The sequence below is a fragment of the Actinomadura decatromicini genome (assembly GCF_008121305.1).
Lineage (GTDB): Bacteria > Actinomycetota > Actinomycetes > Streptosporangiales > Streptosporangiaceae > Spirillospora > Spirillospora syzygii.
Genome location: NZ_VSRQ01000003.1, coordinates 283,341 through 338,177, shown reverse-complemented (window position 1 = coordinate 338,177; position 54,837 = coordinate 283,341). Strand labels below are relative to the sequence as shown.

Sequence of the window (54,837 nt, the reverse complement as noted above, 5' to 3'; positions counted from 1 at the left end):
GTGCTGGGTGATCCGGTTGTCGAACACGACGAGGTCGCCCGGCGCCCACACCCACCGCAGGACGTTCTCCGGCCGCGTCACGTACGCCTGGAGGAGGTCGAGGATCGCGCGCCCCTCGCGCGAGGACGTCAGCCCGACGACGCTCTGCGCGAACCCGCCGATGAACAGGTTCCGCTCACCCGACTCGGGGTGCACCCGCACCACCGGATGCGCGGTCTTCCACGTCTGGGACAGGAACGCGCGGCGGTGCTCGGCGGCCTTCGCGGGATCGACGCTGCCCTTCTGCGGCTTCACGTAGTCGTAGTCGTTGGAGTGGACGGCCCACAGCCGGTCGGCCAGCTCGCGCAGCTCGGCGGGCAGGTCGCGGTAGGCGGCGCCGGTGTTGGCAATCAGGGTGTTGCCGCCGTAGGGCGGGATGACGAGGCCGCGCAGGGTGCTGATCTTGGGCGGCGACTGGATGAACGTGACGTCGGTATGCCACTGGTTCGCCCGTCCTGACTCGCTGTCGACCGGCAGGATCTCCGGATTCCCGTCCAGGGCGGGGACGGTCGGATGGGCGCCGGTGAGCGGGCCGAACCGGGACGCGAACGAGATCTGGTCGTCATCGGTCAGCTCCTGCCCGCGAAACCCCAGGACCTTGAACTCCAGCAGCGCGTCGTGCAGCTCGTCGAACAGTTTGTCGGAAAGGTCGCGCAGGTCGAGGCCGACGACCTCGGCGCCGACCCGGCCGCCGATCCGGCGGATGTCGAACCCGGTCATGTGATCTACCCCTTCTCTGGTGGCACGGCTCTGGTGCACGGCTCTGGTGGCTCGCTCTGGTGGCTCGCTCTGGCGGGATTCGGGACGGGGACCGCGGGGCGGAACAGCACCGCTGCGCCTCAGCGAATCACGACGTCCACCCATAGTCAACTATTCCTACTGTTAAAGTAGGAAATTCCCCGAAACCCCAGCCACCAAAGGAGACCACGGTGAGCACACCCGTCCCCACGGGCCTGACCCGACGACGACTCATCTCCGCGCTCACGATCGCGGCGGCCGCCGGTCCCGCCGCGGCGGCCTGCGGGACCGCGGCGGGCGGCGCGCGGCGCACCGCCACCCTGCGCTACCAGGGCTGGACCGGGCAGGTCATCCTGCCGGAGCTCGCCGCCGACCTCGGCCACCTCGGCGACGTGAAGCTGAAGTGGGTCGGCAACACGATCAGCGGGCCGCAGGACGTCCAGTCCGCCGCGACCGGGCAGGTCGACTTCGGCGGCGCGTTCAACGGCGCGATCGTCAAGCTCCAGGCGGCGGGCGCGCCGATCACGTCCGTCATCGGCTACTACGGCACCGACGACAAGTACTACAACGGGTTCTTCGTCCTCAACGACAGCCCGATCAAGAGCCCGCGCGACCTCATCGGCAAGAAGATCGGGATGAACACGCTGGGCGGGCACTCGCAGGCCGTCCTCGACCTCTACCTGCGGCGCAACGGGCTCACCTCGGCGGACATCGCCAAGGTCGAGCCGCTCGCCGTCCCGCCGGTCACCACCGAGCAGTCGCTGCGCCGGGGGCAGATCGACGTCGCCGCGCTCAGCGGGATCTTCCAGGACAAGGCGGTCGCCACGGGCGGCATCCGCCCGCTGTTCAAGGACCACGACTTCCTCGGCTCGTTCACCGCCGGGTCCTACGTCTTCCGCGACGACTTCATCAAGCGGAACCCCGACACCGTGCGGGCGTTCACCGCGGGCATCGCCAGGACCATCGAGTGGTCGCGGGGCCGGCCGCGCGCCGAGATCGTCGCCCGGCTCACGAAGATCCTCCAGGCGCGCGGGCGGAACGAGAACGCCGACGCGCTCAAGTACTGGAAGTCCTGGGGCGTCGCGGAGAAGGGCGGCGTGCTGACCGACCGGGAGTTCGACACCTGGCGGACCTGGCTGGAGGACGTCGGCCAGATCCCGAAGGGCCGGATCAAGGCCGCCGACCTCTACACCAACAGGTTCAACCCGTACCGGCAGGGAGGAAGCGGACGATGACGGCGAAGATCAGCGTCTCCGGGCTCGGGAAGACGTTCCCCGTCCGGGGCGGCGGCGAGGTCACGGCGCTGCACGACGTCTCCCTGGACGTCGCGGAGGGCGAGTTCCTGGTGGTGGTCGGGCCGTCCGGCTGCGGCAAGTCCACGCTGCTCGACCTGATCGGCGGGCTGGCGGCGCCGACGTCCGGGCGCGTCCTGATCGACGGCGCGGAGGTGACCGGACCGGCGCTGGACCGCGGCATCGTGTTCCAGCAGTACGCCCTGCTGCCCTGGCGGACGGCGCTGCGCAACGTCGAGTTCGGCCTGGAGGCCAAGGGCCTCGGCCGCCGCGAGCGCGTCGAGACCGCCCGGCGGCACTTGGAGCTGGTCGGCCTTTCCGGCTTCGCGGACCGCTACCCGCACGAGCTGTCCGGCGGCATGAAGCAGCGGGTCGCGATCGCCCGCAGCCTCGCCTACGACCCGGACGTCCTGCTCATGGACGAGCCGTTCGCCGCCCTCGACGCGCAGACCCGCGACTCGCTCCAGGAGGAGCTGCTGCGCATCTGGGCGAAGACCGGCAAGACCGTCGTGTTCATCACGCACGGCATCGACGAGGCCGTCTACCTGGGCGGGCGCGTGGCCGTCATGACCGCGCGGCCCGGCACCGTGAAGGAGGTCGTGGACATCGACCTCGGCCCCCGCGACGCCGACCGCGACCCGCGCTCGACCCCCGAGTTCGCCGCGCACCGGCACCGGGTCTGGTCCCTGCTGCGCGACGAGGTGCGCGCCGTCGCCGTCCAGAAGGGCGGGACGCCATGACGAGCACCGCCGAGGCCCCGGTCGCCGCACCGGCCGGGCGGACGGCGGCGGCGCCGTCCCGGAAGGCGTCCCGGCGGGGGCTGGCGAAGGCGGGCGTGCTGCTGCGGCGGACCGTCGCGCTCGCCGCGTTCCTCGCCGTCTGGGAGCTGGCCCCGCGCGCGGGCCTGGTCGACCGGATCTTCCTGCCGCCGGTGTCGGAGATCGCCCCGGCGCTGTGGGATCTGGCCGGAAGCGGACGGCTGTGGCAGGACGCGGAGGCCAGCCTCGTCCGCTCGCTGTCCGGATTCGGCCTGTCGATCGCCGTCGCGGTCCCGCTCGGCCTGCTGATCGGCTGGTACCGGCCGGTCGCCGAGCTGCTGAACCCGCTGCTCGAACTGTTCCGCAACACCGCCGCGATCGCGCTGCTGCCGGTGTTCGTGCTGATCCTCGGCATCGGCGAGACGTCGAAGGTCGCGATCGTCCTGTACGCCTGCACGTGGCCGATCCTGCTCAACACGATCAGCGCGGTCGGCACCGTCGACCCGACGCTGGTCAAGTCGGCGCGGTCGCTCGGGCTGTCCGCGCCGCGGATCTTCCAGAAGGTGATCCTGCCCGCGGCCGTCCCGACGGTGTTCACCGGGATCCGGCTGGCCGGGGCCACCGCCGTGCTGGTCGTGATCGTCGCCGAGATGGTCGGCGCCAAGGAGGGGCTCGGGTTCCTGATCAACTCGTCCCAGCAGAACTTCGCGATCGACGACATGTACGCCGGCATCATCGCGATCTCCGCGCTCGGGCTGCTGTTCAACCACCTGCTCGTGCTGGTCGAGCGGAGGTTCACCCGGTGGCGCGCCCCGGTGCGATGATCACGAGTCGCCCTCGGCGCGGGAGAGCCCGTCCGGGCCGGGCATCCCGGCCGCGAGTGTGATGTGAGCCTCACCGGCGGGGCGGCTGTCACACACCGCCCCGCCGATCCGCTCATGGGACGCGACAGTTTCGGAATTCGGAGGTCATCGCCCCATGACGGACACACGGCCGTCCTTCCTCGCGACCGGACGCGGCAAGCTCACCCTCACGCTGCTGTGCGCGATCGCGTTCCTGGACTTCATCGACGCCTCGATCGTCAACGTTGCGCTGCCCGCCATCCGCGCGGACCTGGACTTCTCCGTCCAGGATCTCCAGTGGGTGCCGAGCGGCTACCTGCTCACCTACGGCGGGCTCATGCTGCTCGGCGGCAGGCTCGCCGACCTGCTCGGCCGCCGCCGCGTCGTCGTGGCCGGGACGGTGCTGTTCTCGCTGTCGTCCCTCGCCGGGGGCCTCGCGGTGAACTCGGGCATGCTCGTCGGGGCGCGGCTCGCCCAGGGCGTGGGCGCCGCGATCATGCTGCCCGGCACCCTGTCCATCCTGACGACGACCTTCAGGGAGGGCGGCGACCGGGCCAAGGCGCTCGGCGTGTGGGGCGGCGTCGCCGGCGGCGCGAGCGCCGCCGGGGTCCTGCTCGGCGGGCTGCTCACCGACAGCCTCGGCTGGCGCTGGGTGATGCTGGTCAACGCGCCGGTCTGCGTCCTGGTGATCGCCGGCCTGTTCCTGCTCGTGGACGGCGACCGCCGCGCGGCCCGGCTCGCGAGCTTCGACGTCGGCGGCACCGTCCTCGTCACCGGCGGGATGCTGCTGCTCGTCTTCACGCTGGTCAAGGCCCCGGAGGTCGGCTGGGACGCGGCCCGCACCATCGGCGGGCTCGCCGGGACGGCCGCCCTGCTCGCCGCGTTCGCCGTGAACGAGCAGCGGCGCCGCAGCCCGCTGCTGCCGCTGTCGATCTTCCGCGTCCGCGGGCTCGCCGTCACCGACGTCGCCTACCTCGTCGCGGTCGCCGGGGTCGCGTCGCTGTTCTTCTTCCTCAGCCTCTACATGGAGAACGTGCTGCACTACTCGCCGATGAAGACGGGCTCGGCGTACCTGCCGCTGTGCTTCGGCGTCGGCGTGGCCGCGTCCATGACCCCGAAGCTGGTGGCGCGCGTCGGGACGCGCCCGCTGATCGTCGCGAGCCTCCTGGTCACGGGCGGCGGGATCTTCTGGCTGTCCCGCATCCCGGTGGACGGGGCGTACCTGCCCGACCTCCTGCCGGGCCTGCTCGTCACCTCCCTTGGGCTCGGCGTGGCGTTCGTCTCCATCACGACCGCCGCGAACGCGAACGTCCCGCCGGACAGGGCGGGCCTCGCCGCCGCCCTCCTCAACGCCTCGCAGCAGATCGGCGGCGCGCTCGGCCTGGCGATCTTCTCGGCGGTGGCGACGTCCAGGACGTCCCACGCCCTGGCCACCGGAAAGCCGGTCCCGGAGGCGCTGACCTCGGGCTTCGCCCGCGCCCTCCTGGTGTGCGCGATCTTCGTGGCCGCCGCCGCCCTCGTCTCCCTCCGCGCCGCCCACACCCGAGGCGAAGGGACCGACGCGCACGCGGAACCCGTCCCGGAACCGATCCCGGCCAAGTAACGCACCGCCCCCGGCCGCCTGCGCGGCCGGGGGCGCTTCGCGATCAGACGGCGACGGAGACGCTCAGCCCCGGCTTGGGCAGATAGCGCAGCCTTTGTTGAGCCGAGACCGAGCCGAGGAACTCACCGGTGCAGTCCGGCCCCGAGTAAACCGCCATGACGGCCAGAGACAGCTTTCCGACCGTGTTGGCGACCGAGCGGAGCGGGACCGGCGAGTTCTGGCAGGGCGTCCAGTCGAAGTCGGCCTCCACCCCTTTGAAGTCGCCTTCACTCCACCCGCACAGCCAGCGATAGTTCGTCTGGCAGGTATCCGGAGGACCGGCGGCCACCGCAGCGGCGGCGGGCACCACGGCCAGCGCCGCGACAACAGAAGCGGTAAGAGAGATGTGACTGAGCGTTCGCAACATGGGAGCCACTCCTTTCACGAGTGTCCCGCCATGGAGCCACGAAGCCCATTCATGATCAACAGGCGAAAATTCAATTGCCGAATCCGGCCACCTCACCGCCAGTGGCGGCCCGCGTAACGGACTTCAGTCAGGTTCCGTTTCCGTGGTTAGGGCTTGTGCCCAAAATTTGCGCAGCAGATCGAGTGCGGTGGTGAGGTCGGGATCGGCGAGGGTCAGGTCTTCGGCGAGCATCGGGTAGTCCTTCGCCCAGCCGAATGGCGGATCGGGGATGGCCGTCGGCACTGGGTGAGTGGCGCGGACGGCGAACACGTGATTCACCACGTCCAGCAAGAGTTTGTCCGCAGCGAGGCCGTCCTCGATCAGCAGGACCATGTCAACGAGGTCCTTCACCCGAGTGTTCGGGCGGGAGCCGTAGTCGCGGGTGAGTGCGTGCAGTTTCTCTGCGAAGTGCTGGCGTCGATCTACCGACTCGATCGTGCGGGGAGGTACGTCGGCGAAATCGAGCACACCTGGGAGTGCGATGTGCTCGGTTGCCGCCAGCTCGTCGCCGCGCAGCACCACGTCCAGCCTGATGGCGGCGAACGACTTGCCGGCGAGCCTGCTGTCGACGGAGAAGCGCCAGCCGGGACGTCCCGCCGCATCGGGCTCCAGGGATGTCGGAGGCTTCACGGAGTACGCGAAGCCGTCGCCGTCGACGTCGAGAGCGAGCGTTTCGATCAGTTCCTCGCGCAGCGCCTCGCCGTCGTACGTCGGCCCGTCCGGCAGCGCCAGGTCTAGGTCCTTGGTGGCGCGTGCTCGGCCGCCCAGACGGAACTCAAGGGAGGTTCCACCCTTGAGGACCCACCGACGCTCCGCGACCGACAGCCGGGCACCGATCCGGTCGAACACCGCGACGCGGCGGAGGCGGCTGAGGTCTGCGCCTGTCTCGTCCGCCCGCTGCTTCAGCCGGGCCTCCAACGCGCGGCGAAGGTCCACCGCATTCGCGTACCGCCTCATGCGCGTTCCGCGTGGAGGGCTCGCTCAACTGCGAGTTCCGCGCGTGCGCCCAGGTGTTGTGCGGCCCGGATGAGTTGACCCTTGGTCGCCGTTCCCCGGTCGAGCAGTTCGGTGACGGCCGAGTCGATCGCGTCCTGGTCGAGCCGGTCGGCGGCGGACTCCGCGATGGCGCGGACGGGAGTGGTCACGCGGAACCCTTCATGTTCTTCGATCTCGTCAGGGGAGAGTTCGGCGTGGTGGACGACGACCGCCGGGTCTCGTCGTCGGAACCCCGGCGGGACCGTCAGATGAATCTCGGCGGGGTTGGCGATGCCGAGGTCGTGGACGCCGAGTGCCGTGCCGTGCGACACCACCGCCAGGTCCCGGCTCCACAGCGTCCAGCGGACGAGGTGATCGTTCTCGCCGGTCGGCAGGTCGTCGAACTCGCGAAAACGGTAGACGCCGCGGTCGACGCGGACCCAGTTGCCGCTTCGCACGTGGAAGTGCTGCGCCTGGTAGGAGTAGCCGTCCTCCAGGGCTTGCGCGGCGGTGAAGTATCCGCGCTGACGGGCCGCCCGGCGCCACAGCCGGGCGCGTGGCTCCTCGTCCCGCTGCCGCATGCGGCGACACTACCGCCGTCGTACCTACAAGTCACTTTTAGTTTTGTGTGTGATTGGTGCTTCAAACTAAAAGTCACTTGAAGGTTGTGGCCTCGTGGACGTCAGCACACCGTGGTCGTTACTGGATGATCACGGCGGTGGTGGGGGCTGGTTTGTCTTCCGTCCAGCCGTCGTGGCCCGCGGTGGACTGCCAGTGGCGGCCTGCGTAGCGGATTTCGGTCAGGCCGTAGACCTGGGCGTGGGTCACGGCCCAGGCGGCTACCGCCCAACCTGCTCGGGCGTTCGTGACTCTCACCGCGTTCCAGGCGTTGGGGCGTGACGGGGCGTTGTAGGCGAGCGGGCTCGGGCCGGTGACCTGGAGGCGGCCGCCGAAGGCGCGGCGCATCTCGCGGACCGCCTCCGGGCGGCGGGACGCGGTCCGCTTGTCCGGCGGGAACCAGCAGCGCGCGGTGCCCGGCTCGCGGCCGGTGAAGGCGCGGGCGAGGAGGACGCCGTCGTCCTCGTGCTGGGCGTAGGCGCGGCCGTCCGCGCTGCGCTGCACCCGCTGGGCGGCGTCGTGCAGGTCGCGGTCGAGGTAGTCCTTCACCTTGACCAGGGCGTCGAAGAACTTGCTGGTGGCCTGGACGGGGTCGCGCAGCTTGTCCGGCGAGCCCCAGCCCTGCGAGGGACGCTGCTGGAACATCCCCACCGAGTCGCGGTCGCCGCCCGCCAGGTTGCGGATGTGCGACTCCTGGATCGCGGTCGCGTAGGCGATCACCACGGCCCGCTCGGGGAGCTGCTTGCGGAACGCGACGGCCGCGATCGTGGCGGCGTTCGCGCCCTGTTCCAGGTCGAGCGGCATCTTGCCGGAGCTCGTGTTCACCTCGCAGCCCGAGCCGTGCAGGTAAGGACGGGCCTTCTGGAACAGCACGTAGGCGCCGACGCCGAGCAGCAGCACGACGACCGACACGCCCGCCGCCCAGTGCCGCCCCCGGCGGCCCCGCCCGCCGTCGCCCCCCGCCTCGGGGCGCGCCCGCAACCTCGCCCAAACAGCCACGCGAAGACGGTACCGGGAGACGGCCCCCACTAAGCTCAAGGACCATGACCGAAACGTTCACCAGCCCGATCTCCGGCGGCATCGACGAGCTGTGGGAGCGGCGCGCCGAGCTCACGCCCGAGGACGCCGACGCTCGGGCCGCCATCGTCGCCGCCGTCGACCAGCTCGACACGGGCGAGGCCCGCGTCGCCCGCATTGACCCCGGCACCGACGAGGTGATCGTCGACGAGCGGGCGAAGCGGGCGATCCTGCTGAGCTTCAAGGTCCTCGGCATGGTGCGCTCGCAGGTCGGCGACTTCCGGTACCACGACCGGATCCCGCTGAAGAGCACGCTGGACGGCGTCCGCGTCGTCCCCGGGGCGATCGCCCGGTGGGGCGCCTACCTCGCGCCCGGCGTCGTGCTGATGCCGTCGTTCACCAACATCGGCGCCTACGTCGACTCGGGGACGATGGTCGACACGTGGGCGACCGTAGGCTCGTGCGCGCAGGTCGGCAAGAACGTCCACCTGTCCGGCGGGGTGGGCATCGGCGGGGTGCTGGAGCCGCCGAACGCCAAGCCGGTGATCATCGAGGACGACGCCATGATCGGCAGCCGCTCCATGATCGTGGAGGGTGCGCGGGTGGGGCGCGGCGCGGTCATCGGCTCCGGGACGAACCTGTCCGCGTCCATGCCGGTCATCGACGTGGAGACGGGCGAGGAGGTCGCGCGCGGCCGCGTCCCCGACTGGTGCGTCGCGGTCGGCGGCACCCGCACGAAGGAGTTCAAGGGCGGCACGTTCGGCCTGCCCGCCGTGCTGATCCTCAAGCGCCTCGAAGAGGGCCAGCGCCACGACAAGGCGTCCCTCAACGAGATCCTGCGGGACCACGGTATTAACACGTGACCTCGGTGATTTTCAGGGGGCGGGCGGTGCGGACGGCGGCCGCGGCGGCGTAGCCGGGGCCCGGGGTCAGGTCGGCGAGGCGGACCGGGTAGACGGCCGCCTCGCCCGTCCAGGAGACGACCTCGGCGGGCTCGTCCGGGGCGGACACGTGGATGTCCGACATCGGCGCGGCCAGCCCGTGGCCGGTCGCTTTCAGCAGGGCCTCCTTGCGGCTCCAGTAGGCGTGGAAGCCGCGGACCTTGTCGTCCATGGCGGCGAGGGCCGCGCGCTCGGCCTCGGTGAGGACCATGTCGGCGAGCCGGTCGAGGTCGCGGTCGCGCTCCTGCTCCACGTCCACGCCGACTTCGGCCCCTTCGGCGAGGACGAGGACGACGCGGTCGCCCGAGTGGGAGAGTGAGAAGTCGACCTCGGCGCCGGGCAGGCGCGGCTTGCCGTGGGGGCCGCCGCAGTGCGGGCAGTCGGTCGTGAACCGGATGCTCTTCGGGTCGAGGCCGACGGCCTCGGCGAGGGCGGTGCGGGCGAGGAAGCGGCCGGTGACGAAGCGGGCCCTGTCCTCGGCGCGGCGGAACCGCTCGTAGCGGTCGCGCTCGGTCTCGTCCAGCAGGTCGCGCATGTCGGGATCGTCGGCGGGCAGCGCCCACCGGACGGCGCACTCCAGCACAGGCATGTCCACGATCGCAATGGTAGGACTTGAACATGGGCCTTGATCTGTTCTCGCACGTGACGGAGCTGACCGCCGCCATCGTGGACGTCGAGTCGGTGAGCGGCGGGGAGCGGGCCCTCGCCGACGCCGTCGAGGAGGCGCTGCGGGCCGTGCCGCACCTGGAGGTGGTGCGCGACGGGAACAGCGTCGTCGCCCGCACCGGGCTCGGCCGCGCCGAGCGGGTCGTCCTCGCCGGGCATCTCGACACCGTCCCGCTGAACGGCAACCTGCCGTCGCGGGTGGACGGCGACCGCCTCTACGGCTGCGGGACGACCGACATGAAGAGCGGCGTCGCGGTCGCGCTGCGGCTCGCCGCGACCGTCCCGGAGCCGACCCGCGACGTCACCTACGTGTTCTACGACTGCGAGGAGATCGAGGCCGAGCGGAACGGGCTGCGCAAGCTGGCCGCCGACCGTCCCGACCTGCTCGCGGGCGACTTCGCCGTGCTGATGGAGCCGACGGGCGGGCTGATCGAGGGCGGCTGCCAGGGCACGCTGCGGGCGGAGGTCACGGCGGAGGGCGAGCGGGCGCACAGCGCGCGCGCCTGGATGGGGTCCAACGCGATCCACTCGGCCGGGCGGATCCTGGACGTTCTGCGCGCGTACGAGCCGTCCCGTCCGGTAGTGGACGGCCTGGAGTACCACGAGGGCCTGAACGCCGTGTTCATCAGCGGCGGCGTCGCGGGCAACGTCATCCCGGACGAGTGCGTCGTCACCGTGAACTACCGGTTCGCGCCCGACAAGTCGGTCGCTGACGCGGAGGAGTACGTCCGGGAAATCTTCACCGGCTTCCCGATGAAGATCACCGACAGCGCGGCGGCGGCGCGACCTGGGCTGACGCATCCGGCGGCGGCCGCGTTCGTGGCGGCCAGCGGGGCGGGCGTCCGCGCCAAGCTCGGCTGGACGGACGTCGCCCGCTTCGCGGAATTGGGCGTCCCGGCCGTCAACTACGGGCCCGGCGAGCCCACGCTCGCCCACACCAAGGACGAGTACGTCGAGATCCCGCTGATCGCCGACTGCGAGCGGCGCATGCGGACCTGGCTCGAAGGCCCGGTCACAGTGGCCCCATAACGGTCGGGGCGCGCACTAACGTGGGCCCATGACATCGGAATCCACCTCCCACTCGCGCCGGCAGGGCCCGGCGATGCTGCGGGGACGGGCCGTCCCCCCGACCACCACCGACCAGCGCCTCCTCGACGGGCGCGGCCCGGCCGACTGGGTGCACGCCGACCCGTGGCGGGTGCTGCGGATCCAGGCGGAGTTCGTGGAGGGGTTCGGGCTCCTCGCCGAGCTGCCGAAGGCGGTCAGCGTGTTCGGCAGCGCCCGCACCAAGCCGGACAGCGCCGAGTACAAGCTCGGCGTCGAGATCGGCGCGCGGCTGCACGAGGCGGGCTACGCGGTGATCACCGGCGGCGGTCCGGGGATCATGGAGGCGGCGAACAAGGGCTGCGACGAGAGCGGCGGCCTGTCGGTCGGGCTCGGCATCGAGCTGCCGTTCGAGCAGCGGCTCAACGACTACCTCGACATCGGGCTCGAGTTCCGGTACTTCTTCGTGCGCAAGACGATGTTCGTCAAGTACAGCCAGGCGTTCGTGGTGCTGCCCGGCGGGTTCGGCACGCTGGACGAGCTGTTCGAGGCGATCACCCTCGTCCAGACCAAGAAGATCACCCGGTTCCCGATCGTCCTGGTCGGCACCGAGTTCTGGGGCGGGCTGCTCGAGTGGGTCGAGAAGTCCATGCTGCCCAGCGGCAAGATCTCGCCGAACGACATCGACCTCATCCACCTCACCGACGACCCGGACGAGGTGGTCCAGATCATCATCGACGGTCACACCCGCGCGGAGCAGGAGATCATCGAGCGGCGGTCGGTGGAGGCGGAGGCGCGGGAGGCCGGGACCGACTGACCCCCGTTCCGGGCCGCCGCTCGGCGGTAGTGGCGGCCGCCTGTCCGTGACCGGCGGGCCGGGGTCAGCCGCCGTCGGTGCGGGACTCGATCGCGTGCAGGACGGCCGCCATGTCGGCGTCGCCGTGGCCGAGCGCGAGGGTCTCGCCGTAGAGGGCGTGGCAGACGTCCAGCAGCGGCGAGGCGACGCCGGACGCGCGGGCCGCCTCCGCGACCAGGCGGTTGTTGTCCAGCACGTTGGCGATCGACGCCTGGACGCCGAAGTCGCGGTCGGCGAGCTTGCTTGCCTTCGCGCGGGACACGGTGCTCGCCATCGGCCCGGCGTCCAGCACGTCCCTGAGGCGGCGCTCGTCCAGGCCGTGCCGGGCGGCGAAGTGGAACGCCTCCACCAGCCCGGTCACCATCGTGATCAGGTACAGGTTGACGGACAGCTTCATGAGCAGGGCGTTCGGGACCGTCCCGCACTCGAACGTCTCGTGGCACATCGGGGCGAGCAGCGGGCGGACGGCGGCCACCGCCTCCGGGTCGCCCGCGAGCAGCGCCACCAGGCGTCCCGCCTCGGCGGGGCCGCGCGAGCCGGACACCGGGGCCTCGGCGTAGCGGCCCCCGGCGGCGCGCACGTCGGCTTCGAGACCGCGCGAGTAGCCGGGCGACGTCGTCCCCATGTGGACGATCACGCGCCCGGCGACGTTCGCGGCGAAGGCGGGCGTGCCGCGCCCGAGGACGGCGTCGAGCGCGGGGCCGTCCGCCAGCATGAGGAACACGACGCGCGAGCGGCGGCACACGTCGGCGGGGCTCGCCGCGACGTCCGCGCCGGCGGCGCGGAGCGGCTCGCAGCGCGCGGCCGTGCGGTTCCAGACGACGAGCCCGGGGTGGGCGCGGGCGAGGTTGAGGGCCATGGGCTGCCCCATGACGCCGAGTCCGATGAAACCGAGTCCGAGGGAACCAGGATCCGAACGCACCATCGCCTCCGGCCGGGGGTCGCGGCTTGCGGGTTATGACAACGGTCATGATAATGGCCCAGGTGAAAGCCGCAAGAGGGGAATCGATGTCCGACGAGTACGGGCCGCGGGAGCGGATGGTGTTCAGCGCGGCGCAGCTCATCCGCCGCGACGGGGTCACCGCGACGGGCCTGCGCGACGTCGCCGAGCACGCCGGGGCGCCGCGCGGCTCGCTCCAGCACTACTTCCCCGGCGGCAAGGAGCAGCTCGTCAACGAGGCCGTCGAGTGGGCCGGGCGCTACGCGAGCAGGCGGGTCGCGACGTTCATGGCGGGGATGGCGCGGCCGACGCCGGGCCGCCTGTTCGAGGCCATGGTCCGCCAGTGGACGGACGAGTTCCGCACGGCGGGCTTCGCGAAGGGCTGCCCGGTCGCGGCGGCGACGGTCGACTGCGCCGACTCGACCGGCTCGACGCGGGACGCGGCCGCCGCCGCGTTCGCGAGCTGGCGTCGCCCGGTCGCGCGGGAACTGGCCGGGATGGGCGTCCCGGACGGGCGCGCGGACGCCCTCGCCACGCTGATGATCGGCGCGCTGGAGGGCGCGATCCTGATGGCGCGGGCGGAGCGGAGCGTCCGGCCGCTGCGGGCGGTCGCCCGCGAACTGGCCCCCTACCTGGACTCCTGCGTCGAGGCATGACCGCTGGGCCCGCGCGTATGGAAGGCGTGAAGATCGCGTGCGCGGGCGTAAGGAACACGTCAAGAAAGGCGGGGGACGGCCGGAACGGGTGTTTTATGCAGGTGTGAACGGTGCCGCCCGGACTGGGAGGATGGGCGCCATGGCGAGGGGGCAGCTCCGCATCTACCTCGGCGCCGCGCCGGGGGTGGGGAAGACCTACGCCATGCTGTCGGAGGCGCGGCGGAGGATGGAGCGCGGCACGGACGTCGTCGTCGGCTACGTCGAGACGCACGGCCGCGCCCGCACCGCCGCGCTCCTCGACGGGCTGGAGATCCTCCCGCGCGCCACGCGGACCCATCGCGGCGCGGAGTTCACCGAACTGGACGTCGAGGCCGTGCTGCGCCGAGCGCCCGACGTCGTCCTGGTGGACGAGCTGGCGCACACGAACGTCCCCGGCGGCAAGCACGCCAAGCGGTGGCGGGACGTCGAGGAGATCCTGGACGCGGGCATCGACGTCATCTCGACGGTGAACGTCCAGCATCTGGAGTCGGTGAACGACGTCGTGGAGAACATCACAGGGGTGCCGCAGCGGGAGACCGTCCCGGACGAGGTGGTCCGCAGCGCCGGGCAGGTCGAGCTGATCGACATGGCGCCGGAGGCGCTGCGCCGCCGGATGGCGCACGGCAACATCTACACGCCGGAGAAGGTCGACGCCGCCCTCTCAAACTACTTCCGCATCGGGAACCTGACCGCGCTGCGCGAGCTGGCCCTGCTGTGGCTCGCGGGCAAGGTGGACGACCAGCTCGACCGGTACCGCAGCGACCACGGCATCGGCGGCACCTGGGAGGCGCGGGAGCGGATCGTCGTCGCGCTGACCGGCGGCCCGGAGGGCGAGACGCTGCTGCGCCGCGCGACCCGGATCGCCGCCCGCTCCAAGGGCGCCGACCTGCTCGCCGTGCACGTCACCCGCGGCGACGCGCTGCGCGGCGCGCGGCCCCGCGACCTCGCCCGGCAGCGGGAGATCGTGGAGGGCCTCGGCGGGACGTTCCACCAGGTCGTCGGCGACGACATCCCGCGCGCCCTGCTGGAGTTCGCGGGCGCGGTGAACGCGACGCAGCTCGTGCTCGGGGTGTCCCGGCGGGGGCGGCTCGCGCAACTGCTGCGGCCGGGGATCGGGGTGACGACGACCGCCCGGTCCGGCGGCATCGACGTGCACATGGTCACGCACGACCAGGCGCACCGCGGCGTCGCGCGTCCGGTGCGCGACCAGGGCCTGTCGCTCAACCGCCGGCTCGGCGGGTTCCTGCTCGCCGCGGGCGGGCTGCCGCTGCTGACGTTCGGGCTGGTGAACGCGCGTCCGACGCTGTCGCTGCCGTCCGACATCCTGTTCTTCCTCGCCGCCGTCGTCGGGATCGCGCTGGTCGGCGGGATGTGGCCCGCGCTGTTCACGGCGGTCGCCGGATTCCTGCTGCTCAACTGGTACTTCACGCCGCCGATCAACCGGTTCACGGTCGCCGAGCAGGAGAACCTCGTCGCGCTCGCGGTGTTCGTGCTGGTCGGCATCGGCGTCAGCGTGGTGGTGGACGACGCCGCCCGGCGGTCGCGGGAGGCGGCGAAGCTCGGCGGCGAGGCGGTTCTGCTGTCCGCGCTCGCCGGGAACGTGCTGCGCGGGGAGCGCGCCCTCGACACCCTCCTCGGCCGGATGCGGGAGACGTTCGGGCTGACGTCGGTCACGCTGCTGGAGCGTCCCGTCCCGGCGACGCCGGACAGCCACGACGACCCGGCCGACTGGCGGATCGTCGCGACGGTCGGCGGGCGGCCGTGCACCGCGCCCGGCGAGGGCGACACCGAGATCCCCGCCGGGGACGGCCTCACCCTCGCGATCCGGGGCCGTCCCCTCCCGGCCGGGGACCGGCGCGTGCTGGAGGCGTTCGCCGTGCAGGCGGCGGGCGCGCTGCGGCAGCAGCGGCTGGAGGCGGAGGCGGAGCGGGCCCGTCCGCTGGAGGCCGCCGACCGGATGCGGACCGCCCTGCTCAACGCCGTCAGCCACGACCTGCGCACCCCGCTGGCCTCGGCGAAGGCGGCGGTCGACAGCCTCGGCACGACGTCCGTCGACTGGACGCCGGACGAGCGCGCCGAGCTGCTCGACACCGCCCGCCAGTCCCTCGACCGGCTCGACCGGCTGGTCGCCAACCTGCTCGACATGAGCCGGCTCCAGGCCGGGGTGCTCGGCATCGCGGCGCGGCCGCTCGCGCTGGACGAGATCGTCCCGCGTGCCTTGGACGACGTGGGGGAGGGGGAGCGGGTGAGCGTCCGGCTGGATCCCGAGCTGCCCGAGGTGGCGGCCGACCCGGCGCTGCTGGAGCGCGTCCTCGTCAACCTGATCGGGAACGCGGTGCGGCACAGCCCGCCCGGTGAGCCCGTCCTGCTCACGGCGGGCGCCATCCAGGACAGGGTGGAGCTGCGGATCGCCGACCGAGGGCCCGGCGTCCGGCCCGCCGACCGGGAGCGGATCTTCCAGCCGTTCCAGCGGCTGGACGACCGCGACAACCACACCGGCGTCGGGCTCGGCCTCGCGCTAGCCCGCGGGCTGACCGAGGCGATGGGCGGCGAGCTGGTCCCCGAGGACACGCCGGGCGGCGGCCTCACGATGATCGTCGCCCTGCCCGTCCACAGGCGCACCGCATGAGCCGGGTCCTGGTCGTGGACGACGAGCCGCAGCTCCTGCGGGCGCTGCGGATCAACCTGCGCGCCCGCGGCTACGACGTGGACGTCGCCGCCGACGGCACCGCCGCGCTCCGCCAGGCCGGGGCGGCGCCGCCGGACCTCGTCGTCCTCGACCTCGGGCTGCCGGACATCCCGGGCGTGGACGTCATCCACGGGCTGCGCGGCTGGACGCGCGTCCCGATCATCGTCCTGTCCGGGCGGGCGGGCAGCCAGGACAAGGTGGAGGCGCTGGAGGCGGGCGCCGACGACTACGTGACGAAGCCGTTCGACATCGAGGAGTTGGTCGCCCGCATCCGCGCGGTGGCGCGGCGCGTGTCGGTGGCGGGCGAGGTCACGCGGGCGGACGTCGGCGAGCACGTCGTCGACCTGGTGGGCAAGACGGTGTCCGGCGGCGTCCGGCTGACGCCGACCGAGTGGCGGCTGCTGGAGATCCTCGTCCGCAACCCGGGGAAGCTGATCAGCCAGCGGCAGCTCCTCACCAGCGTGTGGGGCCCGTCCTACCAGCGCGAGACCCACTACCTGCGGCAGTACATGGCGCAGCTCCGCCGGAAGCTGGAGAAGGACCCGGCGCATCCCCGGCACCTGCTCACCGAGCCCGGAATGGGCTACCGCTTCCAGCCCTGACCCCTCCCGGCCGACCCCCATGCCTGATCTCCGTGAGGAGGGAAGGAATCCGTCCTGGAGGTGGGGGAGTGGACAGGAACACGAGGCTCAGGACGGGGGCGGTGGCGGCGGCCGGGGTGCTGGCGCTCGCCGGGTGCAGCTCGGACGGCGGCGAGGCCGAGTCGACGGTCGCGCGGACGTCCGCGCCGGTCGGCGGCTCCGGGACGCAGTTGCAGCAGCAGTACGAGCAGGTCGTGGACGCGGTCCTGCCGTCCGTCGTGAAGATCCAGACCGACCGGGGCGAGGGGTCCGGCGTCGTCTTCGACGGCAACGGCAACATCGTCACGAACGCGCACGTGGTGGCCGGGGCGAGGCGGATCCAGGTGACGGCGGCGAGCGGCGGCGCCACCCTGGACGCGCAGCCGGTCGGCGCGTTCGCCGCCGACGACCTCGCCGTGGTCAAGGTCAAGGGCGGGACGCTCAAGCCCGCGTCGTGGGGCGAGTCGGGGAAGGCGGAGGTCGGGCAGATCGTCCTCGCGATGGGCAACCCGCTGGGGCTGTCCGGGAGCGTGACCAACGGGATCGTCTCCGCGCTGCACCGGACCGTCTCGACCAAGGGCGAGGGCGCGTTCCAGGGGTCGACGATCGCGGACGCCATCCAGACCAGCGCGGCGATCAACCCGGGCAACAGCGGCGGCGCGCTCGTCGCGCTGACCGGGCAGGTGATCGGGGTGCCGACCGCCGCCGCGTCGGACCCGTCGATCGGCGGCGCGGCGGCCGGGATCGGCTTCGCGACGCCGAGCGACACGGTGAAGCGGATCGTCCCGCAGCTGATCCAGAGCGGGAAGGTGTCGAACTCCGGACGCGCGGCGCTCGGCGTGACGGTGCGGACGCTCGTCGACCCGGAGAGCGGGCGGCGGACGGCGGTCGCCGTCGTGCAGGTCGAGCGGAACAGCGGCGCGGCCAAGGCGGGCATCGCGGAGGGCGACCTGATCCTCTCGGTGAACGGGACGGCCACCCCCGACCAGACGGCGCTGTCGTCGGTGCTCGCGGGCCTCAAGCCGGGTGACACGGTGAAGGTCGAGGTCCAGAAGGAGGACGGGTCGAAGCGGCAGGTCCAGGTCAAGCTGGGCCAGCTCCCCGGCTCCTGACCTCTCCCGGACCGCTGGACGCCGGTGCCTATACGTCAGTACAGTGTACGTGTGTACAGCCTGCTGAACGCTCGTACAGGGGTCTCGGATGCCGGGGAGTGACCGCGCCGAGGACCTGACCGGCCGCGCCCGCATCCGCGACGCGGCGCTCGCCCAGTTCGCCGAGCTGGGCGAGAAGGGCGCGACGATCCGCGGGATCGCGAAGGCCGCCGGGGTGTCGCCCGCGCTCGTCCAGCACCACTACGGGACGAAGGAGGCGCTGCGGCACGCCTGCGACGAGTACGTCATCCAGGTCATCCGCGAGACGAAGGAGGAGGCGCTCGCGGGCGGGATGGGCGACTCCGGGTTCCTCGCCATCGCCATGCGGACGGCGCTGCCCGTCCAGCGGTACCTGGCCCGGGTGCTCGCCGACGACTCCCCGGCGGCGCGCACCCTGTTCGACGACGCCGTCGCCTACAGCGAGGACATCCTCGCGCGCGGCGCGCCCGGGATCGCCGCGCCGGACACCGACGACCCGCACGCCTACGCGTCCGTGATGACCGCGATGAGCTTCGGCCTGATCGTCCTGCACGAGCACCTGTCGCGCGCCCTCGGTGGCGACGTCCTGATGGGCGACGGCTATCCGCGGATGGCGCTCGCGATGCTGGACGTCCTCGACGACCGGCTGCTCTCCCCGGAGCTGTCGGCGCAGGCCCGCGACGCCCTGAAAGCCCTCCGCGCCGCCGGAGGGCGGCCCCCTGCCGAGGAGTGACGGTGACCGAGAGAACGCCCCCCGTCCAGATATCCGGCCTGGTCAAGACCTTCGGCCGGACGCGCGCGCTCGACGGCCTGGACCTCACCGTCCGGGCCGGGGAGGTGCACGGCTTCCTCGGGCCGAACGGGGCCGGGAAGTCGACCACGATCAGAATCCTGCTCGGGCTGCTCCGCGCCGACGCGGGCACCGCGCGGCTGCTCGGCGGCGACCCGTGGCGGGACGCGACCGAGCTGCACCGGCGGCTCGCCTACGTCCCGGGCGACGTGACGCTGTGGCCGAACCTGTCCGGCGGCGAGGTCATCGACCTGCTCGGCCGGATGCGCGGCGGGACGGACCCGCGCCGCCGCGCCGAGCTGCTCGACCGCTTCGAGCTGGACCCGCGCAAGAAGGGCCGCGCCTACTCCAAGGGCAACCGGCAGAAGGTCGGGCTGATCGCCGCGCTGGCGTCCGACGCCGAGCTGCTCATGCTGGACGAGCCGACCTCCGGCCTCGACCCGCTGATGGAGGAGGTCTTCCAGGAGTGCGTCCGGGAGGAGCGCGAGGCGGGCCGGACGGTGCTGCTGTCGAGCCACATCCTGTCCGAGGTCGAGGCGCTGTGCGACCGGGTGACGATCATCCGGAACGGCGCCACGGTGGAGACCGGCACCCTGGACGACCTGCGCCACCTCAGCCGCACCTCGATCCGCGCGGAGCTCGCCGGACCGCCGGACGGGCTGCCGCTGCCCGGCGCGCACGACGTCCGGATCGACGGCACGACGATCACCTTCGAGGTGGACAACCCGCGGCTCGACGACGTCCTGCGGCAGCTCACCGAGGTAGGCGTGCGGAGCCTGACGAGCCGTCCGCCCACGCTGGAAGAACTGTTCCTGCGGCATTACAAGGACGAGTTGCAGGAGGCCGCGAAATGAGCGGGCTCGTCGGGACGGGCGGGCTCATCAGGCTGATCCTGCGGCGCGACCGGTTCCTGCTTCCCGGCTGGGTCGTCGTGATCGCGCTGATCCCGGTCAACTTCGTCGCGGCGACCGACAAGCTCTACCCCGACGCCGCCGACCGGCTCCACTACGCGCGGACGACCGGCACGAACCCCACCTTCCTCGCCCTCTACGGGCGGCTGTTCAGCGCCGATCTCGGCGGCATCGTCGCGCAGCGCTCCGGGTTCATCCCGGTCGTGGTCGGGCTGATCAGCGCGCTGACGGTCGTCCGGCACACGCGGGCCGAGGAGGAGGCCGGACGCCGCGAGCTGCTCGGCGCCACCGTGACCGGGCGCGGCGCCGGGCTCGCCGCCGCGCTGATCGTGACGATGGCGGCGAACCTCGTCCTCGCCGCGCTGCTCACCGCCGGGACGACCGCCCAGGGCCTCCCGTTCGCCGGGTCGCTCGCGTTCGGCCTCCAGCTCGCGGCGGGCGGCTGCGTGTTCGCGGCGGTCGCGGGCGTCACCGCGCAGCTCGGGGAGAGCGCGGGCGCGGCGCGAGGCGCGGCGATCGCCGTGCTCGGCGGCGCGTTCGCGGTGCGGATGGCCGCCGACGTCGGCGGCGCGGGCAACTCCCTGTCCTGGCTCGGCTGGCTCTCGCCGTTCGGCTGGACCAACCGGGCACGCGCCTACGGCGGCGAGCGCTGGTGGACGTTCGCCCTGCTCGCGGCCCTGATCGCCGTCCTGGTCGCGGCGGCCGGGACGCTCTCGGCGCGCCGGGACGTGGGCGCGGGCATCCTGCCGCCCCGGCTCGGCCCGGCCGAGGCCCCCGCCCGGCTGTCCGGGGCGTTCGGGCTCGGCTGGCGGTTGCAGAGCCGCGCGCTGTACGGGTGGCTCGCGGGGTTCCTCGCGCTGGGCGTCATCTTCGGCGCCCTCGCCGAGGGCGTCGAGGACATGGTCAGGGACAACCCCGACCTCAAGGAGATCTTCACCCGGCTCGGCGGCCAGTCCGCCATCACCGACGCCTACTTCGCGTCCGTGCTGAGCATCGTCGGGCTGATCGTCGCCGCCTACTCGGTGACGGCCGCGCTCCGGCTGCGGACGGAGGAGGCGGCGCAGCGCGCCGAGCCGCTGCTCGCCACCGCGACCGGACGGCTCAGATGGGCGTCCGGACACCTGGTCTTCGCGGTCCTCGGGCCCGCCGCCGCGCTCGCCGTGGCGGGCGCCGCCGCCGGGCTCACGCACGGCCTGAACAGCGGCGACGTCGGCGGGCAGCTCCCGCGCGTGCTCGGCGCCGCGATGGCGCAGCTGCCCGCCGTGTGGCTGGCCGGGGCGATCGCGGTCGCGCTGTTCGGGGCCGTCCCGCGGCTCGCGCCCGCGGCCTGGGCGGCGGTCGCGGTCTTCACGCTGATCACGATGTTCGGGGCGGGCCTCGACCTCAGCCGGTGGGCGCTGGACGTGTCACCGTTCACGCACGTCCCGAAGCTCGGGCAGGACTTCGCGATCGCGCCGCTCGCGTGGCTCACCGCGATCGCCGCCGCGCTGTCCGCGGTGGGCCTGGTCGGCCTGCGCCGCCGCGACCTGGCCGGGCACTGACGCCGGGCACCGACGCCGGGCACTGACCTCGGAGGGCGCGCTCACCGGGCCGTAGAATCGGCCCGGTGAGCGCTTCGAAACCCCTCGCCGTCTGCGTCTTCTGCTCCTCCAGCGGGACGATCGACCGCCGCCACGTCGACCTCGCCGCCGAGGCCGGGGCCGAGCTGGCCCGCCGGGGGCACAGCCTGGTCAGCGGCGGCGCCCAGGTGTCGTGCATGGGCGCCGTCGCCCGCGCCGCGCGGGCGGGCGGCGCCCGCACCGTCGGCGTGATCCCCGAGGGCCTCGTCGCCGTCGAGATCTCCGACGAGGACAACGACGAGCTGATCGTCACGCCCGACATGCGCGCCCGCAAGGGCGAGATGGACCGCCGCAGCGACGCGTTCCTCATCCTCCCCGGCGGCATCGGCACGCTGGAGGAGCTGTTCGAGGTGTGGACGGCCCGCGTCCTCGCCATGCACGAGAAGCCCATCGTGATCCTCGACCCGACCGGTGTGTACGACCCGCTCCGCGAGCTGATGCGCGGCCTCACCGAGCAGCACTTCGCCCGCCCGAAGATCTGGGACGCCATCGGCTGGACATCGTCCGTTCCGGAGGCGTTCGACCTGCTGGAGCGGTCCCAGCCGAGGATCGAGTTCTCCCCGGGCGACTACGCCGAAGCGGAACTCTGACCCGGACCCGCCGTGACCGAAGGAGACGAATGAGCGCCGACGTGCCCGCCTCGCGGGAGCTCGCCGGGATCGCCGAACTCGCCGCCCGCACCGCGGGCGGCCCGCTGCGGACCGCGTTCCGGTCCCGTCCGGAGGTCGACGTGAAGCGCGACTTCCACGACCCGGTCACCGAGCACGACCGGGCGGCGGAGGAGACCATCCGCGCGGTGCTCGCCGAGCACACGCCCGGCAGCGTCGTCGTCGGCGAGGAGGGCGGCGCGCGCGGCGGCGCGGACTCCCACGTCCGCTGGTACGTCGACCCGATCGACGGGACCGCCAACTTCGCCGTCGGGCTGCCGTTCTTCTGCGTGTCGATCGCCGCCGTCGCGGACGGCGAACTCGTCGCCGGAGTCGTCTACGACCCGGTGCGCGACGACATGTTCACCGCGTCCCTGGACGGCGCGACCTGCAACGGCGAGCCGATCCGGAGCCGGGGCGCGGCGAGCGACGCGACCGCCGTCGCCGCGTCGTCCTACCCCAGCGCGGCCGACCTGCGCGGCGGCGACCGCGACGAGACGCTCGCCCGCTTCGGCCGGATGGTGGACGCGTTCGCCACCCTCCGCAGGCCGGGCAGCGCCGCGCTCACCCTCGCCCACGTCGCCGCCGGGTGGACGGACGTGGCGTTCGACCCGTCCATCAACGCCTGGGACGTCGCCGCCGCGCTCCTGCTCGTCCGGCAGGCGGGCGGCACCTACCTGCCGCTCGGCGGGCGGGACGGCGACCCCGACTGGGACGCCCCCGGCTACCTCGCCTGCGTCGCCGGGTTCGACCTCGCCGGGTCGGTGATGACCGAGGTCGCGGGGCTGACCGCGATGGGCGCGGGCAGGTGACCCGCGCCGCCGACTGGATCGTCACCGACCTCGACGGCACGCTCGTCGAGCGCGACGGGACGATCGTGGAGCCGAGCCGCGCCGCGCTGCGCCGCTTCATGGACGCGGGCGGCACGGTCGTGATCGCGACCGGGCGCGGCGAGGAGTCCGCGCTGCCGTACTACCGGGCGCTCGACCCCGGCACCCCGGCGATCCTCTACAACGGCGCCCGCGTCGTGGACCTCGGCACCGGGGACGTCCTGCACCGGCGCACGCTGGGCGCGGCGGCGTGGACGAAGCTCGCGGACGGGTTCGGCGACCTGCCCGGCGGCGTCTGGCCCGTCCCGTTCAGCGGCGGCCGGGCCCACGCCCGCCCGGCGGACGTGGCCGCGGCGCCCGCGCTGCGCGACTACGCCCGCCGCGACGGCCTCGGCCTGCGGCCCGTCGCCTCCTGGGACGAGCTGCCGCCCGCCGACGTCATCAAGGTCATGCTGATCTGCGACGGTCCCGAACTGATGGACGCGGCCGAACGCGCCGTGACCCGGACGGTCTCCGGCGTCACGCTCGTCCGCTCCGAGGCCAACTACCTGGAGGTCCTCCCGGAGGGCTCGTCCAAGGGCGCGGCGCTGCGGGAGCTGGCCGCCGCGCGCGGCGTGCCGCTGGAGCGGGTCGCCGCGATCGGCGACAACCCCAACGACCTGGACATGATCCGCGCGGCCGGGCTCGGCGCGGCGGTCGGCGACGCGGCGGAGGCGGTCCGGGCCGCCGCCGACGTCGTGGTCGGGACGTGCGCGGACGGCGGCGTCGCCGACCTCGTCGCCCGCGTCCTGCCCTGACGCCGGGGGCCGTCAGCGTTCGACGAGGGTGAGCGCGAACGAGTAGCGGCTCGCGCGGTAGACGTGCGTGCCGTACTCGATCGCGGCGCCCTTGTCGTCGTAGGCGGTGCGGGTCATGGTCAGCAGCGGGACGCCGCGCCGCTCGTCCAGCAGCCGCGCCTCGGCGGCCGTCGCGCCGCGCGCCCCGATCGTCTGGTTCGCGATGCGCAGGTTGACGCCCGTGCCGCGGAGCAGCTCGTAGAGGCCGTGCTCGGTGAGGTCGTCCGCGGTCAGCGCGATCAGGTCGCGCGGCAGGTAGTTGGTGAGCAGCGCGAGCGGCTCGTCGCCGGTGCGGCGGAGCCGCCGGATCCGGGTCACCTCGGTGCCCGCCGGGACGCCGAGCTCCTTCGCGACCCGCTCGTCGGCCGTCGTCGGGCCGAGTTCGAGGACGGACGTGCGCGGCTCCCGCCCGGCCGCCAGCAGGTCGTCGTGCAGGCTCGTCAGCTCGATCGGGCGGCGGATCTCCGACTGCACCACCTGCGTGCCGACGCCGCGCTTGCGGACGAGGAGCCCGCGGTCCACGAGATGCTGGATCGCCTGCCGTACCGTGGGGCGGGACAGCCCGCAGCGGTCCGCGAGCTCGACCTCGTTCTCCAGCCGGGTGCCGGGGGTCAGCTCGCCCGCCCGGATCGCCGCCTCCAACTGCTGGGCGAGCTGGTAGTACAGCGGCACGGGGCTGGTCCGGTCAACGGCCACCCGGGGTCGGTACACGCGGCGGCCTCCTCTCGTCCGGGACGATCGTACCGCCGTCCGTGTGCTTAACTTATTACCTCCTAATGTCATGACAAAGCCGCCTGGGGAGTGAGCAGATGATCAGAGATCGCGTCGCGGCCGCCCCGATCTCGTGGGGGGTGTGCGAGGTGCCCGGCTGGGGGCACCAGATGGAGCCGGGACGGGTGCTCGCGGAGATGCGCGACCTCGGCCTCGCCGCCACCGAGTTCGGCCCCGACGGCTTCCTCCCGGCGGGCGCCGCCGAGCGCGCCGCGCTGCTGGCCGCGCACGGGCTCCGCCCGGTGGGCGGCTTCGCGCCGGTCGTGCTGCACGACCCGGAGCGCGACCCGCTGCCGGAGGTGCGGCGCGTCCTGTCCGGGTTCGGCGCGGAAGGTGCGGAAGGTGCGGGAAGCGGTGGAAGTGTGGAACGCTCCAATCCGGGGCTGACGCTCGTGCTGGCGGCCGTCCACGGCCTGGACGGCTACGACGAGCGTCCCGCGCTCGACGCCGCCGGCTGGACGGCCCTGCTCACCAACCTCGACCGGATCGCCGCGCTCGCCGCCGAGGCGGGCGTCCGCGCCGTCCTGCACCCGCACGTCGGGACGATGGTGGAGCGCGCGGACGAGGTCGAGCGCGTCCTCGACGGCTCCGGCGTCCCGCTCTGCCTGGACACCGGGCACCTGCTCATCGGCGGCGTCGACCCGGTCGCGCTCGCCGCCCGCGCCACCGGCCGCGTCGCGCACGTCCACCTCAAGGACGTCGACGCCGCGCTCGCCGACGAGGTCCAGCGGGGCGAGGTGCGGTACACCGACGCCGTCCGGACCGGGATCTACCGGCCGCTCGGCGCGGGCGACATCGACATCGCGGCGATCATCGGCTCCCTCGAAGGCGCCGGGTACGACGGCTGGTACGTCCTGGAGCAGGACACCGTCATCGACCACGAGCCCGCCCCGGGCGCGGGCCCGGCGGGCGACGTGCGAGCCTGCGTCGACTACCTCGCCGGGATACCGGCATGAGCGACGGGAGCAGCGTGTACGACGTCATCACGATGGGACGGGTCGGCGTCGACCTGTACCCGCTCCAGTCCGGGGTGGGGCTGGACGAGGTCGAGTCGTTCGGCAAGTTCCTGGGCGGCAGCGCGACCAACGTCGCCGTGGCCGCCGCCCGGTACGGCCGCCGCTCCGCCGTCGTCACCCGGACCGGCGCGGACCCGTTCGGACGGTTCGTCCGCCGCGCGCTCGGCGAGTTCGGGGTGGACGACCGGTTCGTCGCGGACGTCCCCGGCCTGCCGACGCCCGTCACGTTCTGCGAGCTGTTCCCGCCGGACGACTTCCCGCTGTACTTCTACCGCTTCCCGAAGGCCCCCGACCTGGAGATCCGGGCCGAGGAGCTGGACCGTCCGGCGATCGAGTCGGCCCGCGTGCTGTGGACGACGATGACCGGGCTGTGCGCCGAGCCGTCCAGGACGGCGACGCTCGCCGCCCTCGGCCTGCGCCGCGGCGCCGACGTCACGGTCCTCGACCTCGACTACCGGCCCATGTTCTGGGAGTCGGCGGACGAGGCGCGGCGCTGGGCGGGCGAGGCGCTCGGGCACGCCACGGTCGCCGTCGGCAACCTCGCCGAATGCGAGGTCGCGGTCGGGGAGCGGGACCCGGAGCGGGCGGCGCGGGCGCTGCTCGACCGGGGCGTGCGGCTCGCGGTCGTCAAGCGCGGCCCGGAGGGCGTGCTCGCGGTCGCGGCGGACGGCGCGACGGCCGAGTCGCCGCCGGTGCCGGTCGGGGTCGTGAACGGGCTCGGCGCGGGCGACGCGTTCGGCGGCGCGCTGTGCCACGGGCTGCTGTCCGGCTGGGACCTGCCGCGGATCATGGCGTTCGCGAACACGGCCGGGGCGATCGTCGCGTCCCGCCTCTCCTGCGCGGACGCCATGCCCGACGAGGCCGAGGTCACCGCGCTGATGGAACGGGAGACCCCGGCGTGACCCCTGAAACGAGAACCCCCGAAACGAGAACCTCCGAAACGAAGACCTTCGACACGAAGGCGGACCGGGTCGCGCGGCTCGCCGAGACCCGCGCGCTCCGTCCGGGCGCCGTCGCCGAGGCGTCGGAGCGGCGCACGAAGCGCGCCGAGCTGCTCGGCGCGTCCGGGCGGCTCATGCTCGTCGCCGCCGACCACCCGGCCCGCGGCGCGCTCGCCGCCGGGTCCGACCCGCTCGCCATGGCCGACCGCGGCGAGCTGCTCGACCGGCTGTGCGTGGCGCTGGAGCGTCCCGGCGTGGACGGTGTGCTCGGCACGCCGGACGTGATCGAGGATCTGCTGCTGCTGGGCGTCCTGGACGGCAAGGTCGTGATCGGCTCGATGAACCGGGGTGGCCTGGCCGGGACGTCGTTCGAGATCGACGACCGCTTCACCGCCTACGACGCGCGGGCGATCGCGGCGTCCCGCCTGGACGGCGGCAAGATGCTCCTCCGCGTCGACGACTCCGACCCGGCGACCGCGCGGACGCTGGAGGGCTGCGCGCGGGCCGTGACGGCGCTCGCGGGGTATGGGCTCATGGCCATGGTCGAACCGTTCGTCTCGCGCCGCGTGGACGGGCGCGTCCGCAACGACCTGTCGCCGGAGGCGATGATCCGGGCCGTGTCGGTCGCGTCCGGGCTCGGCGCGACGTCGGCGCGGACGTGGCTGAAGGTGCCGGTCGTCCAGGACATGGAGCGCGTGATGGCCGCGTCGACGCTCCCGGCGCTGCTGCTCGGCGGCGAGGTGTCCGCCGACCCGCGCGGGACCCTGGAGGGCTGGCGCCGCGCGCTGCGGCTGCCGACCGTCCGCGGCCTGGTCGTCGGCCGCTCCCTTCTCTACCCCGCGGACGGCGACGTCGCCGGAGCCGTAGATGCCGCAGTGGAGGTGCTGTGACCGCAGCGAAGCGAGGATCACGGCGCTCCCCGTTGGGGGGTCTGGGGGGCGCCCCCCAGAAAGGAAGGGTGCTGTGAACCTGCATTTGCCCGCCGGTACCGCGGGCGATGACACGTACGACCTGGTCGTGACGCCGGAGTCGGCCGGATGGGGCTACTCGGCGCTGCGCGTGCTCACCCTGCCGGACGGCGGCGGGGTGCACGAGTTCGACACGGGCGAGTTCGAGACGATCGTGCTGCCGCTCGCCGGGTCGGGGACGGTCGAGTGCGACGGCGAGCGGTTCGCGCTGGCGGGACGCGACAGCGTGTTCAGCCGGGTCAGCGACTTCGCCTACGTGCCGCGCGACGCCCGGGTCCGGCTGCGCGGCCGGGGACGGTTCGCGCTCGCGGGGGCCCGTTGCGGGACGCGCCTCGAACCGCGCTACGTCCCGGCCGAGGACGTCCCGGTGGAGTTGCGCGGAGCGGGCGCGGCGAGCCGCCAGGTGAACAACTTCGGCACCCCGGACGGCTTCCCGTTCGCGGAGAAGCTGATCACGTGCGAGGTGCTGACGCCGGGCGGCTGCTGGTCGTCGTTCCCGCCGCACAAGCACGACGAGGACCGTCCGGGCGAGTCGGTCCTCGAGGAGATCTACTACTTCGACGTCGCGGGCGACTCGGGTATGGCGTACCAGCGCGTCTACGGGACGGCGGAGCGCCCGATCGACGTGCTCGCCGAGGTGCGCGGCGGCGACGCCGTCCTGATCCCGCACGGCTGGCACGGCCCGTCGATGGCCGCGCCGGGGCACGACCTGTACTACCTGAACGTGATGGCCGGGCCGGGGACCGAGCGGGCGTGGCGGATCTGCGACGATCCCGCGCACGCCTGGATCCGCGGCACCTGGGACGGGCAGCCGGTCGATCCCCGGCTGCCCCTGACGTCGGCGGAGGGACGATCATGAGGTTGACGGTCGGGCAGGCCGCGGTGCGGTTCCTGGCGGCGCAGCACTCCGAACGGGACGGCGAGCGCCGCCGCTTCTTCGCGGGCTGCTTCGGGATCTTCGGGCACGGCAACGTCGCCGGGCTCGGGCAGGCGTTGCTGGAGCGCTCCGCCGACCTCCCGTACCTGATGGCGCGGAACGAGCAGGCGATGGTGCACGCCGCCGCCGGATACGCCCGCATGCACGACCGGCTGGAGACGTTCGCCTGCACGACGTCCATCGGCCCCGGCGCGACGAACATGGTCACCGGGGCGGCGCTGGCGACGATCAACCGGCTGCCCGTCCTGCTGCTGCCGGGCGACGTCTTCGCGACGCGGCGCGCCAACCCGGTGCTGCAAGAGCTGGAGGACGCCCGCTCCTACGACGTCTCGGTCAACGACTCCTTCAAGCCGGTGTCGAAGTACTGGGACCGCGTGAACCGTCCGGAGCAGCTGCCCGGCGCGCTCATGGCGGCCATGCGCGTGCTGACCGACCCGGCCGAGACCGGCGCGGTGACCCTGGCGCTGCCGCAGGACGTGCAGGCCGAGGCGTACGACTGGCCGGACGAGCTGTTCGAGCCCCGCGTGTGGCGGATCGCGCGCCCGGTCCCGGAACCGGCCGCGCTGGACGAGGCGGCCGCCGTCCTCCAGACGGCGCGGCGCCCGCTGATCGTCGCGGGCGGCGGCGTGATCTACTCGCGGGCGACCGACGAGCTGCGCGCGTTCGCCGAGCGCACCGGCATCCCGGTCGCGGAGACGCAGGCGGGCAAGGGCGCGCTGCCCTGGGACCACGACCGCGCCGTCGGGGCCATCGGCGCGACCGGCTCCACGGCCGCGAACGCGCTGGCCCGCGACGCGGACGTCGTGGTCGGCATCGGCACCCGCTACAGCGACTTCACGACCGCGTCCCACAGCCTGTTCGCGGACCCGGACGTGAAGTTCGTGAACGTGAACGTCGCCCGTCCGGACGCGGTGAAGCTCGGCGGCGTCTCCGTCGTCGCGGACGCCCGCGAGGGCATCAGGGCGCTGAACGCGGCCCTGAGCGGCTACGAGGTCCCGGTCGAGCACCGCGACAAGGCCCGCGTCCTCGCCGCCGACTGGAACGCCGTCGTGGACGACGCCTACGCCCGTGGCCACGGCGTCCCGCCCGCCCAGACGGAGATCATCGGGATCGTCAACGCGGAGTCCGGCCCTCGGGACGTGGTCGTCTGCGCCGCCGGGTCCATGCCCGGCGACCTGCACAAACTGTGGCGCGCCCGCGATCCCAAGGGCTACCACGTCGAGTACGGCTTCTCCTGCATGGGCTACGAGATCGCCGGCGGGCTCGGCGTGAAGATGGCCGCGCCCGACCGCGAGGTGTTCGTCCTGGTCGGCGACGGCTCGTACCTGATGATGGCGCAGGAGCTCGCCACCGCCGTCGCGGAGGGCGTGAAGCTCGTCGTCGTCCTGGTGCAGAACCACGGCTACGCCTCGATCGGGAACCTGTCGGAGTCGGTCGGCGCGCGGCGGTTCGGCACCCGCTACCGGGCCCGCACCGCCACCGGGCTGGACGGCGACGTCCTCCCGATCGACCTCGCCGCCAACGCCGCCAGCCTGGGCGCGGACGTCCTCCGCGCGGACGACGCCGACAGCTTCCGCGAGGCGCTGCGGACGGCGATCGCCTCGTCCCGGACGACGGTCGTGCACGTGGAGACCGACCCGCTCGTCCCGGCGCCGGACAGCGAGGCGTGGTGGGACGTGCCCGTCGCCGAGGTCGCGGAGCTGGACGACACCCGCGCCGCCCGCGCCCGCTACGACGACGCCCGGAAGGCCCAGCGCCGCTACCTCTGAGCGGGCCGCCGAGTGGACCGCGCGGGCCGTCCGAAAACGCCGCGATCGCGGTTCCATTTGTCCGTTGAATCAAGATTGTCCTGGGGGTTTGCCGCCCCGCCGGTGCTCGTTCACCGCCGGTTCAGGGGCGGCGACCAGGCTCCCGCGTGATGTCCTCACGTGAAGGAGTGCCCATGTCCGTGACCCGTCGCGGAGTCGTCAAGGGCGGCGCGGCCGGCGCGCTGTCCATCGCGCTCGCCGGAAGCCTGGACGGAATCTTCCAGACCTCCGCGGGCGCCGACACCGGAGAGGCGTACGGCTACGGCCCGCTGATCCCCGACCCGAAGGGCGTCCTGGACCTGCCCAAGGGCTTCTCGTACAAGACCCTGTCGGTGGAGGGCGACCCGATCTCCAACGGCGTCGTCGTCCCCGGGCACCACGACGGGACGGCGACCTTCCCGGTGCAGGGCGGTCACGGCCACGGCCACGGCGGCAGGCACGGGAGCACGCTGCTCGTCCGCAACCACGAGCAGAGCAACAACGGCACCCGCGCCGTCGCGTCCGCCGAGCTGACCTACGACCCGGCCGCCAACGGCGGCACCACCACGCTGGAGGTCGACCGCGACGGGAACCTCGTCTCGCAGTACGTCAGCCTCGCCGGGACGGCCACCAACTGCGCCGGCGGCCGCACCCCCTGGGGGACGTGGCTGACCTGCGAGGAGACCGAGGGCTTCACCGGCCAGACCAAGAGCCACGGCTGGGTCTTCGAGGTCGACCCGTACGGCAAGAAGACGAAGCCGGTGCCGCTGACCGCGCTCGGCCGCTTCGCGCACGAGGCCGTCGCCGTCGACCCGCACACGCTCACCGCCTACCTCACCGAGGACGCGTCGAAGCCGTTCGGGCTGCTCTACCGGTTCACCCCGCGCGCCCACCGCGGCGCCTACCACGCCTACCAGGCGGGCGGGAAGCTGGAGGCGCTGAACATTCCCGGCGTGCCGGACCTGTCGGTCGTCACCGAGCCCGGCACGCGGCTGCGCGCCCAGTGGCTGCCCGTCCCGGACCCGTCCGCCGCGGCGACGTCCACCCGCAAGCAGTTCGACACGGTCACGCGCAGCCAGAAGCTCGAAGGCGCCTGGTGGGGCCACGGCAAGGCGTACTTCGTGTGCAGCTACTCGAGGAAGTCCGACGGCGCGGCGGGCGACCACGCGGGCCAGGTCTGGACGTACGACCCGCGCAAGAACGAGATCGAGCTCCAGCTCATCTTCAAGCCGGGCGGCCGCTTCGACGGCCCGGACAACATCACCGTCTCCCCGTACGGCGGCGGCGTGATCCTCGCCGAGGACGGCGACGGCGAGCAGTACCTCATCGGCACCACGCGCAAGAACAAGCCGTTCGCGATGGCCCGCAACGCGCTCAACGAGAGCGAGTTCACCGGCGTCACGTTCTCGCCGGACGGCCGCATCCTGTTCGCCAACCGGCAGTCCGACCCGGGCGCCACGTTCGCGATCACCGGGCCCTGGCACCGCCTCCGGGGCTGATCCTTGTGGGGGGCGACCCCCACACCCCCGAGAAGCCGGCTGGACTCCCCTCCACTCCGCTGGCGCTCCCTTCCGGGAGCCCAGCCGGTTACGCCAGCCCCCGGCGGGCGACCGCCGGGGGCCTGACGCCCTGGATGGACGCCACCATGTCCAGCACCTGGCGCACGCCGTCCGCCTGCGCGTCCGGCACGCGGAACAGCGCAGCGCCCAGCCACGCGTAGACGGACGCGGCGGCGAGCAGCCCCGGATCGGGCTCCGGCGCGTCCGTCTCCAGCGTGACGAGGACCTCCGCGCCGGCGGCGGCGAGCCGCTCCACCTCGCCCGCCGGGGGCCTCGTTCCCGCGTCCACGACGCCGTCCGGGACGGGCGCGTTCCATGCCACGACCTTCCGCTCTCGCAACCCCATGCCGCCAAGCGTGGCACGATCTGGGTCCGGGAATCGTCCTCGGGTAGGGGACACGGGGAGAAGGAGCTGATCGTGGTCGTGGTTCTCGTCCTGGCCGGCCTGGCCGTGCTGGGGGCGGTTGTCGCCCTCGCGATGGGCCGGGGCGGCGAGCTGGCCGGGACCCATCCCGACCATCCGCCGCTGCCGCTCGGCGCGGACGGCCGTCCCGTCACCGGGCCGGACGTCGTCCGGATCCGCCTGCCCCGCACCATCTGGGGCTACCAGCCGCAGGTGACGGACGAGGCGCTGCGGCGGCTCGCGTCCGCGCTGTCCGAGCGCGACGCCCGCGTGGCCTCGCTCGAACGCCGCCTGCACGACATGCGCCACCGCACAGGCGGCGCCGCCGCCGAGCCGATCGGCGCCCTGCACGGCCTGGAGGACCCCGTCCCGAACGGTGCGCAGCCCGCGCCGCACGACGAGACGCGGGACGAGACTCTTCGCGAGACTCCCGGCGAGCAGGTCGGCGGGCCGGGGGAGGAGCGGTCGTGAGCACGGTCGCCGTCCACGCCGAGGCGGTCTCGGCGGCTCCGGCCGACCGCCTCTTCGCCGTCCTGACCGACTGGCCCCGGCACGCCGACTGGATGCCGTTCACCCGCGCCGAGGGCGGCGACCGGGTCGGGGACGAGCTGCGGGCGTTCACCGGCGTCGGCCCGGTCGGCTTCCTCGACACCATGGTGATCACCGACTGGCGGCCCGGCCGCCGGGTCGCGGTGCGGCACACCGGGCGCGTGGTGCGCGGCGAGGCGTGGTTCAAGGTCGTCCCCGAGGGGGAGGGCAGCCGCGTCGTGTGGGCCGAGCGCGTCGACCTGCCGCTCGGGCCGCTCGGCCGCGCCGGATGGCTGGCGGCCGGTCCCGCCGTGCGGGCGTTCATGCGGCTCGGGCTCCGCCGCCTCGCCGCCCTGGCGGAGGAGCCGGCCGCCCGTTCTGTCGGAGGCGTGGGGTAGAACGGGACGGATGAGCACCGCGATCCTGGGCGACGACGGGCTGGCCCGCTGCCCGTGGGGCCTGTCCGCCCCCGACTACGTCGCCTACCACGATGACGAGTGGGGCCGTCCCGTCCGCGACGACGTGGGCCTCTACGAGAAGCTGTGCCTGGAGGCGTTCCAGTCGGGGCTGTCCTGGCTGACGATCCTGCGCAAGCGGGAGGCGTTCCGCGCCGCCTTCTGCGGGTTCGACCCGGAGAAGGTCGCCTCGTTCGGGCCCGGCGACGTCGAGCGGCTGATGGACGACGCGGGCATCGTCCGCAACCGCGCCAAGATCGACGCCACGATCGCGAACGCCCGCGCCGCCCTCGACCTGCCCGGCGGCCTCGCCGAGACCGCCTGGCGGTACGCCGACCCCGCCTCGCCCGCCTACACCGACATGGACGACGTGCCCGCCTACACCGAGGCGTCCAAGGCCCTGGCCAAGGAGCTGAAGAAGCACGGGTTCCGCTTCGTCGGCCCCACCACCGCCTACGCCCTCATGCAGGCGTGCGGCCTCGTCGACGACCACCTGACCGGCTGCCACCGCCACGGCGCCTACCGCCCCTGACCCTGCGCGGCCTCTGACTTCGCGCGGCCTCTGACCTCGCGCCCGGCCGGGTCTTGCCCGGCCCGGGCGCTCGGCCAGGCCGGTCACTCGCCAGGCCGGGCGCTCGGGCGGCCGGGTCACTCGGCCTTGGCCGCTTCGAGGACGGGGATCCCGGCGGCGCGCCGGGCGGGCAGCGCGGACGTCGCCAGCGTGACCGCCGCCGCGCCTGCCGTGACCAGCGCGACCAGCCACCACGGCGGCGCGACCGAGAAGAACGAGCTGCCCGTCGCGAGGTGCATCACCAGGACGGTCCCGAGCGCCGAGCCGAACCCGAGCAGGACGCCGAGCAGCACGACCGTCGCCGCCTCCCACCGGACGATCGACCGGATCTGCGTCACCGTCGCGCCGACCGCGCCGAGCAGGCCGAACTCGCGGGTCCGCTCGCCAACGCTCATCGACACGGTCGTCGCCATCCCGAACAGGGCGAGGACGAGCGCCATCCCGATGAAGCCGTAGATGACGCGGAGGCCCTTCGTCATCCCGCTCGCGGCCGTCTTCACGTACCCGGACCGGTCGAGCACCTCCACGCCGGGGACGCCCGCGACCGCGCGGGCCAGGTCCGCCTTCGTCCCGCCGCGCACGAGGACCGCCTGCGTGGCCGCGCCTGGGTCGAGGCCGTCCATGGTGGCGGACGACACCAGCGCCTGGTCGGCGAACAGGTGCGACGGGTCGTGGTAGGCGCCCGCGACGGTCAGCGCGACCCGTCCCCGCGCGCCGCGCACCACGATCCGCTGTCCCTTTTTGATCTTCTGCGCCTTCATGACGGTCGAGGCGAGCCCGATCTCGCCGGGCCGCAGCGGGCGCAGGTTCCCGCCGAGGTCGAGCACGGACGGCAGCGCCGCCGGGTCGGCCCCCGTCACCATCAGGTAGTACGGCTCCGGCTCCTCGTCCGGCAGCGGCTTCGGCGGCGGGTCGACGAGCCTCGTCTCCGTGGTCGTGAGCGCCATCGCGTGCGACACGCCGGGCGCGGCGGCGGCCTTGTCCGCCGTGTCGCGGGGCAGCGGCGCCGGTCCGGACGAGGTCATCCCGGTCGCGGCGATCGCGTGGTCGGCCCGCAGGACCTGCGTCCCGGCCTCCTCGAACCGGTCGTTCACCGACAGGACCATGAGCGCGGTCGTGGAGACCAGCGCGACGCCGAGCATCAGGGACGACGCCGCCGACGACACCCGGCGCGGGCTGCGGGTGATCGTGGCGCGGGCGAGCCGCCCGGCCTCGCCGCTGACCGCCGTGCCGATCCGCCCGACGAGGCCGCCGAGCGGGCCGACGAAGAAAGGGGCGAGGACGGCGAGCGCCGCCACCGTCGTCATGCACCCCATCAGCACCAGCATCGACGTGCCGACGGTGCGCTCCGGGCCCGGCGGCTCCTCGGACCGGATCGCGAAGATCGCCCCGAAGAACATCCAGGCGCACGCGAACACCGAGAACGCGCCGAGCAGCCGGGACCAGCGGCGTCCCGGCGTGTCGGCGCTCGCGGCGCGCAGCGCCTGCATCGGCGAGATCCGCGCGGCGCGGCGGGCCGCCCGCCACGCGGCGAGCTGGGTGACGAGGACGCCGGCGGCGGCGGGCGCGGCGAGCGCGATCCAGCCGAACTGGACGTCGGCCGCGCTGATGTCGAAGCCGTCCTGCGCGAACAGCTTCGTGAGCAGCGCCGCCACCGGGTACCCGGCGAGCACCCCGCCCGCGGACGCGACCAGGCCGAGCGCCAGCGCCTCCAGCCGGATCAACCGCTTGATCTGCCGCGGCGTCGCGCCGATCGCGCTGAGCAGGGCGAGCCGCCGGGTCCGCTGCCGGACGAGCGTCCCGAACGTGTTCGCCACGACGAACAGCCCGACGAACACCGCCACGGACGAGAGCATCCCGATCACGCCGCCCAGCGACGCCCCCGCGGACGCCAGGTCGGCGGACTGGGCGTGCCGCACGGCGGCCGCCGTCCGCACGGTGACGTCCTTGCCGCGCAGGTCGCGGTCCAGGTCGGCGCGCAGCTTCGCGGGCGCGACGCCGGGCGCGGCCTTCACCCACACGCCCTGCCACGTCCCGGCGGGCAGGCCGGCGGCCTGCCGGACGGTCTCCGGCGGCGCGAGCAGCAGGTCCCCGCTCGCGACCGCGCTGCGGTCCTGCACGGTGGCGACGCCGACGACCTTCCACGTCCGGCCCTGCTTCGGCAGCGTCACCTGGACGGGGTCGCCGACGCTGAGCTTCCCGGCGCGGGCGACGTGCCGCGTGACGACGACCTCGCCGTCCGCCGCGGGCGCGCGTCCCGACTCCAGGTGGTACGGGTTGAGGCGGGTGTCGGCCGGCCAGGGGCGCAGGGTCGTCCCGGCCCCGGCCGGAGGCGTGATCGCCTTCCCGCCCTTCCCGGACGCGGTGACCGGCACCATGGCGTCCCCGGCCGTCCCCGCGACGCCCGGACGCCCGGCGACGTCGGCCAGCCGGACCCGGCCGTCCGGCGTCGCGTAGACGTCGCCCGGGTCGGACGTCCCGCCGAGGACGAGCACGTCCGACCGGGAGTACTCGCTGGCGTCGCTGCCCGACACCGCCTCCTGCGCCCGCAGCGTGAACTGCAGCGAGCCCGCCATCAGGCCGATCGAGAACAGCGCCGCCAGCAGCGTGGCGAGCAGCCGGACCCAGCCCTCGGCGAACGAGCGGCGCGCGATGAGCCACATGCCGCTCAGCCCTCCATCCGCCGCATGGCGGCGTGGACCTGGTCGATGGTCGGCGCGAGCAGCTCCCGGACGACCATCCCGTCGGCGAGGAACAGCACCCGGTCGGCGTGCGCGGCGGCCACCGGGTCGTGCGTCACCATGATCACCGTCTGCCGGTAGGCGTCCACCGCGCCGCGCAGGAACCCGAGCACCTCGGCGCCCGAGCGGGAGTCGAGGTTGCCGGTCGGCTCGTCCGCGAACAGCACCTCGGGGCGCGTCAGCAGGGCCCGCGCGACCGCGACCCGCTGCTGCTGCCCGCCGGACAGCTCGCTCGGCCGGTGGTCCAGCCGCCCGCGCAGCCCGAGCGAGTCGACGATCTCGTCGAACCAGCGGCGGTCGGCGCGGCGGTTGCCGAGCCGTCCGGTGAGGCGGATGTTCTCCTCCGCCGTCAGCATCGGCAGCAGGTTGAACGACTGGAACACGAACCCGAGCCGGTCGCGGCGCAGCTTCGTCAGCCGCGTCCTCGACAGCTCGGTGATGTCGACGTCGCCGATGAACACCGAGCCGGAGGACACCGTGTCCAACCCGGCCATGCAGTGCAGGAACGTCGACTTGCCGGAGCCCGACGGCCCCATGATCGCGGTGAACCGGCCCCTCGGGAACGCCGCCGAGACGCCGCGCAGCGCGGTCACCGCGCCGTCGCCCGTCCCGTACGACTTGACCACGTCGCGAGCGGCGGCCACGAGGTCGTGGACGTGCCCGGCAGGGGGTGCGGCGGTCGTCTGTGTCATGCCCTCCAGCCAACCGCCCGGCACCCCGCTCCACACTGGCGCACGCTCCCCATCCGCTGGTGGGGAAGGCCCCACCGGGGGGCGTGGGGCTAGCGGCCCTCGAAGACCGGCTTCGCCTTGTTCAGGAAGGCGTCGGTGGCGTTGTGGTGGTCGCTGGTCTTCTCGCACTCGTCCTGCAGCTCGGCCTCCCGCTCCAGCGCGGCCGCCAGGTCGTGCGTCGCGGCGAAGTCGAGCGCCGCCTTGACCGCGCCGTAGGCGGCCGTCGGACCGGCCGCGAGCCGCCGCGCCAGCTCCACCGCCGCCGGGGCCAGCTCGTCCGCCGGGACGACCCGGTTCGCGAGCCCGAGCTCCAGCGCCTCCGGCGCCGTCAGCGGCTCGCCCAGCAGGAGCAGCTCGGCGGCCTTCGCGCGGCCGACGAGGCGCTGCAGCGTCCACGACATGCCCGAGTCAGGGGCGAGGCCGATCCCGGTGAACGCGGTCGCGAACCGCGCCTTGTCCGACGCCACGACCAGGTCGCACGCCCACGCCAGGGACGCGCCCGCGCCCGCCGCCACCCCGTTCACGGCCGCGACGACCGGCTTCCGCATCCCGGCGAGCGCCAGCACGATCGGGTTGTAGTGCCTGCGGACGGTGTCGTCCAGCCCCTTCCCGGCGGCGAGGTTCGCGGCGTGCTCGCGCAGGTCCTGCCCGGCGCAGAAGGCCCGGCCCGCGCCGGTGAGGACCACCGCGCGGGCGGCCGGGTCGGCCGCGGCGCGCACCACGGTCGCGCGCAGCAGCTCCTTCATCTCGGCCGTCAGCGAGTTCATCCCGTCGGGCCGGTTCAGGGTGATCGTCCCCACGCCGTCGGTCACGTCGTACAGCACGGTCTCAGCCATCGTCGGCCACCTTCACGCGTCGTCCCGGATCCTCTGGAGATCTTCCCAGGCGGCCGCCGCCGAACCCGGAGGCGGGGCCCTGGGGACGGGGCGCGGCGATGTCCCGAAAGGCCCGTGGGAAGGCGCCGAAACACGTGTCCGCGGGCCCTGTGAACGCCCCGGACTTCTGATCTGGAGGCTGATCGTTACCACTTCGCGCCCGGAAGACGAGATAATGGACCACTACTGATGACGCGGATGCGACACGCGGCCACGCGGCCAACGGTGTGCGAGGCCGCGGCCCTACCCAGGAAGGGGATGTACGCATGGCGGCGATGAAGCCGCGGACGGGAGACGGTCCGCTTGAGGTGACCAAGGAGGGACGCGGAATCGTCATGCGGGTCCCCCTCGAAGGCGGCGGCCGCCTCGTGGTCGAGCTCTCCGCCGACGAGGCGAAGGAACTGGGCGAGGCCCTCAAGGACGTCGTGGGCTGAGACGTCGCGGGGGCGACGCCCTCCGCCGTTCCCGGTCTGGTCGGCGACGGTCCCGGCGGCTCCGCCGGGGCCCTTGCCGTCCCCGGGCCCGGCCCCGCTCGCCGCCCGCCCGCCCGCCGCCCGATCCGAGCTTCACCCGAGCACCGAGCTCCACCGACCGCCGAGCTCCACCGACCACGGGGGGAATCCGCCGCCATGCCCATCGAGACCCGCATCCACGGCGCCTCCGGCACCGTGTCGCAGACCGCGGCCGCCCTCGGGGCCGAGGCGGTCGCGGTTCCCGTCCGGCAGGGCCCCGAAGCGCCCGCCGCCGAGGTCGCGGAGTCGCTGCCCTTCACGCTGGACGAGCTGCTCGAACTGCACCGCGCCAAGGGCGAGCCCGGCGAGATCACCGCCACCCAGGTCCGCGTCGGCGACCGGGTGCGCGAACTGCTGCTGTACGGCGTGGGCGCCGCGTCACCGGCCGACCTGCGCAAGGCGGGCGCCGCGCTCGCCCGCCGGGGCCGGGGCCGGACCGCGCTGGTCGCCGGGGTCCCCGCGGGCGACCTCGCCGCGTTCGTCGAGGGCGCGCTGCTCGCGTCCTACGAGTTCAAGATCGGCGCGCCGCCCGCCCGGCGGGCGCTCGGCACGCTCGCCGTGCTGACCGAGGCCGGGCCGGAGTCCGACGCGCCCGCGATCGAGCTGGGCGCCGCCCGCGCCCGCGCCGCCGGGCTCGCCCGCGACCTCGCCAACACGCCGTCCCGCGAGAAGGACCCGTCCTGGCTCGCCGCGCAGGCCGAGCGGGTCGCCGCCGACGCGGGCCTCGCCGTCCGCGTGCGCGGCGAGAAGGAGCTGCTGGACGAGGGCTTCGGCGGCATCCTCGCGGTCGGCGCCGGATCGGCCCGCCCGCCCCGGCTGATCGAGCTGTCCTACGTCCCGGACGGCGCGCCGGACCGCCACGTCGTGCTGGTCGGAAAGGGCATCACGTTCGACAGCGGCGGCCTGTCGCTCAAGCCGAACGACAACATGAAGACGATGAAGACCGACATGGCGGGCGGCGCGGCGGTCATCGCCGCGATGAGCGCGCTGCGCGGGCTCGGCGTCCGCGCCCGGGTGACGGGGCTGGTCGCCGCCGCGGAGAACATGCCGTCCGGGTCGGCGATGCGGCCGAGCGACGTGATCACCCACTACGGCGGGACGACCTCCGAGGTCCTGAACACCGACGCCGAGGGACGCCTCGTCCTCGCCGACGCGATCGCCTACGCCGCCGCCGAGCTGGCCCCGGACGCGATCGTCGACGTCGCGACGCTGACCGGCGCGGCCAAGGTCGCCCTCGGCCTCCGCCACGGCGCGCTGTTCGCCACCGACGACGACCTCGCCCGCGCGCTCACCGAGGCGGGCGCGGCGGCGGGCGAGCCGGTGTGGCGGCTGCCGCTCGTCGCCGACTACCGGGCCGCGATCGACTCCGACGTCGCCGACGTCAACAACATCGGACGCGGCGGCTACGGCGGCGGGTCGATCACGGCGGCGCTGTTCCTGCGCGAGTTCACGGGCGACGTCCCCTGGGCGCACCTCGACATCGCCGGGCCCGGCCGCGCCACGTCCGACGACGCCGAGATCAGCCGGGGCGCGACGGGCTTCGGGGCCCGGCTGCTGCTCCGCTGGCTGACCGCCTGACCGCGTCCCCTACTTGGCGCGGCGGTCGATCACCGGGACGCGGCGGAACCGCCTCGCCTGCTTGACGACCTGCGCGAGCGTCGCGTCCCAGCCCTCGTCGACCGCGAAGCACCACGGGACGGCCGCCGCCGTGGCCGGGACGTCCCGCATGGTCAGCGCCACGAGATGGGGCCGCTCCGACGTCCGCGCCAGCTCGGCCAGTTCCTCGGTGGGCAGGAAGACGAGGTAGTCCTGCTCGCCGCGGCGGGTGCCGCCGACGCCGCGCCGCAGCGCCGCGACCGCCGCCACCTCCGGCCAGGGGAGCACGCGGCCGGACCGGCGGGGGAGCGGCCAGCGCGCCGGGCGGCGCACCCCGTCGGCGGCGAGTTCCAGGACGGGACGCCGCGTCAGCATCCCCCCGGCCGACACGGCGAGCCCCGCCCCGAACATCGCGAGCCCGGCCACGCCGAGCACCGTGATCGTGACGCTGCCCACCCCGGCGCCCCGGACGATCCCGCCCGTGACGAACGCCACCGAGGCGAGGAACAGGATCAGGAACGCGACGAGCCGCCACGTCCCGCGCCAGGTCACCCGCTGCCGCACCGCGAAGACCTCGGGCGGCGCCGAGGTCGAGGAATGGGCGGTCAATCGCGCTTGACGGCGCACAGCAGGCCGTCGCCCACCGGGACCAGCAGCGGGACGAGCCGGTCGTCGTCCCGGATCATCCGGTGCACCTCGCGGATCGCCTCGACGTCCGGGTCACGGCGGTCGGGGTCGGCGACCCAGCCGCCCCACAGCGCGTTGTCGAACGCGACGACGCCGCCCGGCCGCAGCAGCCGCAGCGCGTCCAGGAGGTACTCGGGGTACTCGCGCTTCTGCGCGTCGCAGAACACCATGTCGTAGGCGCCGTCGGTGAGCCGCGGCAGCACTTCGAGCGCCGGGCCGACGATCATCCGGGTGCGGAACGCGCCGAGCCCCGCCTCCCGGTACGCCTGCTTGGCGAGGCGCTGGTTCTCGGGGTCGATGTCGACGCTCGTGAGCACCGCGTCCTTCGGCATGCCGCGCATCAGCCAGACGCCGGACACGCCGCAGCCGGAGCCGACCTCCACGACCGTCCGGGCGCCGAGCAGGGTCGCGAGGAAGCGCAGCGCGGCGCCGCCCGCCGGGCCGATCGGGGACGCCCCGACCTCCTCGCCGCGGCGCCGCGCGGCGAGCAGCGGCTCGTCTTCCGGGAGGAACCCCTCCACAAAGGCCCGGGTGGCCTGATCGGCGTCGATGGCTGCCTCCTCAAGGGACCCCCGCCTGGCTCCTGCTGGGAAGACCATATCGTTGACGGGGAACCAACCGGGGTTCCAGCGCGTTGTAGCCGCTGAAGGGACCTGTCCGCCGGACGGGTCGAACCCACGAGATCCGAGTCGGTCCAGCACCGCCCCAGCCCAGGCGAGACCGTGCCGTTCCAAGGCGAGACCTTGGCTACGAGAGAGGAACAGCCCGGCACCATGGGAGTCGCAGCACTCAGTTTCAGAAGCGCTGTGGGGGTCGGCCCCGGGCAGGGGATCGGTGGCGCCGCGCGCACGCGCGAGAACGCGCCGGAAGCCGAATGGGCGCCGCCGTCATGGGACGAGGTCGTCCGCGAGCACGGCGCCCGCGTGTACCGGCTCGCCTACCGGCTGACCGGCAACCAGCACGACGCGGAGGACCTCACGCAGGAGGTCTTCGTCCGCGTGTTCAGGTCCCTGTCGAACTACACCCCGGGGACGTTCGAGGGCTGGCTGCACCGGATCACCACGAACCTGTTCCTCGACATGGCGCGGCGCCGCCAGCGCATCCGCTTCGAGGGACTCGCCGACGACGCCGCCGAACGCCTCCAGGGCCGCGAGCCGACCCCGGCGCAGGCGTTCGACGACAGCAACTTCGACGCCGACGTGCAGGCCGCGCTCGACGCGCTGGCCCCCGAGTACCGCGCGGCCGTCGTGCTGTGCGACATCGAGGGCCTGTCGTACGAGGAGATCTCGGCCACGCTCGGCGTCAAGCTCGGGACCGTGCGAAGCCGCATCCACCGCGGCCGGGCCCAGTTGCGGGCCGCCCTGGAGCACCGCGCGCCGACGCGCCGGCGCCCCGGGACACGCAACGAGTTCCAGCCCGTGGACGCGGCCGGGGCCGTCGCCGCCGGCGAGGCGCCGCACGTGGCGGGCCCGGCCCTGCCCGAGCCGGTCCGGCCACAGCCGGAGGGCGTGTAAAAAAGCTGTGCTTGCCGCGCGGGGCGGGACCGCGCGGGCGTGTCAGGACGGAACCACGGAGGGCGGCATGACCGCAGCGAGGCGAGGATCATGGCGGCCCCCCTTCGGGGGTCTGGGGGACGTCCCCCAGAAAGGAAGGGCGGCATGACCGCAGCGAGGCGAGGATCATGGCGGCCCCTCACCGGGGGTCTGGGGGGCGCCCCCCAGGAAGGCAGGGCCGCGTGAGTTGTCTGGGGGAGCGTCTGACCGCTCTGGTCGACGGTGAGCTGGGGCACGAGGAGCGCGACCGCGCGCTCGCCCATCTCGCGTGCTGCGCCGGTGCAGGGAAGAGGTCGCCTCGCTGCGCAGGCTCAAGGGCCGGCTGCGGGGCCTCTCGGAGACCCCGGCGACCGACGGTGCCGACGACCTGCCGTCTCCCGACTTCCTTCTCCGGCTGCAGTCGCTGCCCACGTCCGGCGGTGTCCCGGCCGAGCCGGCGCAGCCGCCCGCGCCGCCCGCGGCGCGGCACTCCGCCCGGCCCCTTCGATCATCGGCCCGCCCGGCCCGGCCGGCGGCCGGCGGCCGGCCGCGCGACAACCGCCCCGGCGGGCACGCCGCCGCGCTGCGCGTCCATCCCCGGCGCCGCTACCTGGTCGTGGGCGCCGCGACCCTGTTCATCGGGCTCGGCGCCGCCTCCTACGTGGCGGGCGGCGGGCAGGACGCCCCGGCCGTCACCCCCGCGTTCGACCGGTTCGCCGTCGAGCACGCGCTGACCTCCGGCGACGCGCCGATGACCGATCCGCTCACCGACCCGGTCAACCAGGTCCAGGTCTCCCCGGGGCCGTGAGCGCCCAGACCCTGACCCGGCCGGGACGGCGCACCACCGTCCTGGCCTGCGGGCTCGCCTGCGGGCTCGCGCTCGCCGGGGCCCTCGCGGGCGACCCGGCCGCGGTCCGCCGCGTGCGCAGCGACCCGGGCGCGGTCGGCCTGCTGCGCGCCGCCGCCGACGCGGCCCGGCGCGTCCCGTACGAGGGGCGCCGGTTCCTGACGACGTGGAGCCGCAACCGGTCGAGCACGTCCCTGGTCGCGGTGTCGCACACGCCCGGCGAGGGCGTCCGCTACCACCGCTCCGGGCCGAGCGGCTCCACCGGCTCCACCGGTCCGGCGAGGTCGACCGGCTTCACCGGGGAGGTCTTCCGGCCCGACCCGGCGGGCGGCGGCGACGCCGGGCTCACGTCCGCGACGCTCGCCCTGCTGACCCGCAACTACTCGGTGGTCCGCGGCGCCGACACGACGGTCTGCGGGCGGCGCGCCCGCGTCGTCGAGGCCCGCCGCGCGGACGGCACCGCCGCCGGGCGCTTCTGGCTCGACGCCCAGACCGGCCTCGTGCTGCACCGCGAGCTGATCGACGCGACCGGGCGCCCGGTGGTCGTCAGCGGCTTCACCGAGATCAGCTACACCGTCCCGGCGAAGGCCGCCGCGCCCTACGGCCTCGGCGGCACCCGCGGCGGGATCTCCCGCTTCCCCGGCTCCGGGACGGACGGCTCCGCCGCGGCCCGGGGCGGCGGGCACGTCGCGACCCTGTGGGGCGACCGGTTGGACCGCGCCGACCTCGCCGGGCTCCGCGAGCGCGGCTGGCCCGTCCCGAAGGACCTGCCCGGGCACCTCACCCTCTACGAGGCGCGCCGCGAGACGGGCGGCGACGGGCCCGTCCACCTCAGCTACTCCGACGGGCTCGCGTCGGTGTCGGTGTTCGTCCAGCGCGGACGCCTGGACGAGCGCGCCATGACCGGCTGGCGGCGCGGCGTCCGGGGCGGCCGGACGGTGTTCCGCCGCGAGGAGCTGCGGCGCTGGGCCGTCTCCGCGGGCAAGGGCTACGTCTACACCGTCCTCACGGACGCCCCGCAGAGCACCGCCGTGGCCGTCGCGGCGAGCATGCCGGGCGGCTCCACCCCGTTCTGGACGCGGGTGTCCCGGGGCGCGCACCGCCTCACGAGCTCGGTGAACCCGTTCGACTGATTCCGCGTCGAAGCGAATGATCACGCGGGCCGGGACCGTTGCCCTAAGGTCTTATGCTCGCCACATGCCATTCGGGGCACGATGAGCACGGATGACGAGAACCATGCTCGGTAGGAGAGATGGGGATGACGGAAGACAACCGCGGGCCCGTCGGGGCGCCGTCGGGGGACGACGAGCTCGCCCCCGGCCGGGAGCCTGAACGGCAGGAGGCGGCTCCTCCCGAGACGGTGACCGACCAGGAGCTCCCCCTGGACCAGCCGGTGGACGACCCCGAGCCCGGCCGGGAGCCGGACGCGGCGGCGGCCTCCGAGCACGGCCCCGAACCGGCTTCCGCGGCCGCCGCCGACGACGACCCGGAGCCCGGCCGCGACCACGCGGCCGACAACGGCTCCGACCGGCTCGTCGCGGGCGGGTTCGCCCCGCCGGACCCGGGCCCGTCCGGCCCGCCGGACACCAGCGAGGACGTCCTGTCCAACGGCTCCACCGCCTCGCCCGGCCCCCGGGGACCGCAGGGCGCCGCCGGCTCCCCGTCCGACCTCGGACCGCAGGAGGTGCCGGTGCAGGACGCCCCGCCCCACGACATGCCGCAGCCCCCGCCGCCCGTCCCGCTCGACAAGCCCGCCGCCGACGCGCCCGGGGAGCGCGGGCGGCCCGGGTTCGTCCCCTACGACCAGGACCCGCGCGCCGCGCAGCACGGCCGGCCGTACGGCGGCTGGCCGCAGCAGTCCCACCACGCGCCGCCCCCGCCCGGGGGAGGGCCCGGCGGCCCGCCGATGGGCCCGCCGCCCGCGCCGATGGGCCCGCCTCCCGGACCGGGTGGTCCGGGTGGGCCGCCTCCGGGCGGTCCGGGGCCGCGTCCGATGGCCGGGTACGGGATGCCGCCCGGCGGCCCGAACTGGGCGCCGGTGCCCGCGCTCCCGTCCGCGTCGCGCGGCGGTCCGGGCCTCGGCCTGCTCGCCGTCGTCGCGCTGATCATCGCGCTGGTGGCGGGCGCGGTCGGCGCCGGGGTCGGCGTGATCGCGACCGGCGACGACGATGACGGCGGCTCGGTCAGCCTCGGCGGGAGCGACAGCAGCGACACGAAGGTGCAGGCCCGTCCGCCGGACTCGGTCGCCGGGGTGGCGCAGCGGGTGCTGCCGAGCGTCGTGATGATCCGCGTGCAGTCCTCGCAGGGCGAGGTCGGCGGGACCGGCTTCATCGTGAACGGCGGCTACGTCGTCACCAACAACCACGTCGTCGCGGGCGCCAACGGCGGGCAGATCCAGATGGTCTTCAACGACAAGAAGACGCTGCCCGCGACGGTCAAGGGCGCCGACCCGAGCTCGGACGTCGCCGTCCTCAAGCCCGAGGGCCAGCACTCGCTGCCCGCGCTCGCCGTCGGCGACTCCAGCCGGATCGCGGTCGGCGACCCGGTGATCGCGATCGGCTCGCCGCTCGGCCTCCAGGGCTCGGTCACCACCGGCATCGTCAGCTCGCTGAACCGCGCCGTGCCGACGCAGGGCGAGGGCGGCGGCGACGCCTCCTACCTGAACGCCATCCAGACCGACGCGGCGATCAACCCCGGCAACTCGGGCGGCCCGCTGGTGGACGCCAAGGGCCGGGTGATCGGGATCAACACCGCGATCGCGACGCTCGGCGGCCAGGGCCTCGGCGGCGAGCAGCAGAGCGGCAGCATCGGCCTCGGCTTCGCGATCCCGATCAACCAGGGCAAGCGGATCGCCGAAGAGATCATCAGGAACGGCAGCGTGAAACAGGCCAAGCTCGGCGTCCTCCCCGACCCCCGGTACCAGGACGGCGGCGCCCGCATCATGCCGCAGCCGGTCAACAACCAGGACCCGGTCACCAAGGGCGGCCCGGCGGACAAGGCGGGCCTCAAGCCCGGCGACGTGATCACGGCCATCGACGACCGTCCGATCGAGGACGCGACCGACCTGATCGCGCAGATCCGCAGCCGCGCCCCCGGCGACAAGATCAAGGTGACGTACCAGCGGGGCGGCAAGGAGAACACCGTCGAGGTGACGCTCAGCGCCGACTGAGGGTGGGCCCGGGGGGGATTCGCCCCCCGAAGTGGCGTGGACGTTGTTCAGGTCCGGTTCATCCGGGCGCGGGATACGCTGTGGGGACCGGTCCGGCTGCGCGACCGGTCCCCTTCGGCGGTGTGTGGAGGACGCGTGTTCGACGTCGGACTCGGCGAGATGGCGGTGCTGGTCGTCCTCGCCCTGGTCATCTTCGGAGACAAGCTGCCGCAGGTCGCCGGGCAGGCGGGCCGGATGCTGCGGCAGTTCCGGGAGATGGCGAACAGCGCCAAGGCCGACCTCCAGGAGGGTCTCGGCCCGGAGTTCAAGGACTTCGACATCACCGAGCTGCATCCGAAGACGTTCGTCCGGAAGCACCTCTTCGAGGACGAGAACGACTTCGTGAACGGCAAGGACGGCGGCCTCTTCGCCAACGAGCCCTCCTACGCGACGGCGGCGAGCGGCTCGGAGCTGGACTTCGGCGAACTGCCGCCGTTCGACAACGAGGCCACCTGAGCCGACGACCGGAACACGCAGAGCGAAGCCCCGCCGGGCGGACCCGGCGGGGCTTTCGCATTGTCGGCCTTCGCTTTGCGTGCCTTCTCCTTTGACCTTCCCTGCCCGATTCCCCGCCCTGATTCCTCGGCCCGGGTCGGCGGGTCAGCGCTTCTTCGGGGAGATGCCGAGGGACATCCCGGCGAGGCCGCGGGAGCGTCCCGCGAGCTTGTCGGCGATGGTGCGCAGCTCCTTGGCGGCGCCCGCGTCCGGGTCGGACAGGACCAGCGGGACGCCCTCGTCGCCGCCCTCCCGCAGCCGCGGGTCGATCTCGACTTGGCCGAGCATCGGGACGCGGGTGCCGAGCGTCTTCGTCAGCGCGTCCGCGACCGTCTGGCCGCCGCCCTCGCCGAAGATGTTCTGCCGCTCCCCGCAGTGCGCGCAGGTCAGGTAGGCCATGTTCTCGATCACGCCGACGACCTGCTGGTGGGTCTGCGCGGCGATCGCGCCCGCCCGCTCGGCGACCTCGGCGGCCGCCTGCTGCGGGGTGGTGACGACGAGGATCTCCGCGGACGGCAGCAGCTGCGCGACGGAGATCGCGATGTCGCCGGTGCCGGGCGGCAGGTCCATCAGCAGGATGTCGAGGTCGCCCCAGTAGACGTCCGCGAGGAACTGCTGGAGCGCCCGGTGCAGCATCGGCCCGCGCCACACGACCGGCTGGTTCCCGGCGGTGAACATGCCGACGGAGATGACCTTCACGTCGTGCGCGGACGGCGGCATGATCATGTCCTGGACCTTGGTGGGCGGCGCGTCCACCCCCAGCATCCGGGGCACCGAGTGGCCGTAGATGTCGGCGTCGACGACGCCGACCTTGCGGCCCTGGGCGGCGAGCGCGGCGGCCAGGTTCACGGTGACCGACGACTTGCCGACGCCGCCCTTGCCGCTCGCGACCGCGTACACCTTGGTCAGCGAGTTCGGCTTCGCGAACGGGATCTCCTTGGCGGGCTCGCCGCCGCGGAGCTTGGTCTGCAGGTCCTTGCGCTGCTCCTCGCTCATCACGTCGAGGTCGACCCGCACGGACGAGACGCCCGCGAGCTTCGACACGGCCTCGGTGACGTTCTTGGTGATCGTGTCCTTCATCGGACACCCCGCCACGGTCAGGAAGACGCCCACGCGGACGGTGCCGTCCGCGGCGATGTCGACGTCCTTGACCATGTCGAGCTCGGTGATCGGCTTGCGGATCTCAGGATCGAGCACCGTGGCCAGCGCCGCGGTCACCTGCTCGGTCGTCAACTGGGAGGCCATGCACCCATGGTATGAACCCGGACGCCCTCCCTGTTAATCAGGGGGTCCGGCGTACGATCGACCCGTGACCAACGGCACCCTGCCCGCCACCGAGCTGACCGTCTGGCGCGCCATGCTGCGCGCCCACGCGCGGATCGCCCGCCGGCTGCAGGCCGACCTGCTGGCCCGGCACGGTCTCGCGCCGGGCTCCTACGACGTGCTCACGAACCTCGGCGAGGCCCCCGGAGGACGGCTCCGGATGAACGACCTCGCCGACCGCGTCCTGCTGTCCCGCAGCGGTCTGACCAGGCTCGTCGACCGGATGGAGCGGGCCGGGCTGGTCGCCCGGCAGTCCTGCCCGAGCGACGCGCGCGGCCTCTACGCCGTGCTGACCGCCGCCGGGCGGGACCGGCTCGACGAGGCCACCCCGACCTACCGGCGGGGCGTCCGCGACTACCTGCTCAGCCACCTGGACGAACCCGACCTGCGCGCGCTCGGGCACCTCCTCGACCGGCTCACCGACGACGAGGTCCCCGCCCGCGCCTGACCGCCCAAGACCCGCACAGGCCCCGGGGCAGGGCTCCCGGGTCAGGGCGTCGGGGGGTCCTTGGCGTCCAGCTCCCGCATGATCTGCTGGAGCTCGGAGCGGAGGAAGTCGCGGGTGACGACCTCGTTCAGCGCCACCCGCAGCCCGGCGATCTCCCGCGTTAGGTACTCGGTGTCGGCGATGCTGCGCTCGTTGCGCGACCTGTCCTGCTCGTACTGGACGCGGTCCCGGTCGTCCTGCCGGTTCTGCGCGAGCAGGATCAGCGGCGCCGCGTAGGACGCCTGGAGCGACAGCATCAGCGTCAGGAAGATGAACGGGTACGGGTCGAACCTCAGGGAGGCTGGCGCGAGGAAGTTCCAGCCGAGCCAGACGGCGACGAACACCGTCATGTAGACGAGGAACCGCGCCGTCCCGAGGAACCGCGCGATGCGCTCGGACAGCCGTCCGAACGACTCGGGGTCGTAGTGCACTTGCGGGACGAGCGTCCGGCGGACCTCCCTCGGCTGGTCCAGGCGGGCCGTCAGCTGGCGTGTCGTCATCACGTGTCCCCCCGGAGGGCCTCTTCCTCGGGATCCGAGGTCTCGTCGGCGGCGGCGTCCATCGCCGCCTCCCGCCAGTCCTCGGGCAGCAGGTGGTCGAGGACGTCGTCGATCGTCACCGCGCCGAGCAGGTGGCCGTTCTCGTCCACGACGGCGCCCGCGACGAGGTTGTAGGTGGCGAGGAACATCGCCACCGCCTCCAGCGACATGACCGGCCGCAGCGGGTCGAGCTCGGCGTCCACGATGCCGCTGACCAGCGTCGGCGGCGGCTCGCGCAGCAGCCGCTGGAAGTGCACGGTGCCGAGGTAGCGGCCGGTCGGCGTCGCGGTCGGCGGCCGGCACACGTACACCTGCGCGGCGAGCGCCGGGTTCAGGTCGGGGCGGCGGATCAGCGCGAGCGCCTCCGCGACCGTCGCGTCCGGCGCGACGATCACCGGGTCGGTGGTCATCAGCCCGCCCGCCGAGTGGTCGGGGTAGGTGAGCAGCCGGCGGACGGGCGCCGCGTCCTGCGGCTCCATCAGCGTCAGCAGCCGCTCCCGCTGCTCGGTGGGCAGCTCGCCGAGCAGGTCGGCGGCGTCGTCCGGGCCCATCGCCTCCAGGACGTCGGCGGCCCGCTCCACGCCGAGCTTGCCGAGGATCTCGATCTGGTCGTCCTCGGGGAGCTCCTCCAGGATGTCGGCGAGCCGCTCGTCGTCCAGCGCGAGCGCGACCTCCGTCCGCCGCTTCTCCGGCAGCTCGTGGACGATGTTCGCGAGGTCGGCGGGCTTCATCCGCTCGAACGCGGCGATCAGCCCGGCCGCGCCCTGGCCGTGCTCGACGGCGGAGAAGCCCTCCAGCTCGTCCCAGTCGACGACCAGGCTCTCGCCGCGCTTGCGCAGGCCGCGCCCGGTACGGCGGCGGACGGCGACCTTGCCGACCAGCCAGTCGCGGGTGCGGGTCGGCTCCATCGCCACGTCCACGACGGAGACGTCCTCGCCGCCCTCGCGGAACCGGACCGTCCGGTCGAGCATCTCGGCGAGGACGAGCGTCTCGGACTCGCGCTTCTGGAACCGCCGCACGTTCAGCCGCCCGTCGAAGATCACCGCGTCCGCCTCGATCACGGTGACCCGGGTGATCGGCAGGAACACGGTGCGGCGCGTCGCCAGCTCCACCACCAGCCCGAGCACCCGCGGCGGGCGCGGCGCGAGGCGCAGCGCGACCACGACATCGCGGACCCTGCCGACCTGGTCGCCCGCCGGGTCGAACACCGCGATGCCCGCGAGCCGGGCGATGAACACCCGCGTCGGAGCTCCGCTCATGGCCTGGACACTACCCATGATCTACGCGCCGACCCGGACGCCCGGGGGTGCGGGGGGACCCCGGAGGACGCATGAGAAGGTGACGTCATGACCGACGTCCTGGTGGAGGATTTCGAGGAGCATCGGGGCCTGCTGTTCGCCGTGGCGTACCGGATGCTGGGCACGGCCGCCGACGCCGAGGACGCCGTGCAGGACGCCTGGCTGCGCTGGTCGGCCGCCGACCGCTCCGGGGTCGAGGACCCGAAGGCCTACCTCGTCCGGGTCACCACGAACGTCGCGCTCGACCGGCTGAGGTCGGCGCAGAGCCGCCGCGAGACCTACGTCGGGCCGTGGCTGCCGGAGCCGATGCTGACGTCCCCGGACGTCGCCGAGGACGCCGAGCTGTCGGAGTCGGTGTCGATGGCGATGCTCGTCGTCCTGGAGACGCTGAGCCCGCTGGAGCGGGCCGTGTTCGTCCTCAAGGACGTGTTCGGGTTCCCGTACGCGGAGATAGCCGCGGCGCTGGATCGGTCCGAGGCGTCCGTGCGGCAGCTCGGCACCCGCGCCCGCAGGCACGTGGAGGCGCGGCGGCCCCGCTACCAGGCCGGGGGCGCGGAGCGGCGCGCCGCCACCGAGCGGTTCCTCGACGTCGTCCTCGGCGGCGACATCAACCGGCTCATGGAGGTCCTCGCCCCGGACGTCACCCTGTGGACGGACGGCGGCGGCAAGGTCAGGGCGGCCCTCCGGACCATCACCGGCGCGGAGAAGGTCGGCCGCTGGCTCGCCGGGATCGTCGGGCGGCCGTACGTGGGCGTCGACCCGGCGGACATGAGCTTCCGCCGCGTGGACCTCAACGGCGAGCCCGCCCTCATCGTGGACGGTCCGGACGGCCCGATCGGCGCCGCCACCGTCGAGATCGACGACGCGGGACGGATCCACGCGATCCACCTCGTCGCGAACCCCGACAAGCTCCAGGCGATCGCGGAGGGCCGCAGCCTGCCGATGTGACGGGCGGTCCCGGGGGAGGCCCTACCGGTCGGCGGCGCGGCGCCTGCGGCCGAGCAGGCGGGGCGGGGCGCCCGCGGTCGTCGCCGGGGTCGGGACGGGACGCACCGCCGCGTACCCGTCCGCCGCCGTCACGACCTCCTCGACCGGGGTCAGCCGGACGATCCACGACTCGGTCGCCCAGCGCTCCACCTGCCCCTCGTGGGACGTCGCGTTCAGCCGCTCCTTGGCGAGCAGGGGCGCCACGGCGTCCCACAGCTCGGAGCCGGGCTCGACCGGCTCGGCGTCGGCGCTGAACGAGACCAGCCGCCCGCCCTTGTCCTTGCTCCGCAGGATCACGGTGACCTGCGCCGACTCCGGCAGGCCGGGCAGCGGCTGCTCGCCCTCCCCGCCGGTCAGCACGTAGGCGGACCCCTCGTGCCACACGTGCCAGGCGGCCCTGGGCTGCGGCAGTCCGGGGAGGTCCAGCCACATCAGCCCGGATTTCCTGGCCGCCTCCTCCACCAGCGCGGCGTTCAGCTCACCCATGCCGAAAGCGTCTCACACCAGGTCGATAGCATCCGGGCCATGCGCGTTCGACGTACCACCCTCGCCGTCCCGGCCAGCAATCCCCGTTTCGTCGAGAAGGCCCAGGGCCTTCCCGCGGACGAGATCCTCCTCGACCTGGAGGACGCGGTAGCCCCGTCCGCGAAGGAGGACGCCCGCCAGACGGTCGTCGCCGCGCTGAACGACGGCGACTGGTCCGGCAGGACGCGGGCCGTGCGCATCAACGACCTCGACACCCACTGGGCCTACCGGGACGTGATCGACGTCGTGGAGGGCGCGGGCGCGAACCTCGACGTCATCATGCTGCCCAAGGCGGAGGACGCGACGTACGTCCGGTGGCTCGACCGGCTCCTCACCCAGATCGAGCGGGCGAAGGGGCTGCCGGTCGGGCGCATCGGCATCGAGGCGCAGGTCGAGACCGCCCGGAGCATGGTCGAGATCGACGCGATCGCCGCGTCGTCGCCGCGCCTGGAGTCGCTCGTCCTCGGGCCGGGCGACCTGATGGCGTCCCTGAACATGAAGACGCTCGTCGTGGGCGAGCAGCCGCCCGGATACACCGAGGGCGACGCCTACCACTACATCCTCATGAAGATCCTGATGGCGGCCCGCGCCAACGACCTCCAGGCCATCGACGGGCCGTACTTCAACGTCCGGGACGTGGACGCGTTCACCCGGGTCGCGCGGCGCTCCGCCGCCCTCGGGTTCGACGGCAAGTGGGTGCTGCACCCGACCCAGATCGAGGCCGGGAACGCCGTCTTCTCGCCGGAGCAGGACGACTACGACCACGCCGAGCTGATCCTGGAGGCCTACCAGCGCGCCGTCGACGAGGGGCGCGGCGCGGCCACCCTCGGCGACGAGATGATCGACGAGGCGTCCCGCAAGATGGCGCTCGTCGTCGCCGCGAAGGGCCGCGCCGCCGGACTGACCCGTACCCGGAAGGGGTGAGCGGTCCCGCGCGGGGGTGAGGCGCGCGGCCGGTCCCTCCGGGAACCGGGGCACCGTACGATTCGTCCCACGTACGCGAAGGCTGACGGGGAGGTCGGACGTGTCAGAACCGGGGGGCTCGGACGGGTGGGCGCCGCTGGATCCCGACCTCGACGGCGCCGCGCGTCAGCCGCGACGCCCTGAGCCGCCGCCACAGGCCCCGCACGCACCCGAGCCGTACGCCGACCAGGGCCCGTACGCACCGGGCCCCTACGGGCAATACGGACAGCCTCAGCAGTACGGGCAGCCCGAGCAGTACGGCCAGCCTCAGCCATACGGGCAGCCTCAGCCATACGGACAGCAGTACGGGCCGTACGGCCGGTACGGGCAGCCGTACGGCGGCGGGTACGCGCCGCCGACGCCGTTCACGACGTCCCGGACGGAGGACGCGCCGCCCGGCGCCCCGTTCCACCGGCTGGCCCGCAACCCGCCGCACCGCTGGTGGCGCCCGCTGGCCGGGTCGCTGGTGATCGTCGCCGGGGGCATGGCCCTCGCGATCGGCGTCATGATCATCGGGATGATCGTCCGGACGGTGGTCGAGGGCGGCGTGCCGGACACCGGCTCCGACTCGGTCTTCGGCGACGACACGGCCGACCTCGCCTTCGACCTGGGCTCGCTCGCCCTGTTCCTGCCGGTGGCCCTGTTCGCCGCCTGGGGGGTGCAGCGGCGGCGGCCGGGCACCCTGTCGTCCGTCGCGGGCCGGCTGCGCTGGCGCTGGATGCTGGCCTGCTGCGGCCTGGCCGTCCTGTTCTGCCTCGTGTCGTTCGGGACGTCGATCGTCGCGGGCTCGACCGTGGACGACCAGTCGTCCGGCGACGAACACTGGGTCGGGTGGGGGCGCTTCCTCGCCCCCGCGATCGTCATCCTCCTGCTCGTGCCGTTCCAGTCGGCGGCGGAGGAGTACGTGTTCCGCGGCTGGCTGCTCCAGGCCGTCGGCGCGTGCACGCTGGAGGACGTCAGAGGGCGCGTCGGACGCGCCTTCAGCGTCGTCTTCCGCACTCCGTGGCCCGGCATCGTCGTCGGCTCGGCCCTGTTCACCTCGGGGCACGGCTACACCGGCTGGGGCATCCTCGACATCTTCTGCTTCGGCGCGGTGGCGGCGTGGCTGGCGGTGAAGACGGGCGGGCTGGAGTCCGGCATCGCGCTGCACGTGTTCAACAACCTGATGGCGTTCCTCTTCCCGGCCGCGATCGGCGAGCTGGACATCGAGCAGGGCGGCGTGCCGTGGCAGGTCGTCGCCGCCGACATCGCGCCGATGGCGCTCTACGCGGCGGCCGTCGTGTGGCTGGCGCGGCGGATGAGGATCCAGACCGTCACCGCCGGTCCGGAGGACGACGACGTCCCGGTCACGCCGACGCCGCCCCCGCACGCCACGCCGGTGTCATAGCAGGCCCCACAGCACGAGGGCGTCGACGAGGCCGGGCGTGACCGGCAGCTCGGGGATGCGCTCGGGCGGGATCCAGCCCGCCTCCGCCGCGTCGTCGCCCGCGCGGAGCGTCCCTCCGGTGACCGCGGCCGTGTAGTCGTGGATCTCGTAGGTGACGCCGCCGGGGCCGGGCCGCTCCACCGTCCCGGCGAGGGCGAGGGGCTCCACGTCGAGGCCGGTCTCCTCCCGCAGCTCCCGGGCGAGCGCGGCGGCGTCGTCCTCGCCCGGCTCGACCCGTCCGCCGGGGATGGACCAGAGGCCCTCGCCCGGCGGGCGCCCGCGCCGCACCATCAGCAGCCGTCCGCGGTCGTCCCGGACGACCGCTCCCACGCAGCGCACTCGCATGACCCCATTTTGACGCCCCTTTTTCGCCCGTCCGCCCGCCCCGCCTTGACGATCCGGGACGTGGCCGCGCAGGGTGGGTAGTCATGAGGGCCGAGCCCACCTGCCCGCGCTGCGCGGGCCCGCTGCACGAGCCGGGCCTCTGGTCGAGCGACTGGACCTGCGACGTGCACGGTGCCGTCCTGCCGAGGCAGCCGGCCAGGCGACCCGGCCCGGACGGGCTGGCCGCCGTGCTGCGCGAGACGC

At 73.8% G+C, this 54,837-nt stretch carries 57 protein-coding genes and 1 pseudogene (2 of these 58 running past the window's edge); 39 read left to right on the top strand and 19 right to left on the bottom strand.

The annotated features are described in order from the left end of the window. Window positions 1-759, bottom strand: partial view of a TauD/TfdA dioxygenase family protein gene (locus FXF68_RS15390; RefSeq protein WP_148759707.1) — the 5' portion only. It extends 150 nt beyond the left edge of the window; 759 of the gene's 909 nt are visible here — the first part of the coding sequence; the start codon lies at window positions 757-759; its stop codon lies off the left edge, out of view. A gap of 209 nt (window positions 760-968) precedes the next feature. On the opposite strand from FXF68_RS15390, the gene FXF68_RS15385 reads away from it, so the two are divergent. From FXF68_RS15385 to FXF68_RS15370, 4 genes are all read left to right on the top strand, one after another. Then, entirely contained in the window at window positions 969-2,012 is a 1,044-nt protein-coding gene (locus FXF68_RS15385; RefSeq protein WP_148759705.1) for an ABC transporter substrate-binding protein, read from the top strand. Beyond that, a complete protein-coding gene (locus FXF68_RS15380) occupies window positions 2,009-2,809 on the top strand; it encodes an ABC transporter ATP-binding protein (RefSeq protein WP_148759703.1) in 801 nt (266 codons plus the stop codon). Before FXF68_RS15385 ends, FXF68_RS15380 begins: the two co-directional genes overlap by 4 nt. Then, a complete protein-coding gene (locus FXF68_RS15375; RefSeq protein ID WP_148759701.1) occupies window positions 2,806-3,651 on the top strand; it encodes an ABC transporter permease in 846 nt (281 codons plus the stop codon). Before FXF68_RS15380 ends, FXF68_RS15375 begins: the two co-directional genes overlap by 4 nt. Before the next feature lie 154 nt (window positions 3,652-3,805). After that, on the top strand, window positions 3,806-5,272 hold the full coding sequence (locus FXF68_RS15370) for an MFS transporter (RefSeq protein WP_148759699.1): 1,467 nt from the start codon (window positions 3,806-3,808) through the stop codon (window positions 5,270-5,272). A 43-nt stretch (window positions 5,273-5,315) separates the two neighbouring features. On the opposite strand, the gene FXF68_RS15365 is transcribed toward FXF68_RS15370, so the two are convergent. The 4 genes from FXF68_RS15365 to FXF68_RS15350 form a co-directional block, all read right to left on the bottom strand. Then, window positions 5,316-5,678: a hypothetical protein gene (locus FXF68_RS15365; protein WP_148759697.1), complete on the bottom strand. Its 363-nt coding sequence runs from the start codon at window positions 5,676-5,678 to the stop codon at window positions 5,316-5,318. Between the two features lie 123 nt (window positions 5,679-5,801). Next, the gene (locus FXF68_RS15360) at window positions 5,802-6,674 is read right to left on the bottom strand and encodes a nucleotidyl transferase AbiEii/AbiGii toxin family protein (protein WP_148759695.1); all 873 of its coding nucleotides are present in this window, start codon (window positions 6,672-6,674) and stop codon (window positions 5,802-5,804) included. Next, a complete protein-coding gene (locus FXF68_RS15355; RefSeq protein ID WP_148759693.1) occupies window positions 6,671-7,273 on the bottom strand; it encodes a type IV toxin-antitoxin system AbiEi family antitoxin domain-containing protein in 603 nt (200 codons plus the stop codon). Before FXF68_RS15355 ends, FXF68_RS15360 begins: the two co-directional genes overlap by 4 nt. Window positions 7,274-7,391: 118 nt before the next feature. Continuing rightward, window positions 7,392-8,309 carry a hypothetical protein gene (locus tag FXF68_RS15350; protein ID WP_246178714.1) on the bottom strand — a complete coding sequence of 306 codons (918 nt, stop codon included), beginning with the start codon at window positions 8,307-8,309 and terminating at the stop codon, window positions 7,392-7,394. Between the two features lie 44 nt (window positions 8,310-8,353). Between FXF68_RS15350 and FXF68_RS15345 the strand changes: the two genes are divergently transcribed. Further along, window positions 8,354-9,190, top strand: coding sequence for a 2,3,4,5-tetrahydropyridine-2,6-dicarboxylate N-succinyltransferase (locus FXF68_RS15345; RefSeq protein ID WP_148759691.1), 837 nt, complete (start codon window positions 8,354-8,356; stop codon window positions 9,188-9,190). Here the strand turns inward: FXF68_RS15345 and FXF68_RS15340 are convergent. After that, window positions 9,180-9,857 (bottom strand): 4'-phosphopantetheinyl transferase family protein, encoded by a 678-nt coding sequence (locus FXF68_RS15340; protein WP_148760740.1) that lies wholly within the window; start codon window positions 9,855-9,857, stop codon window positions 9,180-9,182. The genes FXF68_RS15345 and FXF68_RS15340 overlap by 11 nt on opposite strands. Window positions 9,858-9,886: 29 nt before the next feature. Between FXF68_RS15340 and dapE the strand changes: the two genes are divergently transcribed. Together dapE and FXF68_RS15330 are read left to right on the top strand one after the other, a co-directional pair. Next, window positions 9,887-10,963 carry a succinyl-diaminopimelate desuccinylase gene (gene dapE / locus FXF68_RS15335; RefSeq protein WP_148759689.1) on the top strand — a complete coding sequence of 359 codons (1,077 nt, stop codon included), beginning with the start codon at window positions 9,887-9,889 and terminating at the stop codon, window positions 10,961-10,963. Window positions 10,964-10,991: 28 nt separating this feature from the next. Further along, window positions 10,992-11,795 (top strand): LOG family protein, encoded by an 804-nt coding sequence (locus FXF68_RS15330; protein ID WP_187437934.1) that lies wholly within the window; start codon window positions 10,992-10,994, stop codon window positions 11,793-11,795. A gap of 64 nt (window positions 11,796-11,859) precedes the next feature. Here the strand turns inward: FXF68_RS15330 and FXF68_RS15325 are convergent, their stop codons facing one another. Beyond that, window positions 11,860-12,759, bottom strand: a complete 900-nt coding sequence (locus FXF68_RS15325; protein WP_148759687.1) for an NAD(P)-dependent oxidoreductase — start codon at window positions 12,757-12,759, stop codon at window positions 11,860-11,862. Window positions 12,760-12,842: 83 nt separating this feature from the next. Here FXF68_RS15325 and FXF68_RS15320 point away from each other — a divergent pair, with 83 nt between their 5' ends. The 10 genes from FXF68_RS15320 to FXF68_RS15275 all read left to right on the top strand — a co-directional run bounded on the left by FXF68_RS15320 (window position 12,843) and on the right by FXF68_RS15275 (window position 23,502). Then, window positions 12,843-13,430, top strand: coding sequence for a TetR/AcrR family transcriptional regulator (locus FXF68_RS15320; protein ID WP_222869953.1), 588 nt, complete (start codon window positions 12,843-12,845; stop codon window positions 13,428-13,430). 139 nt (window positions 13,431-13,569) lie between these two features. Then, on the top strand, window positions 13,570-16,098 hold the full coding sequence (locus tag FXF68_RS15315; RefSeq protein WP_148759685.1) for a sensor histidine kinase: 2,529 nt from the start codon (window positions 13,570-13,572) through the stop codon (window positions 16,096-16,098). Further along, window positions 16,095-16,760 carry a response regulator gene (locus FXF68_RS15310; protein WP_148759683.1) on the top strand — a complete coding sequence of 222 codons (666 nt, stop codon included), beginning with the start codon at window positions 16,095-16,097 and terminating at the stop codon, window positions 16,758-16,760. Before FXF68_RS15315 ends, FXF68_RS15310 begins: the two co-directional genes overlap by 4 nt. A gap of 68 nt (window positions 16,761-16,828) precedes the next feature. Then, window positions 16,829-17,890 (top strand): S1C family serine protease, encoded by a 1,062-nt coding sequence (locus tag FXF68_RS15305; RefSeq protein ID WP_246178712.1) that lies wholly within the window; start codon window positions 16,829-16,831, stop codon window positions 17,888-17,890. 88 nt (window positions 17,891-17,978) lie between these two features. Further along, window positions 17,979-18,641, top strand: a complete 663-nt coding sequence (locus FXF68_RS15300) for a TetR/AcrR family transcriptional regulator (RefSeq protein WP_148759681.1) — start codon at window positions 17,979-17,981, stop codon at window positions 18,639-18,641. A gap of 2 nt (window positions 18,642-18,643) precedes the next feature. After that, window positions 18,644-19,552, top strand: coding sequence for an ABC transporter ATP-binding protein (locus FXF68_RS15295; protein ID WP_246178711.1), 909 nt, complete (start codon window positions 18,644-18,646; stop codon window positions 19,550-19,552). Further along, a complete protein-coding gene (locus FXF68_RS15290) occupies window positions 19,549-21,150 on the top strand; it encodes an ABC transporter permease (protein ID WP_148759677.1) in 1,602 nt (533 codons plus the stop codon). Before FXF68_RS15295 ends, FXF68_RS15290 begins: the two co-directional genes overlap by 4 nt. Before the next feature lie 65 nt (window positions 21,151-21,215). Next, window positions 21,216-21,818, top strand: a complete 603-nt coding sequence (locus FXF68_RS15285) for an LOG family protein (protein WP_067891116.1) — start codon at window positions 21,216-21,218, stop codon at window positions 21,816-21,818. A 29-nt stretch (window positions 21,819-21,847) separates the two neighbouring features. Then, window positions 21,848-22,687 carry an inositol monophosphatase family protein gene (locus FXF68_RS15280; protein ID WP_148759675.1) on the top strand — a complete coding sequence of 280 codons (840 nt, stop codon included), beginning with the start codon at window positions 21,848-21,850 and terminating at the stop codon, window positions 22,685-22,687. Beyond that, window positions 22,684-23,502, top strand: a complete 819-nt coding sequence (locus tag FXF68_RS15275; RefSeq protein WP_148759673.1) for an HAD hydrolase family protein — start codon at window positions 22,684-22,686, stop codon at window positions 23,500-23,502. Before FXF68_RS15280 ends, FXF68_RS15275 begins: the two co-directional genes overlap by 4 nt. A 12-nt stretch (window positions 23,503-23,514) precedes the next feature. On the opposite strand, the gene FXF68_RS15270 is transcribed toward FXF68_RS15275, so the two are convergent. Further along, the gene (locus FXF68_RS15270; protein WP_246178710.1) at window positions 23,515-24,237 is read right to left on the bottom strand and encodes a GntR family transcriptional regulator; all 723 of its coding nucleotides are present in this window, start codon (window positions 24,235-24,237) and stop codon (window positions 23,515-23,517) included. Between the two features lie 113 nt (window positions 24,238-24,350). Between FXF68_RS15270 and FXF68_RS15265 the strand changes: the two genes are divergently transcribed. The 6 genes from FXF68_RS15265 to FXF68_RS15240 all read left to right on the top strand — a co-directional run bounded on the left by FXF68_RS15265 (window position 24,351) and on the right by FXF68_RS15240 (window position 31,460). Further along, window positions 24,351-25,268, top strand: coding sequence for a TIM barrel protein (locus tag FXF68_RS15265; RefSeq protein ID WP_148759669.1), 918 nt, complete (start codon window positions 24,351-24,353; stop codon window positions 25,266-25,268). Further along, complete coding sequence (gene iolC / locus FXF68_RS15260; protein ID WP_148759667.1) at window positions 25,265-26,230, top strand: 5-dehydro-2-deoxygluconokinase; 966 nt, start codon at window positions 25,265-25,267, stop codon at window positions 26,228-26,230. Before FXF68_RS15265 ends, iolC begins: the two co-directional genes overlap by 4 nt. Beyond that, complete coding sequence (locus tag FXF68_RS15255) at window positions 26,227-27,159, top strand: Cgl0159 family (beta/alpha)8-fold protein (protein WP_148759665.1); 933 nt, start codon at window positions 26,227-26,229, stop codon at window positions 27,157-27,159. Before iolC ends, FXF68_RS15255 begins: the two co-directional genes overlap by 4 nt. 73 nt (window positions 27,160-27,232) lie before the next feature. Continuing rightward, complete coding sequence (iolB, locus tag FXF68_RS15250; RefSeq protein ID WP_246178709.1) at window positions 27,233-28,096, top strand: 5-deoxy-glucuronate isomerase; 864 nt, start codon at window positions 27,233-27,235, stop codon at window positions 28,094-28,096. Continuing rightward, window positions 28,093-29,943 (top strand): 3D-(3,5/4)-trihydroxycyclohexane-1,2-dione acylhydrolase (decyclizing), encoded by a 1,851-nt coding sequence (gene iolD, locus FXF68_RS15245; RefSeq protein WP_148759662.1) that lies wholly within the window; start codon window positions 28,093-28,095, stop codon window positions 29,941-29,943. Before iolB ends, iolD begins: the two co-directional genes overlap by 4 nt. A gap of 173 nt (window positions 29,944-30,116) precedes the next feature. Further along, window positions 30,117-31,460: an alkaline phosphatase PhoX gene (locus FXF68_RS15240; protein WP_148759660.1), complete on the top strand. Its 1,344-nt coding sequence runs from the start codon at window positions 30,117-30,119 to the stop codon at window positions 31,458-31,460. Between the two features lie 88 nt (window positions 31,461-31,548). Here the strand turns inward: FXF68_RS15240 and FXF68_RS15235 are convergent, their stop codons facing one another. After that, window positions 31,549-31,866, bottom strand: coding sequence for a hypothetical protein (locus FXF68_RS15235; protein ID WP_148759658.1), 318 nt, complete (start codon window positions 31,864-31,866; stop codon window positions 31,549-31,551). Between the two features lie 72 nt (window positions 31,867-31,938). Between FXF68_RS15235 and FXF68_RS15230 the strand changes: the two genes are divergently transcribed. Genes FXF68_RS15230 through FXF68_RS15220 form a run of 3 tightly spaced genes read left to right on the top strand, consistent with a single transcriptional unit; the run spans window position 31,939 to window position 33,438 of the window. Further along, window positions 31,939-32,394, top strand: a complete 456-nt coding sequence (locus FXF68_RS15230) for a hypothetical protein (protein ID WP_148759656.1) — start codon at window positions 31,939-31,941, stop codon at window positions 32,392-32,394. Next, complete coding sequence (locus FXF68_RS15225; RefSeq protein WP_148759654.1) at window positions 32,391-32,849, top strand: SRPBCC family protein; 459 nt, start codon at window positions 32,391-32,393, stop codon at window positions 32,847-32,849. The genes FXF68_RS15230 and FXF68_RS15225 overlap by 4 nt, the downstream gene beginning before the upstream one ends. 10 nt (window positions 32,850-32,859) lie before the next feature. Next, window positions 32,860-33,438 (top strand): DNA-3-methyladenine glycosylase I, encoded by a 579-nt coding sequence (locus FXF68_RS15220; RefSeq protein ID WP_148759652.1) that lies wholly within the window; start codon window positions 32,860-32,862, stop codon window positions 33,436-33,438. Between the two features lie 116 nt (window positions 33,439-33,554). On the opposite strand, the gene FXF68_RS15215 is transcribed toward FXF68_RS15220, so the two are convergent. From FXF68_RS15215 to FXF68_RS15205, 3 genes are all read right to left on the bottom strand, one after another. After that, window positions 33,555-36,140 carry an FtsX-like permease family protein gene (locus FXF68_RS15215; RefSeq protein WP_148759650.1) on the bottom strand — a complete coding sequence of 862 codons (2,586 nt, stop codon included), beginning with the start codon at window positions 36,138-36,140 and terminating at the stop codon, window positions 33,555-33,557. A 5-nt stretch (window positions 36,141-36,145) separates the two neighbouring features. Then, the gene (locus tag FXF68_RS15210) at window positions 36,146-36,910 is read right to left on the bottom strand and encodes an ABC transporter ATP-binding protein (RefSeq protein ID WP_148759648.1); all 765 of its coding nucleotides are present in this window, start codon (window positions 36,908-36,910) and stop codon (window positions 36,146-36,148) included. A gap of 89 nt (window positions 36,911-36,999) precedes the next feature. After that, window positions 37,000-37,785: an enoyl-CoA hydratase-related protein gene (locus tag FXF68_RS15205; protein WP_148759646.1), complete on the bottom strand. Its 786-nt coding sequence runs from the start codon at window positions 37,783-37,785 to the stop codon at window positions 37,000-37,002. Between the two features lie 305 nt (window positions 37,786-38,090). Between FXF68_RS15205 and FXF68_RS15200 the strand changes: the two genes are divergently transcribed. Together FXF68_RS15200 and FXF68_RS15195 are read left to right on the top strand one after the other, a co-directional pair. Next, complete coding sequence (locus FXF68_RS15200; RefSeq protein WP_083980698.1) at window positions 38,091-38,258, top strand: DUF3117 domain-containing protein; 168 nt, start codon at window positions 38,091-38,093, stop codon at window positions 38,256-38,258. A 195-nt stretch (window positions 38,259-38,453) separates the two neighbouring features. After that, window positions 38,454-39,914 carry a leucyl aminopeptidase gene (locus FXF68_RS15195; protein ID WP_148759644.1) on the top strand — a complete coding sequence of 487 codons (1,461 nt, stop codon included), beginning with the start codon at window positions 38,454-38,456 and terminating at the stop codon, window positions 39,912-39,914. A gap of 9 nt (window positions 39,915-39,923) precedes the next feature. On the opposite strand, the gene FXF68_RS15190 is transcribed toward FXF68_RS15195, so the two are convergent. Further along, entirely contained in the window at window positions 39,924-40,541 is a 618-nt protein-coding gene (locus tag FXF68_RS15190) for a hypothetical protein (RefSeq protein WP_148759642.1), read from the bottom strand. After that, the gene (locus FXF68_RS15185; protein WP_246178708.1) at window positions 40,538-41,140 is read right to left on the bottom strand and encodes an O-methyltransferase; all 603 of its coding nucleotides are present in this window, start codon (window positions 41,138-41,140) and stop codon (window positions 40,538-40,540) included. Before FXF68_RS15185 ends, FXF68_RS15190 begins: the two co-directional genes overlap by 4 nt. 252 nt (window positions 41,141-41,392) lie before the next feature. On the opposite strand from FXF68_RS15185, the gene sigE reads away from it, so the two are divergent. From sigE to FXF68_RS15160, 6 genes and pseudogenes are all read left to right on the top strand, one after another. After that, window positions 41,393-42,133, top strand: coding sequence for an RNA polymerase sigma factor SigE (sigE, locus tag FXF68_RS15180; RefSeq protein WP_246178707.1), 741 nt, complete (start codon window positions 41,393-41,395; stop codon window positions 42,131-42,133). Window positions 42,134-42,300: 167 nt separating this feature from the next. Beyond that, a pseudogene (locus FXF68_RS44770) lies at window positions 42,301-42,414 on the top strand (hypothetical protein); the annotation flags it as partial. A gap of 26 nt (window positions 42,415-42,440) precedes the next feature. Then, window positions 42,441-42,959, top strand: a complete 519-nt coding sequence (locus FXF68_RS15175; RefSeq protein WP_246178706.1) for a hypothetical protein — start codon at window positions 42,441-42,443, stop codon at window positions 42,957-42,959. After that, the gene (locus FXF68_RS15170) at window positions 42,956-44,131 is read left to right on the top strand and encodes a sigma-E factor regulatory protein RseB domain-containing protein (RefSeq protein ID WP_148759638.1); all 1,176 of its coding nucleotides are present in this window, start codon (window positions 42,956-42,958) and stop codon (window positions 44,129-44,131) included. Before FXF68_RS15175 ends, FXF68_RS15170 begins: the two co-directional genes overlap by 4 nt. Window positions 44,132-44,256: 125 nt before the next feature. Then, complete coding sequence (locus tag FXF68_RS15165; protein WP_148759636.1) at window positions 44,257-46,167, top strand: S1C family serine protease; 1,911 nt, start codon at window positions 44,257-44,259, stop codon at window positions 46,165-46,167. A 135-nt stretch (window positions 46,168-46,302) separates the two neighbouring features. Then, entirely contained in the window at window positions 46,303-46,662 is a 360-nt protein-coding gene (locus tag FXF68_RS15160; protein ID WP_148759634.1) for a sec-independent translocase, read from the top strand. 144 nt (window positions 46,663-46,806) lie between these two features. On the opposite strand, the gene FXF68_RS15155 is transcribed toward FXF68_RS15160, so the two are convergent. After that, window positions 46,807-47,946, bottom strand: coding sequence for an Mrp/NBP35 family ATP-binding protein (locus FXF68_RS15155; protein WP_148759633.1), 1,140 nt, complete (start codon window positions 47,944-47,946; stop codon window positions 46,807-46,809). Window positions 47,947-48,010: 64 nt separating this feature from the next. On the opposite strand from FXF68_RS15155, the gene FXF68_RS15150 reads away from it, so the two are divergent. Beyond that, window positions 48,011-48,472, top strand: coding sequence for a MarR family winged helix-turn-helix transcriptional regulator (locus FXF68_RS15150; protein WP_246178705.1), 462 nt, complete (start codon window positions 48,011-48,013; stop codon window positions 48,470-48,472). A 41-nt stretch (window positions 48,473-48,513) separates the two neighbouring features. On the opposite strand, the gene FXF68_RS15145 is transcribed toward FXF68_RS15150, so the two are convergent. Further along, the gene (locus FXF68_RS15145) at window positions 48,514-49,011 is read right to left on the bottom strand and encodes a DUF1003 domain-containing protein (protein ID WP_148759632.1); all 498 of its coding nucleotides are present in this window, start codon (window positions 49,009-49,011) and stop codon (window positions 48,514-48,516) included. Continuing rightward, a complete protein-coding gene (locus FXF68_RS15140) occupies window positions 49,011-50,309 on the bottom strand; it encodes a magnesium transporter MgtE N-terminal domain-containing protein (RefSeq protein ID WP_148759631.1) in 1,299 nt (432 codons plus the stop codon). The genes FXF68_RS15145 and FXF68_RS15140 overlap by 1 nt, the downstream gene beginning before the upstream one ends. An 87-nt stretch (window positions 50,310-50,396) precedes the next feature. Between FXF68_RS15140 and FXF68_RS15135 the strand changes: the two genes are divergently transcribed. Further along, window positions 50,397-51,296: an RNA polymerase sigma-70 factor gene (locus FXF68_RS15135; protein ID WP_148759630.1), complete on the top strand. Its 900-nt coding sequence runs from the start codon at window positions 50,397-50,399 to the stop codon at window positions 51,294-51,296. A 21-nt stretch (window positions 51,297-51,317) separates the two neighbouring features. On the opposite strand, the gene FXF68_RS15130 is transcribed toward FXF68_RS15135, so the two are convergent. Beyond that, entirely contained in the window at window positions 51,318-51,821 is a 504-nt protein-coding gene (locus FXF68_RS15130; RefSeq protein WP_148759629.1) for a hypothetical protein, read from the bottom strand. A 39-nt stretch (window positions 51,822-51,860) separates the two neighbouring features. Here FXF68_RS15130 and FXF68_RS15125 point away from each other — a divergent pair, with 39 nt between their 5' ends. Together FXF68_RS15125 and FXF68_RS15120 are read left to right on the top strand one after the other, a co-directional pair. Then, complete coding sequence (locus FXF68_RS15125) at window positions 51,861-52,784, top strand: HpcH/HpaI aldolase/citrate lyase family protein (RefSeq protein ID WP_148759628.1); 924 nt, start codon at window positions 51,861-51,863, stop codon at window positions 52,782-52,784. Between the two features lie 100 nt (window positions 52,785-52,884). Next, a complete protein-coding gene (locus tag FXF68_RS15120) occupies window positions 52,885-54,210 on the top strand; it encodes a CPBP family intramembrane glutamic endopeptidase (protein WP_148759627.1) in 1,326 nt (441 codons plus the stop codon). On the opposite strand, the gene FXF68_RS15115 is transcribed toward FXF68_RS15120, so the two are convergent. Beyond that, window positions 54,205-54,594, bottom strand: a complete 390-nt coding sequence (locus tag FXF68_RS15115; RefSeq protein WP_148351324.1) for an NUDIX hydrolase — start codon at window positions 54,592-54,594, stop codon at window positions 54,205-54,207. The genes FXF68_RS15120 and FXF68_RS15115 overlap by 6 nt on opposite strands. A gap of 83 nt (window positions 54,595-54,677) precedes the next feature. Here FXF68_RS15115 and FXF68_RS15110 point away from each other — a divergent pair, with 83 nt between their 5' ends. Further along, window positions 54,678-54,837: the start of a DUF6758 family protein gene (locus tag FXF68_RS15110; protein WP_148759626.1), read on the top strand. It continues 488 nt past the right edge of the window; only the first 160 of its 648 coding nucleotides appear in the window; the start codon lies at window positions 54,678-54,680; the stop codon falls past the right edge of the window.

What these genes read in the sequence shown, in the direction of transcription:
- FXF68_RS15330 (WP_187437934.1), top strand. Translation starts at nt 10,992, where the DNA reads ATGACATCGGAATCCACCTCCCACTCGCGCCGGCAGGGCCCGGCGATG.
- FXF68_RS15145 (WP_148759632.1), bottom strand. Translation starts at nt 49,011, where the DNA reads ATGACGACACGCCAGCTGACGGCCCGCCTGGACCAGCCGAGGGAGGTC.
- iolD (WP_148759662.1), top strand. Translation starts at nt 28,093, where the DNA reads ATGAGGTTGACGGTCGGGCAGGCCGCGGTGCGGTTCCTGGCGGCGCAG.
- FXF68_RS15300 (WP_148759681.1), top strand. Translation starts at nt 17,979, where the DNA reads ATGCCGGGGAGTGACCGCGCCGAGGACCTGACCGGCCGCGCCCGCATC.
- FXF68_RS15155 (WP_148759633.1), bottom strand. Translation starts at nt 47,946, where the DNA reads ATGGCCTCCCAGTTGACGACCGAGCAGGTGACCGCGGCGCTGGCCACG.
- FXF68_RS15220 (WP_148759652.1), top strand. Translation starts at nt 32,860, where the DNA reads ATGAGCACCGCGATCCTGGGCGACGACGGGCTGGCCCGCTGCCCGTGG.
- dapE (WP_148759689.1), top strand. Translation starts at nt 9,887, where the DNA reads ATGGGCCTTGATCTGTTCTCGCACGTGACGGAGCTGACCGCCGCCATC.
- sigE (WP_246178707.1), top strand. Translation starts at nt 41,393, where the DNA reads ATGGGAGTCGCAGCACTCAGTTTCAGAAGCGCTGTGGGGGTCGGCCCC.
- FXF68_RS15215 (WP_148759650.1), bottom strand. Translation starts at nt 36,140, where the DNA reads ATGTGGCTCATCGCGCGCCGCTCGTTCGCCGAGGGCTGGGTCCGGCTG.
- FXF68_RS15375 (WP_148759701.1), top strand. Translation starts at nt 2,806, where the DNA reads ATGACGAGCACCGCCGAGGCCCCGGTCGCCGCACCGGCCGGGCGGACG.
- FXF68_RS15200 (WP_083980698.1), top strand. Translation starts at nt 38,091, where the DNA reads ATGGCGGCGATGAAGCCGCGGACGGGAGACGGTCCGCTTGAGGTGACC.
- FXF68_RS15340 (WP_148760740.1), bottom strand. Translation starts at nt 9,857, where the DNA reads ATGCCTGTGCTGGAGTGCGCCGTCCGGTGGGCGCTGCCCGCCGACGAT.
- FXF68_RS15130 (WP_148759629.1), bottom strand. Translation starts at nt 51,821, where the DNA reads ATGGGTGAGCTGAACGCCGCGCTGGTGGAGGAGGCGGCCAGGAAATCC.
- FXF68_RS15290 (WP_148759677.1), top strand. Translation starts at nt 19,549, where the DNA reads ATGAGCGGGCTCGTCGGGACGGGCGGGCTCATCAGGCTGATCCTGCGG.
- FXF68_RS15315 (WP_148759685.1), top strand. Translation starts at nt 13,570, where the DNA reads ATGGCGAGGGGGCAGCTCCGCATCTACCTCGGCGCCGCGCCGGGGGTG.
- FXF68_RS15355 (WP_148759693.1), bottom strand. Translation starts at nt 7,273, where the DNA reads ATGCGGCAGCGGGACGAGGAGCCACGCGCCCGGCTGTGGCGCCGGGCG.
- FXF68_RS15370 (WP_148759699.1), top strand. Translation starts at nt 3,806, where the DNA reads ATGACGGACACACGGCCGTCCTTCCTCGCGACCGGACGCGGCAAGCTC.
- FXF68_RS15325 (WP_148759687.1), bottom strand. Translation starts at nt 12,759, where the DNA reads ATGGTGCGTTCGGATCCTGGTTCCCTCGGACTCGGTTTCATCGGACTC.
- FXF68_RS15280 (WP_148759675.1), top strand. Translation starts at nt 21,848, where the DNA reads ATGAGCGCCGACGTGCCCGCCTCGCGGGAGCTCGCCGGGATCGCCGAA.
- FXF68_RS15360 (WP_148759695.1), bottom strand. Translation starts at nt 6,674, where the DNA reads ATGAGGCGGTACGCGAATGCGGTGGACCTTCGCCGCGCGTTGGAGGCC.
- FXF68_RS15205 (WP_148759646.1), bottom strand. Translation starts at nt 37,785, where the DNA reads ATGGCTGAGACCGTGCTGTACGACGTGACCGACGGCGTGGGGACGATC.
- FXF68_RS15140 (WP_148759631.1), bottom strand. Translation starts at nt 50,309, where the DNA reads ATGAGCGGAGCTCCGACGCGGGTGTTCATCGCCCGGCTCGCGGGCATC.
- iolC (WP_148759667.1), top strand. Translation starts at nt 25,265, where the DNA reads ATGAGCGACGGGAGCAGCGTGTACGACGTCATCACGATGGGACGGGTC.
- FXF68_RS15380 (WP_148759703.1), top strand. Translation starts at nt 2,009, where the DNA reads ATGACGGCGAAGATCAGCGTCTCCGGGCTCGGGAAGACGTTCCCCGTC.
- FXF68_RS15265 (WP_148759669.1), top strand. Translation starts at nt 24,351, where the DNA reads ATGATCAGAGATCGCGTCGCGGCCGCCCCGATCTCGTGGGGGGTGTGC.
- FXF68_RS15240 (WP_148759660.1), top strand. Translation starts at nt 30,117, where the DNA reads ATGTCCGTGACCCGTCGCGGAGTCGTCAAGGGCGGCGCGGCCGGCGCG.
- FXF68_RS15320 (WP_222869953.1), top strand. Translation starts at nt 12,843, where the DNA reads ATGTCCGACGAGTACGGGCCGCGGGAGCGGATGGTGTTCAGCGCGGCG.
- FXF68_RS15365 (WP_148759697.1), bottom strand. Translation starts at nt 5,678, where the DNA reads ATGTTGCGAACGCTCAGTCACATCTCTCTTACCGCTTCTGTTGTCGCG.
- FXF68_RS15235 (WP_148759658.1), bottom strand. Translation starts at nt 31,866, where the DNA reads ATGGGGTTGCGAGAGCGGAAGGTCGTGGCATGGAACGCGCCCGTCCCG.
- FXF68_RS15115 (WP_148351324.1), bottom strand. Translation starts at nt 54,594, where the DNA reads ATGCGAGTGCGCTGCGTGGGAGCGGTCGTCCGGGACGACCGCGGACGG.
- FXF68_RS15310 (WP_148759683.1), top strand. Translation starts at nt 16,095, where the DNA reads ATGAGCCGGGTCCTGGTCGTGGACGACGAGCCGCAGCTCCTGCGGGCG.
- FXF68_RS15125 (WP_148759628.1), top strand. Translation starts at nt 51,861, where the DNA reads ATGCGCGTTCGACGTACCACCCTCGCCGTCCCGGCCAGCAATCCCCGT.
- FXF68_RS15165 (WP_148759636.1), top strand. Translation starts at nt 44,257, where the DNA reads ATGACGGAAGACAACCGCGGGCCCGTCGGGGCGCCGTCGGGGGACGAC.
- FXF68_RS15195 (WP_148759644.1), top strand. Translation starts at nt 38,454, where the DNA reads ATGCCCATCGAGACCCGCATCCACGGCGCCTCCGGCACCGTGTCGCAG.
- FXF68_RS15135 (WP_148759630.1), top strand. Translation starts at nt 50,397, where the DNA reads ATGACCGACGTCCTGGTGGAGGATTTCGAGGAGCATCGGGGCCTGCTG.
- FXF68_RS15345 (WP_148759691.1), top strand. Translation starts at nt 8,354, where the DNA reads ATGACCGAAACGTTCACCAGCCCGATCTCCGGCGGCATCGACGAGCTG.
- FXF68_RS15210 (WP_148759648.1), bottom strand. Translation starts at nt 36,910, where the DNA reads ATGACACAGACGACCGCCGCACCCCCTGCCGGGCACGTCCACGACCTC.